At 70.8% G+C, this 54,947-nt stretch carries 52 protein-coding genes, 2 tRNA genes and 1 pseudogene; 27 read left to right on the top strand and 28 right to left on the bottom strand.

Going from position 1 to position 54,947, the window contains the following annotated elements:
* The coding region (locus B5M43_RS11890; protein WP_230668008.1) for an IS3 family transposase at nt 1-666 on the top strand (666 nt) is incomplete at its 5' end.
* A 21-nt stretch (nt 667-687) separates the two neighbouring features.
* Here the strand turns inward: B5M43_RS11890 and B5M43_RS11885 are convergent.
* Nucleotides 688-1,419: pseudogene (locus B5M43_RS11885) on the bottom strand (cbb3-type cytochrome c oxidase subunit I); the annotation flags it as partial.
* A 529-nt stretch (nt 1,420-1,948) separates the two neighbouring features.
* On the opposite strand from B5M43_RS11885, the gene B5M43_RS11880 reads away from it, so the two are divergent.
* Entirely contained in the window at nt 1,949-3,343 is a 1,395-nt protein-coding gene (locus B5M43_RS11880) for a cytosine permease (RefSeq protein ID WP_134746430.1), read from the top strand.
* Nucleotides 3,344-3,429: 86 nt separating this feature from the next.
* Here the strand turns inward: B5M43_RS11880 and B5M43_RS11875 are convergent, their stop codons facing one another.
* Nucleotides 3,430-4,896 carry a helix-turn-helix domain-containing protein gene (locus B5M43_RS11875; protein WP_167626799.1) on the bottom strand — a complete coding sequence of 489 codons (1,467 nt, stop codon included), beginning with the start codon at nt 4,894-4,896 and terminating at the stop codon, nt 3,430-3,432.
* A gap of 90 nt (nt 4,897-4,986) precedes the next feature.
* Between B5M43_RS11875 and pxpA the strand changes: the two genes are divergently transcribed.
* Genes pxpA through B5M43_RS11845 form a run of 6 tightly spaced genes read left to right on the top strand, consistent with a single transcriptional unit; the run spans nt 4,987 to nt 9,449 of the window.
* Nucleotides 4,987-5,721, top strand: a complete 735-nt coding sequence (pxpA, locus tag B5M43_RS11870; RefSeq protein ID WP_230668007.1) for a 5-oxoprolinase subunit PxpA — start codon at nt 4,987-4,989, stop codon at nt 5,719-5,721.
* 52 nt (nt 5,722-5,773) lie between these two features.
* Complete coding sequence (locus tag B5M43_RS11865; RefSeq protein WP_055988582.1) at nt 5,774-6,010, top strand: acetyl-CoA carboxylase; 237 nt, start codon at nt 5,774-5,776, stop codon at nt 6,008-6,010.
* 28 nt (nt 6,011-6,038) lie between these two features.
* Nucleotides 6,039-7,394 carry an acetyl/propionyl/methylcrotonyl-CoA carboxylase subunit alpha gene (locus B5M43_RS11860; protein WP_134746425.1) on the top strand — a complete coding sequence of 452 codons (1,356 nt, stop codon included), beginning with the start codon at nt 6,039-6,041 and terminating at the stop codon, nt 7,392-7,394.
* Nucleotides 7,391-8,284, top strand: a complete 894-nt coding sequence (locus B5M43_RS11855; RefSeq protein ID WP_134746423.1) for an allophanate hydrolase subunit 1 — start codon at nt 7,391-7,393, stop codon at nt 8,282-8,284. Before B5M43_RS11860 ends, B5M43_RS11855 begins: the two co-directional genes overlap by 4 nt.
* On the top strand, nt 8,274-9,239 hold the full coding sequence (locus B5M43_RS11850) for a biotin-dependent carboxyltransferase family protein (protein ID WP_134746421.1): 966 nt from the start codon (nt 8,274-8,276) through the stop codon (nt 9,237-9,239). Before B5M43_RS11855 ends, B5M43_RS11850 begins: the two co-directional genes overlap by 11 nt.
* A 15-nt stretch (nt 9,240-9,254) precedes the next feature.
* Nucleotides 9,255-9,449, top strand: a complete 195-nt coding sequence (locus tag B5M43_RS11845) for a tautomerase family protein (protein ID WP_055988591.1) — start codon at nt 9,255-9,257, stop codon at nt 9,447-9,449.
* 69 nt (nt 9,450-9,518) lie between these two features.
* Here the strand turns inward: B5M43_RS11845 and B5M43_RS11840 are convergent, their stop codons facing one another.
* The 3 genes from B5M43_RS11840 to B5M43_RS11830 form a co-directional block, all read right to left on the bottom strand.
* Nucleotides 9,519-10,829: an amidase gene (locus B5M43_RS11840; RefSeq protein WP_167626798.1), complete on the bottom strand. Its 1,311-nt coding sequence runs from the start codon at nt 10,827-10,829 to the stop codon at nt 9,519-9,521.
* Nucleotides 10,830-10,862: 33 nt separating this feature from the next.
* Nucleotides 10,863-11,396, bottom strand: coding sequence for a PfkB family carbohydrate kinase (locus tag B5M43_RS11835; protein WP_268993360.1), 534 nt, complete (start codon nt 11,394-11,396; stop codon nt 10,863-10,865).
* Between the two features lie 562 nt (nt 11,397-11,958).
* A tRNA-Ala gene (locus B5M43_RS11830) sits at nt 11,959-12,031 on the bottom strand.
* Between the two features lie 120 nt (nt 12,032-12,151).
* Here B5M43_RS11830 and B5M43_RS11825 point away from each other — a divergent pair.
* Nucleotides 12,152-12,847, top strand: a complete 696-nt coding sequence (locus B5M43_RS11825) for a hypothetical protein (protein ID WP_134746416.1) — start codon at nt 12,152-12,154, stop codon at nt 12,845-12,847.
* A 44-nt stretch (nt 12,848-12,891) separates the two neighbouring features.
* Here the strand turns inward: B5M43_RS11825 and B5M43_RS11820 are convergent.
* The 9 genes from B5M43_RS11820 to dnaA all read right to left on the bottom strand — a co-directional run bounded on the left by B5M43_RS11820 (nt 12,892) and on the right by dnaA (nt 24,271).
* Nucleotides 12,892-12,968 (bottom strand) — tRNA-Ile (locus tag B5M43_RS11820).
* Between the two features lie 86 nt (nt 12,969-13,054).
* Entirely contained in the window at nt 13,055-13,459 is a 405-nt protein-coding gene (locus tag B5M43_RS11815) for a DUF3566 domain-containing protein (RefSeq protein WP_055988776.1), read from the bottom strand.
* Nucleotides 13,456-16,008, bottom strand: a complete 2,553-nt coding sequence (gene gyrA, locus B5M43_RS11810; protein ID WP_134746414.1) for a DNA gyrase subunit A — start codon at nt 16,006-16,008, stop codon at nt 13,456-13,458. Before gyrA ends, B5M43_RS11815 begins: the two co-directional genes overlap by 4 nt.
* Nucleotides 16,009-16,055: 47 nt before the next feature.
* Nucleotides 16,056-18,140: a DNA topoisomerase (ATP-hydrolyzing) subunit B gene (gene gyrB / locus B5M43_RS11805; protein WP_082542948.1), complete on the bottom strand. Its 2,085-nt coding sequence runs from the start codon at nt 18,138-18,140 to the stop codon at nt 16,056-16,058.
* A 120-nt stretch (nt 18,141-18,260) separates the two neighbouring features.
* Nucleotides 18,261-18,749 carry a DUF721 domain-containing protein gene (locus tag B5M43_RS11800; protein WP_055988774.1) on the bottom strand — a complete coding sequence of 163 codons (489 nt, stop codon included), beginning with the start codon at nt 18,747-18,749 and terminating at the stop codon, nt 18,261-18,263.
* Nucleotides 18,746-19,927 (bottom strand): DNA replication/repair protein RecF, encoded by a 1,182-nt coding sequence (recF, locus tag B5M43_RS11795; protein ID WP_055988773.1) that lies wholly within the window; start codon nt 19,925-19,927, stop codon nt 18,746-18,748. Before recF ends, B5M43_RS11800 begins: the two co-directional genes overlap by 4 nt.
* A 313-nt stretch (nt 19,928-20,240) precedes the next feature.
* Complete coding sequence (gene dnaN / locus B5M43_RS11790; RefSeq protein ID WP_055988772.1) at nt 20,241-21,383, bottom strand: DNA polymerase III subunit beta; 1,143 nt, start codon at nt 21,381-21,383, stop codon at nt 20,241-20,243.
* 493 nt (nt 21,384-21,876) lie between these two features.
* Nucleotides 21,877-22,836 (bottom strand): D-2-hydroxyacid dehydrogenase family protein, encoded by a 960-nt coding sequence (locus tag B5M43_RS11785; RefSeq protein WP_055988771.1) that lies wholly within the window; start codon nt 22,834-22,836, stop codon nt 21,877-21,879.
* A gap of 13 nt (nt 22,837-22,849) precedes the next feature.
* Nucleotides 22,850-24,271: a chromosomal replication initiator protein DnaA gene (gene dnaA / locus B5M43_RS11780; protein ID WP_055988799.1), complete on the bottom strand. Its 1,422-nt coding sequence runs from the start codon at nt 24,269-24,271 to the stop codon at nt 22,850-22,852.
* Nucleotides 24,272-24,615: 344 nt separating this feature from the next.
* Between dnaA and rpmH the strand changes: the two genes are divergently transcribed.
* The 11 genes from rpmH to B5M43_RS11725 all read left to right on the top strand — a co-directional run bounded on the left by rpmH (nt 24,616) and on the right by B5M43_RS11725 (nt 33,128).
* Nucleotides 24,616-24,753 carry a 50S ribosomal protein L34 gene (gene rpmH, locus B5M43_RS11775; RefSeq protein WP_055988770.1) on the top strand — a complete coding sequence of 46 codons (138 nt, stop codon included), beginning with the start codon at nt 24,616-24,618 and terminating at the stop codon, nt 24,751-24,753.
* Between the two features lie 25 nt (nt 24,754-24,778).
* Entirely contained in the window at nt 24,779-25,117 is a 339-nt protein-coding gene (gene rnpA / locus B5M43_RS11770; protein WP_055988769.1) for a ribonuclease P protein component, read from the top strand.
* Between the two features lie 50 nt (nt 25,118-25,167).
* On the top strand, nt 25,168-25,479 hold the full coding sequence (yidD, locus tag B5M43_RS11765) for a membrane protein insertion efficiency factor YidD (RefSeq protein ID WP_230668011.1): 312 nt from the start codon (nt 25,168-25,170) through the stop codon (nt 25,477-25,479).
* A gap of 6 nt (nt 25,480-25,485) precedes the next feature.
* A complete protein-coding gene (gene yidC, locus B5M43_RS11760) occupies nt 25,486-26,577 on the top strand; it encodes a membrane protein insertase YidC (protein WP_055988768.1) in 1,092 nt (363 codons plus the stop codon).
* A gap of 48 nt (nt 26,578-26,625) precedes the next feature.
* Entirely contained in the window at nt 26,626-27,117 is a 492-nt protein-coding gene (locus tag B5M43_RS11755) for a R3H domain-containing nucleic acid-binding protein (RefSeq protein ID WP_055988767.1), read from the top strand.
* On the top strand, nt 27,117-27,755 hold the full coding sequence (gene rsmG, locus B5M43_RS11750; RefSeq protein WP_134746412.1) for a 16S rRNA (guanine(527)-N(7))-methyltransferase RsmG: 639 nt from the start codon (nt 27,117-27,119) through the stop codon (nt 27,753-27,755). The genes B5M43_RS11755 and rsmG overlap by 1 nt, the downstream gene beginning before the upstream one ends.
* A gap of 1,081 nt (nt 27,756-28,836) precedes the next feature.
* On the top strand, nt 28,837-29,778 hold the full coding sequence (locus tag B5M43_RS11745) for a diacylglycerol kinase family protein (RefSeq protein WP_134746602.1): 942 nt from the start codon (nt 28,837-28,839) through the stop codon (nt 29,776-29,778).
* Between the two features lie 156 nt (nt 29,779-29,934).
* The gene (locus B5M43_RS11740) at nt 29,935-30,861 is read left to right on the top strand and encodes a ParA family protein (RefSeq protein ID WP_055988797.1); all 927 of its coding nucleotides are present in this window, start codon (nt 29,935-29,937) and stop codon (nt 30,859-30,861) included.
* Entirely contained in the window at nt 30,861-31,871 is a 1,011-nt protein-coding gene (locus B5M43_RS11735; RefSeq protein ID WP_134746600.1) for a ParB/RepB/Spo0J family partition protein, read from the top strand. The genes B5M43_RS11740 and B5M43_RS11735 overlap by 1 nt, the downstream gene beginning before the upstream one ends.
* A gap of 110 nt (nt 31,872-31,981) precedes the next feature.
* Nucleotides 31,982-32,869 carry an SDR family oxidoreductase gene (locus B5M43_RS11730; protein ID WP_230668005.1) on the top strand — a complete coding sequence of 296 codons (888 nt, stop codon included), beginning with the start codon at nt 31,982-31,984 and terminating at the stop codon, nt 32,867-32,869.
* Between the two features lies 1 nt (nt 32,870).
* The gene (locus B5M43_RS11725; protein ID WP_055988762.1) at nt 32,871-33,128 is read left to right on the top strand and encodes a Rho termination factor N-terminal domain-containing protein; all 258 of its coding nucleotides are present in this window, start codon (nt 32,871-32,873) and stop codon (nt 33,126-33,128) included.
* Nucleotides 33,129-33,197: 69 nt separating this feature from the next.
* On the opposite strand, the gene B5M43_RS11720 is transcribed toward B5M43_RS11725, so the two are convergent.
* From B5M43_RS11720 to B5M43_RS11710, 3 genes are read right to left on the bottom strand one after another with little or no spacing between them, the layout of a single operon-like run.
* Nucleotides 33,198-34,775, bottom strand: a complete 1,578-nt coding sequence (locus B5M43_RS11720; RefSeq protein ID WP_134746598.1) for a tripartite tricarboxylate transporter permease — start codon at nt 34,773-34,775, stop codon at nt 33,198-33,200.
* 10 nt (nt 34,776-34,785) lie between these two features.
* Nucleotides 34,786-35,319, bottom strand: coding sequence for a tripartite tricarboxylate transporter TctB family protein (locus B5M43_RS11715; protein WP_055988796.1), 534 nt, complete (start codon nt 35,317-35,319; stop codon nt 34,786-34,788).
* A complete protein-coding gene (locus tag B5M43_RS11710; RefSeq protein WP_055988760.1) occupies nt 35,319-36,341 on the bottom strand; it encodes a tripartite tricarboxylate transporter substrate binding protein in 1,023 nt (340 codons plus the stop codon). The genes B5M43_RS11715 and B5M43_RS11710 overlap by 1 nt, the downstream gene beginning before the upstream one ends.
* A 181-nt stretch (nt 36,342-36,522) precedes the next feature.
* Here B5M43_RS11710 and B5M43_RS11705 point away from each other — a divergent pair, with 181 nt between their 5' ends.
* The 3 genes from B5M43_RS11705 to B5M43_RS11695 all read left to right on the top strand — a co-directional run bounded on the left by B5M43_RS11705 (nt 36,523) and on the right by B5M43_RS11695 (nt 39,342).
* The gene (locus B5M43_RS11705; RefSeq protein ID WP_055988795.1) at nt 36,523-38,130 is read left to right on the top strand and encodes a sensor histidine kinase; all 1,608 of its coding nucleotides are present in this window, start codon (nt 36,523-36,525) and stop codon (nt 38,128-38,130) included.
* Nucleotides 38,127-38,810, top strand: a complete 684-nt coding sequence (locus B5M43_RS11700; protein WP_134746595.1) for a response regulator — start codon at nt 38,127-38,129, stop codon at nt 38,808-38,810. Before B5M43_RS11705 ends, B5M43_RS11700 begins: the two co-directional genes overlap by 4 nt.
* A gap of 181 nt (nt 38,811-38,991) precedes the next feature.
* Nucleotides 38,992-39,342, top strand: coding sequence for a tryptophan synthase subunit alpha (locus tag B5M43_RS11695; RefSeq protein ID WP_374198166.1), 351 nt, complete (start codon nt 38,992-38,994; stop codon nt 39,340-39,342).
* 62 nt (nt 39,343-39,404) lie between these two features.
* Here the strand turns inward: B5M43_RS11695 and trxA are convergent, their stop codons facing one another.
* From trxA to B5M43_RS11655, 8 genes are all read right to left on the bottom strand, one after another.
* A complete protein-coding gene (gene trxA, locus B5M43_RS11690; RefSeq protein WP_055988757.1) occupies nt 39,405-39,728 on the bottom strand; it encodes a thioredoxin in 324 nt (107 codons plus the stop codon).
* A 71-nt stretch (nt 39,729-39,799) separates the two neighbouring features.
* Complete coding sequence (gene trxB / locus B5M43_RS11685; RefSeq protein WP_134746593.1) at nt 39,800-40,768, bottom strand: thioredoxin-disulfide reductase; 969 nt, start codon at nt 40,766-40,768, stop codon at nt 39,800-39,802.
* Between the two features lie 145 nt (nt 40,769-40,913).
* Nucleotides 40,914-41,378: a DUF4383 domain-containing protein gene (locus B5M43_RS11680; protein ID WP_134746591.1), complete on the bottom strand. Its 465-nt coding sequence runs from the start codon at nt 41,376-41,378 to the stop codon at nt 40,914-40,916.
* A 124-nt stretch (nt 41,379-41,502) separates the two neighbouring features.
* Nucleotides 41,503-41,649, bottom strand: coding sequence for a hypothetical protein (locus tag B5M43_RS11675; protein ID WP_156377092.1), 147 nt, complete (start codon nt 41,647-41,649; stop codon nt 41,503-41,505).
* The gene (locus tag B5M43_RS11670) at nt 41,646-43,097 is read right to left on the bottom strand and encodes an OFA family MFS transporter (protein ID WP_200941054.1); all 1,452 of its coding nucleotides are present in this window, start codon (nt 43,095-43,097) and stop codon (nt 41,646-41,648) included. The genes B5M43_RS11675 and B5M43_RS11670 overlap by 4 nt, the downstream gene beginning before the upstream one ends.
* A gap of 143 nt (nt 43,098-43,240) precedes the next feature.
* Nucleotides 43,241-44,857 (bottom strand): murein biosynthesis integral membrane protein MurJ, encoded by a 1,617-nt coding sequence (gene murJ / locus B5M43_RS11665; protein ID WP_134746589.1) that lies wholly within the window; start codon nt 44,855-44,857, stop codon nt 43,241-43,243.
* Complete coding sequence (locus tag B5M43_RS11660) at nt 44,850-46,958, bottom strand: DUF6049 family protein (protein ID WP_167626804.1); 2,109 nt, start codon at nt 46,956-46,958, stop codon at nt 44,850-44,852. Before B5M43_RS11660 ends, murJ begins: the two co-directional genes overlap by 8 nt.
* A gap of 130 nt (nt 46,959-47,088) precedes the next feature.
* Nucleotides 47,089-48,051: a LacI family DNA-binding transcriptional regulator gene (locus B5M43_RS11655; protein WP_134746587.1), complete on the bottom strand. Its 963-nt coding sequence runs from the start codon at nt 48,049-48,051 to the stop codon at nt 47,089-47,091.
* Nucleotides 48,052-48,152: 101 nt separating this feature from the next.
* Here B5M43_RS11655 and galT point away from each other — a divergent pair, with 101 nt between their 5' ends.
* On the top strand, nt 48,153-49,340 hold the full coding sequence (galT, locus tag B5M43_RS11650; protein ID WP_134746585.1) for a galactose-1-phosphate uridylyltransferase: 1,188 nt from the start codon (nt 48,153-48,155) through the stop codon (nt 49,338-49,340).
* Nucleotides 49,337-50,533 (top strand): galactokinase, encoded by a 1,197-nt coding sequence (gene galK, locus B5M43_RS11645; RefSeq protein WP_134746583.1) that lies wholly within the window; start codon nt 49,337-49,339, stop codon nt 50,531-50,533. The genes galT and galK overlap by 4 nt, the downstream gene beginning before the upstream one ends.
* A gap of 60 nt (nt 50,534-50,593) precedes the next feature.
* Here the strand turns inward: galK and B5M43_RS11640 are convergent, their stop codons facing one another.
* Entirely contained in the window at nt 50,594-51,028 is a 435-nt protein-coding gene (locus B5M43_RS11640; RefSeq protein ID WP_055988749.1) for an Hsp20/alpha crystallin family protein, read from the bottom strand.
* A gap of 185 nt (nt 51,029-51,213) precedes the next feature.
* Here B5M43_RS11640 and B5M43_RS11635 point away from each other — a divergent pair, with 185 nt between their 5' ends.
* Nucleotides 51,214-52,740 carry a methyltransferase gene (locus B5M43_RS11635; RefSeq protein ID WP_134746581.1) on the top strand — a complete coding sequence of 509 codons (1,527 nt, stop codon included), beginning with the start codon at nt 51,214-51,216 and terminating at the stop codon, nt 52,738-52,740.
* Between the two features lie 6 nt (nt 52,741-52,746).
* Here B5M43_RS11635 and B5M43_RS11630 read toward each other — a convergent pair whose 3' ends face one another.
* Both B5M43_RS11630 and B5M43_RS11625 read right to left on the bottom strand, forming a co-directional pair.
* Entirely contained in the window at nt 52,747-53,589 is an 843-nt protein-coding gene (locus B5M43_RS11630; RefSeq protein WP_134746579.1) for an EamA family transporter, read from the bottom strand.
* Nucleotides 53,586-54,641, bottom strand: a complete 1,056-nt coding sequence (locus tag B5M43_RS11625; protein ID WP_055988747.1) for a zinc-dependent alcohol dehydrogenase family protein — start codon at nt 54,639-54,641, stop codon at nt 53,586-53,588. The genes B5M43_RS11630 and B5M43_RS11625 overlap by 4 nt, the downstream gene beginning before the upstream one ends.
* A gap of 56 nt (nt 54,642-54,697) precedes the next feature.
* On the opposite strand from B5M43_RS11625, the gene B5M43_RS11620 reads away from it, so the two are divergent.
* A partial coding sequence (locus B5M43_RS11620; protein WP_230668003.1) for a transposase occupies nt 54,698-54,947 on the top strand: 250 nt, incomplete at its 3' end.

Genomic DNA, 54,947 nt, shown 5'->3' with positions numbered 1-54,947 from the left:
GAAGGAGCTCGACCGGCCCTGACCGAGATGATCCGCTTCATCGACGAATATCGAGAGCGGTTCGGGGTCGAGCTCATCTGCCGGACGCTGCGCCCGGCAGTGCAGGGTTTCATCACGTCCCGCGGGTATCGCGCCGCGAAGACCCGCGTCGTCTCCGCCCGGCAGCTGCGGGACGAGCTGCTGGTGCCCGAGGTCGCCCGGCTGCATGCGGAGAACTACGGCGTCTACGGGCGGCGGAAGATGCATGCCGTCCTGAAACGTCAGGGATGGGACATCGGCCGAGACCAGACCGAACGCCTCATGCGCCTCGCGGGAGTGCGTGGGGTTCGCAAGTCGAAGAAGGCGTTCACGACCAGGCCCGACAAGGCGCAATCCCTGCCGCGGGACCTCGTCCAACGACGGTTCCGCGCAGACGCGCCGCACAGGCATGACAATGCCCTCGCCGAGGCGATCAACAACCTCTACAAGACCGAGCTGATCCGCCAGCGCGGGCCCTGGCGGACGGTCGAGCAGGTCGAGCTTGCGACGCTCGAATGGGTGTGGTGGTGGAACCACCAACGCCTCCATGGCGAGCTCGGCATGCGCACCCCGGCCGAGGTCGAGGACGCGTACTACGCTGACCTCGGATCAGCCTCCCCGGCGACCGCCGGACAGGGAAACCGATAGGAACGAAACCCAGGCCGGTTCAATGAGCGTGTTCCACGTGAAGATCGGCATGCGCCACATGGTCATCCCCGGGGCGCGCATGGTGATGATCGTGGTGATGAAGTTCATGGCGCCGAGGATCGTGCCGAAGCCCGACAGGCCCAGGCCCAGCATCCACAGATTGCCCCCCACGCCGGGGGTGAAGGTGGCGTTGGAGAGCGGCTGGTACGCGGTCCAGCCGAAGGACGCGGGCCCCGACGGCGTCAGGAAACCGCCGACCGCGACGAGCGAGCCGAACAGGAACAGCCAGAACGAGAGCGCGTTCAGCCGCGGGAACGCCACATCCGGAGCCCCGATCTGCAGCGGCATGATCGCGTTCGCGAAGCCCGCGAACAGCGGCGTCGCGAACATCAGCAGCATGATCGTGCCGTGCATTGTAAACAGCTGGTTGTACTGCTCCTTGGTGGGGACCACCTGCATGCCCGGCTGGAAGAGTTCGGCGCGGATGAGCAGCGCCATCACCCCGCCGAGCAGGAAGAACAGCAGCGCCGCGACCAGGTACATGTAGCCGATCGTCTTGTGGTCGGTGGAGGTGATCCACCGGAGGAAGATGTTGCCCTTCTGCTCGGTGCGAGAGGCGCTCAGCAGCTCCGCCTGCCGGGGCGGAAGCACCGCCGCCCCCGCGCGTCCCGCCTGCCCCGCGCTGCCTTCTGCTGCGCTCACTCCGGCCTCCTCGGTCTCCCTCGAGCGATCCCGTCCCGCGGCCCGTCGCATGCGCGCGGCGACCCGGCTGGCGGCACGGTAGGACTGGCCGCGCGGCCAGCACATCCGCTTGCGTCGCCGCCCGCGGAGGCGTACAAGCCGCACCCGGCGAGCATCCCGTGGGCCCTCCGGCCCGGGCGACCTCGTTCGGTGGGAAACGGCGCACCGGAGTGGGCGATTTGCTGGCATCCTGAGCGGGCCGCGCGGGACGTCGGCGACCGACGTCCCGCGCGTTCGGCGCGGAGCAGGAGGCGGGATCGCCCGCACCCCATGCCGCGAAACGCGCGGGTAACCACGACCTCATCTGGGTCCCGGCCGTTTGTGCAGATAGCCGACGGGCGCGTCGACATTCCGGCGCCTGCACAGTATTCGAAAGCCTGCGCGGGCTCCAGAATGTGTCGCACGCGGCTTCACGGGGCGTTCCCCGTGCGTCCGCGATTCACACCGCCGGTACCCGCCGGCGGTGGACCCCATCCCATGTCCGAGCCGGGCCCGGCGACTAGATCGCGGCTCGGTCCCGGCGGACACAACGGAGGTACCCGTGACTCTCAATATCACCGGAAGCAACGACGACGTCGAGGCGACGGATGCTCTTGCCCGAGAAGGCAACGACGAAGACCAGATGAAGAAGGGACCGCTGCTGCTGGCCTGGTACGGCACGGCGAGCGCCTTCTTCTTCGTGTACATCGGCGCGGCCATGGCGCTCGCCTACGGCACCGTGCAGGCCCTCATCGGCCTGGTGCTGACCATCATCGCGTACGGCCTGATCAACGCCGTGCTGTCGAAGTACGCCATCAACAACCGCACCACCGTGGCGGAGTTCTCCCGCTCGATCCTGGGGCGAGCGGGTTCGTCCATCGCGACCCTGATCTTCGCCCTGATCGCGATCTATTACGCGGTGTTCGAGGGATCCATCGTGGTCTACGCGTTCGCGGCCGCCTTCGGCGGTCCGCTGTGGCTGTGGAGCCTGATCGTCGTGATCTACTCCACGCCGCTCGTGATCGGCGGCGTCCGTCGCTTCCTCGACAAGCTCAACGGGTGGCTGATGCCGCTCTACATCGGCGGGCTCATCGCGGCGGTCATCTGGGCCGGCGCCGTGTACGGCTTCAGCGACACGTGGCTGACACAGGCCCCCGAGGCGCCGGCCATCCTCGCCAGCGGCGGTCCGGGGTGGCTCGCCACCTTCGCCGGGTACATGGGCATCTGGATCATGATGATGTTCACGATGGACTACGCGGCGCTCGGCAAGCGCAAGGACGTGCGTTTCCACCAGACGCTCACGTTCGGCCCGCTCTTCTACGTGCTGGCCTACGGCTTCTCCGCGTTCGTCGGCATCTTCCTCACCTTCACGATCCCCGGCATCGAGGTCTCCGAGACCGGGCTCGCCGGCGGGGTCGTGAGCCTGATGGGGATCCTGGGCCTCATCGTGATCATCGCGTCGCAGACGCGCATCAACACGGCGAACTACTACCTCAGCTCCGCGAACCTGAAGGCGTTCGGCGAGCGCGTGCTGAAGATCCGGATCCCCAACATCGCCTGGGTGCTGATCTCCTCGGTGATCATCTTCCTGTGCATGCTGCTCCCCATCGTGCAGTACCTGCTCATCGCGCTCGCCTGGCAGGGCGTGCTGGTGACGGCCTGGGTGGCGATCGCGCTGGTGCACATCCTGCTGAACCGCGGTCAGAACGGCGAGCACGCCGCGATCGGCGATCACCACTACCGGACCTTCAACGCGAACGGCCTGATCGCGTGGATCGTCGCGACGGCCGTCGGCCTGGTGATGCTCCAGCTCGGCGTGATCAACCCGGACCTCGGCGGCATCGGCTCCACGTGGGGTCCGATCCTTACGGCGGTGCTGGGCGGGGCGATCTACGCCATCCTCTGGCGCGTGAACCCGAACAGCCGCACCGGCCTGACCAAGGCGGTCCGCTCGTAACCACGGGCGCGCCGCACGCGGGCGGGCCGTCGGGGGAAGACCCCGGCGGCCCGCCTCGCGTTGCGCGGGCAAGGGCCGCGCCGGACTCAATACGGCTCGAGGTCGACGAGCCTCAGGGCCATCAGGCAGGTGGACTTCCCCTCGAGGGTCTCGAGCGACACGCCCAGGACCTCCTCGATGCGTCGCAGTCGGTAGCTCAGCGAGTTCCGGTGGATGAAGAGCTCCTCGCAGGTCTTCGACGCCTGGGCGTTGTGACGGATCCACGCCCGCAGCGTCGGCAACAGCTCGCTGCTGCGCTGATCGTCGTGCTCGAACAGCGGCGCCAGGAAGCGCTCCGCCGACTCCCGCGCCCCGCGGCCGGCGGCCGCCGCGACGACGGCGCTCAGGCCCAGGGCCGGCGCGATCACCTGCACCGGCGTGTGGTTGACGAGATCGAGCGCGTGGACGAGCGCGATGCGCAGCTCGTCGATGGTGTACACGGGTCCGCGATACACCAGCGGCAGCGCGGGCGTGAACCGCATCAGCGCCTCCGCGGCCGCGGGGAACCCGTCGCGGGGGAACTGCGCGATCGCGATCATCCGGTCGTCGATCTCGGCGACCCGGACGTTGTGGAAGGCGCGGTGCAGCGCGTCGCGGAGCTTCCACGCGGAGGCGGCGTGGTCGCCGCTCATGTCCGCGACGGCGAGCGCGGTCTCGGCCTGCCGGCTGAGGCCGAGCTCGTGGAAGGCGTTCGCGACGTCGCTGCGGGTGGACTCCGACCAGCCCACGCAGCGGTTCACGAAGCGGAGCATGTCCTGGTGGCTGCTGGCGTCCACGGCGACGGCGCGGTTGAGCTGCAGGGCGAGGATCGAGCTGACGGGGGCGAGGAGCGTCTGCAGCTCGCGCGCCGACTGGTGGACGCGCACGGAGAGCTGGCACGGGTTGCTCAGACCCATCGGCAGGTTCACGTTCAGCACCTCCGGCCCTGAGGGGCGCGCCGCGCCCGTGCGCCACGTCGCGGTCTCCGGGTATTGCGCGATGAGCGAGTCGAACGCGTCGTAGACGGCGAGCGGCTCGTCGATGGAGGCGTGGATGGCGGCCAGGAGCGTGGTGATCTCGGCCCCCTGGCTGGCCAGCCGGGCGCATTCGTCCGCGATCAGCCAGCTCCGGTCATACTGCTCGAGCCGTTCCGCCTGCAGCCACTCCTCGACGAACTGGTCGATCTTGTGCAGCGGGACCGTGGGGGGGACCTCCAGCAGCGGGACGTCGTACGCGGTGCACGCGTTCACGAGCCCGCGCGGCATCTCCCGGTGCGCCGCTCCGACGGAGAACGCGACGGCCGAGACCGGCACGCGCGCCAGGCGCTCGACGTACCCGTCCCAGATGCTCTGCTCGGTGAAGTTCATCCCGATGCCCGACGTCAGCAGCAGCACGTTCTCGTCCAGGAAGGGCGTGGGGTCGAGGTGCTCCATGGGCGCGCAGCGCGCCACCTCCTGCTGGAGGCGCTTCGTCCCGGTGGGCGTCTCGAGGCGAAGCTGGAGCGACGGGTCGGTCAACAGGTCTGCGACATGCATGCTTTCCTCCTTGCTTGCGCACAAAGACATGCGCGACCCTTTTGCGTTTGCACAATCACCTGAACTCGAGTCGGAGCGTAGCTTATGAGCATGACAGCACAGCGCAGCGGAGACATCTCCCTGAACTCGGACATGGGCGAGGCCTTCGGCCTCCACACCTTCGGCAACGACGCCAACCTGATGTCGATCATCGACGTCGCGAATGTGGCATGCGGTTTTCACTCGGGTGATCCGCAGACGCTCGAGGCGACCGTCGCGCTCGCCAAGGCGAACGGGGTCCGCGTGGGAGCACACCCCGGACTGCCCGACCTGGTCGGCTTCGGGCGCCGCGAGATGAAGCTGACGCCCGAGGAGGTCGAGAGCCTCATCCGGTACCAGGTCGGCGCCCTGAGCGGCTTCCTGAAGAAGTACGACCTGCCGCTGAACCACATCAAGCCCCACGGCGCCCTCTACGGCATGCTGGCCCGCGACGCGGAGCTCATGGCCGGGGCCACGCGCGTGGCGGCGGACTACGGCGTGCCGATCTTCGGCATCGCCGGATCCGCCCACCAGCGGGTGAGCGAGCGCGAGGGCGTCGAGTTCGTGGGTGAGCTGTACGTCGACCTCGACTACAACGCCGACGGCGGCCTCATCATCCTGCGCCAGCCCCACGCGACGGATCCGGCGGCGGCGGCGGAGCGCACCCGCCGCGCCCTCGAGACGGGCTCGATCCTGTCGGTCGACGGCACCGAGATCCCGCTGCGCTTCGGCAGCGTCTGCGTGCACTCCGACACGCCCAACGCGGTGGAGGTCGCCGAGGCCGTCCGCGGGGCGCTCGCAGAGTAGCGGCGCCAGGCAACCAGCAACCAGACCCCCTAACCCATTGGAGAACACGCACGTGAGCGCACAGGTAATCGCCCCCCTGCCCGGCATCTTCTACCGCCGGCCGGCCCCCGACAAGGCGCCGTTCGTCGAGGTCGGCGACGCCGTCGAGGCGGGGCAGACCATCGGCATCGTCGAGATCATGAAGCAGTTCAGCGAAGTCCGCACCGAGGTGGCGGGAGTCATCACCTCGTTCGAGGTCGAGGACAACGGAACCGTCGGTCCCGGCGACGTCATCGCCACGATCGACTGACCAGCGTCCGGCAGAAGGAGCACCAGAGGTGAAGAAACTGCTCATCGCCAATCGCGGCGAGATAGCAATCCGCGTCATCCGCACGGCGAAGGAAATGGGAATCGCCACGGTCGCGGTGGTGAGCGAGGCGGATCGCGGGTCGAACGTCGAGCGCATCGCGGACGAGACCCACGTGATCGGCCCGGCGCCGGCCGGGTTGAGCTACCTGAACCAGGACGCGATCCTGCACGCCGCCGCCGTGAGCGGCGCCGACGCGATCCACCCGGGCTACGGCTTCCTCTCCGAGAACGCCGGATTCGCGCGACGGGTCCAAGAGGCCGGGCTGATCTGGGTCGGGCCAAGTCCCGAGTCGATCGAGCTGATGGGCGACAAGTCCCGCGCGCGCGAGGCCGCGAGCGCGGCCGGCGTGCCGGTCCTCGCGGGCACCGAGGGTTCGCTGGACACCGACGGCGACATCGAGGCGGTGGCCGACAGCATCGGCTACCCGCTCGTGGTCAAGGCGTCGGCGGGCGGCGGCGGGCGCGGCATCCGGCGCATCGACTCGCGCGAGGACGTCCGCGGCACCGTGGAGGTGGCGCAGGCCGAGGCTCTCGCGGCGTTCGGGTCCAGCGACGTGTACTTCGAGCGCTTCGTGACCCGCGCCCGGCACGTCGAGGTCCAGCTCCTGGGCGACGGCGAGACGTGGTTGCACCTGGGCGACCGCGACTGCTCCATGCAGCGCCGGCAGCAGAAGGTGATCGAGGAGGCCCCCGCGCCGGGTCTGCCCGACGAGCTGCGCGAGCGCATGCGCGCCTCGTCGGTGGAGCTGGCTCGCCAGGCGAAGTACATCGGCGCGGGCACCGTCGAGTTCCTCTACGACCCGGAGCGCCAGGAGGTCGCGTTCATCGAGATGAACACGCGCCTGCAGGTCGAGCATCCGATCAGCGAGGCGATCACCGGGATCGACCTGGTGCGCGAGCAGCTCCGCGTGGCCTCGGGCGAGAAGCTCGGGTACACGCAGGAGGACATCCGCTTCGACGGGCACGCGTTCGAGTTCCGCATCAACGCGGAGGATCCGGCGAACAACTTCATGCCCAGTCCCGGCCTGATCGAGAGCCTCCAGCTCTCGGGCGGCCCCGGCGTGCGGGCCGACTTCGGCTTCTCCGCGGGCCAGACCGTGATGCCGTTCTACGACTCCCTGCTCGGGAAGGTGATCGTGTGGGGTCCGGACCGGGCCCAGGCCCGGGCGCGGGCGGCACGCGCCCTCGGCGAGACCGAGATCTCCGGCATCAAGACCACCGTGCCCCTGATGCGACGCCTCGTGGAGCTCGAGGACTTCGCCGCCGCCGAGCACTACACGACCTACATCGAGTCCGTACCCGGCCTGTTGGGAGCAGACGCATGACACTTCCGGACCGCGCCCGCTACACGTGGGGAGGCGACGAGTTCCTGCTCATCGAGATCTCCCCGGACATGAGCCTGGAGGCGAACTTCGTCGCCACCGCCATGGCGCACGGGCTCGAGGAGGCGGCGCTGAACGGCATCGTCGACATCTGCCCCGCGAACGCGTCCCTGCTCATCCGCTTCAACCCGGACGAGCTCGCCTCCGCCGACCTGGAGGCCAAGGCGCGCGAACTCGAGACCGAGGTCCGCCGCGCGGCGGTGCAGGCGCTCGAGACGCGGATCATCGAGGTGCCCGTCTGGTACGACGACCCGTACACGCGAGAGGTCGCCGCGCGGTTCCGCGAGGGCTACCACCAGAACCCGAACGGCTCGGACCTGGACTACGCGGCCGAGGTCAACGGCCTGGCGGACGCGGCCGAGTTCATCCGGCGCCACCACGAGACGCCGTGGCTGGTCTCGATGGTGGGCTTCGTGGCGGGCCTGCCGTTCCTGTTCCAGCTGGCGCCGCGCGAGCGGCAGCTCGAGGTGCCGAAGTACCTGAGCCCGCGCACCGACACGCCCGCGCTCACGATCGGCTACGGCGGCTGCTTCACCGCGCACTACTCGGTGCGCGGCGCGGGCGGCTACCAGATGCTCGGCATCACGCCGACCCCCATCTACGACCCCGAGCAGCGGCTCGAGGACTTCTCGGACTTCATGGTGCTGTTCCGCACGGGCGACATCGTCAAGTACCGCCCGGTCGACGAGGCCGAGTACCGCCGGATCGAAGCCGAGGTCGCCGCCGGGACGTATCGCTACAAGCAGGCGCCCGTCACCTTCACGCTGGCCGACGCGCTGGCCGACCCCGCCGGGTACAACACCACCCTTCTGGAGGCCCTGGATGTCGCTTGAGATTCTCACCCCGGGACTGGCGACCACGGTGCAGGACCGCGGCCGCTTCGGCTACTACCGCTTCGGGATCCCCCAGGGCGGCGCCATGGACCAGTACGCGGCCGCCCTCGCGAACCGCCTCGTCGGCAACACCGACAAAGAGGCGGTGCTGGAGTGCACCTACCTGGGTCCCAAGCTCCGCGTGGACGCGGGCACCGTGCTCGCCGTGACGGGCTCCCCCGTCGACGTGCTCGTCAACGGGGAGCGACGGGCCGGATACACCCGGCTCGAGCTCGCCGCGGGCGATGAGGTGTCCTTCGGCGTGCTGAAGGGCGGCGCGAAGTACTTCATCGCCGTGGCCGGCGGCATCGACGTGCCCGAGGTGCTCGGGTCGCGCTCCACGTACCCGATCGGCCGCCTGGGCGGCGTCCAGGGGCGCGCCGTGCAGGCCGGTGACACGCTGCCCGTCGGTGCGCCGCCGCAGGCCACGCTGCCGCGCATGGAGGAGGTCCCCGAAGACCTGCTGCCCGACTACGGGCGCGAGTTCACCGTGCGGATCATGCTGGGCCTGTACGACCACAAGCTCACCGAGCAGGGGCTGCGCAACCTCACCGAGGCCGAATGGACCCTGACGCCCGTGGCAGACCGCATGGGGCTGCGCTTCGACGGCCCGGGTGCCGAGTGGAAGCAGGAGGAGCAGCCCTTCGGCGCGGGCCAGGACCCCTCCAACATCACGGATGCCGGCTACGCGGTCGGCTCGATCCAGATCCCCGGCGGCACGCAGCCCATCGTCCTGCACTGCGACGCGGTGTCCGGCGGCGGCTACGCGCAGGCCGCGACCGTCATCAGCGCGGACATGGACCTGTTCGCCCGGATGGGCCCGGGCGCGAAGGTCCGATTCGTCCCGGTCACGATGGAGCAGGCACTCGACGCTCGCGCGGAGCGCAAGGCCCGCTTCGCGCGCGTCTGGTCGTAGGGAAGGGAGCGGGCGATGCCCCTCGTCACCGTGAAGCTGTTCGAACACCGCCTCCAGCAGGACCCCGAGCTCGCCCGGCGGCTCGCGGTGGCCATCGACGAGGTCGTGGCGGAGCACTGCACCGCGCCAGGCGGGCGCCGGCCCGACACCTGGGTCACGGTCGAGGGCATCCCCCGCGAGCAGTGGACCTTCAACGGGGAGACCCGGTAGGAGACGCGGGTGGGGTGGCGCCGGACGGCGCCACCCCGCCCGGTACCGGCGGCACCCCTGGGCAGCCGGTCAGGACGCCGTCATCGCCGCGGCACCGATCGCGTCCGAAAGCCGGGCGGCGACGTCGAGGGCCAGGAGGTCCTCGCCGTGACGAGCGACGATCTGCACGCCGATCGGGAGGCCGGCGGGCCCGAACGCGACGGGTACCGTCACGACGGGGTTGCCCAGCATTGACCACGGCCGGCAGAACAGCGGGTCGCCGGTGCCGTCCTCCGCGAACGGCGCCTCACCGATGACGGCGGGCGCGACGAGCACATCGACGACCTCGAACAGCGCGCTCGTCGCGGTGCGGACCCGGTCGGCGACGCGCACGGCGGCGCGATACGCGCCGGGCGCCGTCCGCAGACCCTCCCCCAGGCGCTCCCGCAGCTGATCGGTGAGCATCTCCGGATGTGCGCGATACTCCGGCAGCAGGGCGTGGCTGGTGTCGGTCATGGCGATCAGGTCGTGTGCGGAGACGATGTCGTCGAAGGCCGGGGGCAGCTCGACGGCGGCGGCGCCGAGCGCGGCAGCGGCCGACTCGGTCGCGGCGCGGCTGGCCGGTTCCGCCTGCGCCCACCAGGGGGTGCGCACGAATCCGATCCGCGCGCCGGCGGCCCCCGCCGCGCGGGGCCCGCGCACCCCGGGGGACGCGTGCAGCACGCGCCACGCCAGCGCCAGGCCCGCGGCGTGGGAGGCGAAGATCCCCATGGTGTCCAGACGGGCGCTCGTGCGCTTGAAGCCGGTCAGGTCGAGGGCGCCATGGGTCGCCTTGATCGCGGCGACGCCGCAGAACGACGCGGGTCGGATGGTGGACCCCACCGTCTGCGTGCCGAGCGCGAGCGGCACCATCCGGGCCGCCACGGCGGCGGCCGATCCGCTGGACGAGGCACCCGCGGTGCGCGCGAGATCGTGCGGGTTCCGCGTCGGAGTGGGAGACCAGGACGCGAACTCGGTGGTGACCGTCTTGCCGACCATCACTGCGCCGGCGTCGCGCAGCCGCTGGACGGCCGCGGCATCGACCGTCGGTCGATGACCCGCGTAGATCCGGCTGCCGTAGGTCGTGGGCAGGGAGGCCGTGTCGATGATGTCCTTCAGCGCAACGGGGACGCCGTGGAGCGGCCCCCGCTCGCTCACCGGTGTCCGGTCGAGGTCGCGCGCCGCGGCGATCGCGCCCTCGTAGTCGACGTGCACCCACGCGCGGATCTCCTCGTCTCGCTCCGCGATGGTGTCCAGGCAGTGACGCATCACCTCTTCCGCGCCGAGCTCTCCCGCGCGCAGCCTGCGCGCCAGATCGTGAAGCGGCAGCCGCAGCGGCTGCTCCGAGTCGTTCGTCGTCATGGTGATCCCTTCCGGGCGAAGGGGGACCACCATCTACTGCAAGAGGTCGCGAGCGTCAGGCGGGTTCGCACCGGCACGTGACACCGTGATCGCGGCGGCGCGCGCGGCCATGCTCAGATGCGGCTCGAGCGCGCCCGGCGGGAACGCGACACGCCCCGCCGCGCCGAGGAGCGACGCCGCATGGAGGCTCCCGAGCAGTGCGGACATGAACGAGTCTCCGGCGCCGACCGTGTCGACCACAGAAGTGGCGACCGGCGCCACGTCGCGGGAGCCGTCCCGCGTCATCGCGATCGCGCCGTGCGCGCCACGCGTCACCACCACAAGCGGCGCGCCGGTCTCCACGAGGCGGGCGGCGACGGCGTCCGCCCCCTCGCCCGGATACAGCCACTCCCGATCCTCGTCGCTCATCTTGACGATGTCGGCAAGCCGGGCGAGCCTCTCGAACCTGTCGACGACGGCGGCGTGGTCGGCCAGCAGCGCCGGCCGGATGTTCGGATCGAGGCTGATGGTGCTGCGTTCGCGCGCCTGCGAGAGCATGGCGCGGACGGCATCCGCGCCCGGGGGCATGAACGCGGCGATGGGCGTCACTTGGCGTCGCTGATCGGGCGCACCACATCGAAGAGCGTGTGCAGGGCGGATTCAACTGGTTACAACACATGATCCGCGCGCGACTGCCGACGAGCCCCCTCGGGCGCGTCGCCGGTCGAGGCAATCCAATGTTCGCGCAAGGGTGTCGATCGAATTCTTCGCACCACCGCCTTCCTCGAGGCGGGAGACTACCGACTGGGTGGTGTTCATCCGCGCGGCGAGCTCGCGCTAGCTCAAGCCTCCCGCGGCGCGGAGGTGTGGTCCTAGCCGCCGCCCGTGCCCGGACCCGGGGCGCACGGCCGATTCACGCGCAGTCAGATCCGCGTGTTTCCGGGCCTCACGAGACGCACCGCAGCCAACACCAATCACTACCATTAGAGACTGATCTACTACCATCCGTTGAGGTCGTCGCGGATGCTGCCGATCGCTCTGCGTAGATGACCGCGCTGTCGCGTAATCCAAGTCTGATCAGGGATATCCTGCGCACTTGCGAGGAGGGGTTCCGCAAGACCTATGTCTCGCTGAAGCCCTTTGGAAATTGTGGAGCCTAGGAGATTCGAACTCCTGACATCCTGCTTGCAAAGCAGGCGCTCTACCAACTGAGCTAAGGCCCCCGAGGGAATGTCCTCGACGAGTCTACAGGGCCGAGGATCGCGCCCCTCGCGGCCGGCTGTCAGGAACCGGCGCCCGGCGCTCCCGTTGTCCGGGACGGTGCGGGGTGGGATGATCCGCTCATGTACAGACGCCGCATCGGGGCGGTCGTGCTCGCCGTCGTCGCGATGGCCTTCACGACGGGAATCGTCGGCGCGAGCGCGGAGGCCGACGACGGGGGCGACCTCATGCCGTTCCTCGCGCGGTGGGGTGGCGACTGGGGCACCCCGCATCTGACCATCTCGGGCGGCGGGAGCGTGAGCGGCTCAGACGGCTGCAACGGCATCTGGACCGACGTGACCCGGCTCGAGGGCGATCGGCTGATGACGGATCGCGGCTGGGGGCAGACCCTGAGAGCCTGCGTGAACGACCCGGACGTCCTGCGTTCGATCCCCTCGTCGCTCGCCGTGGAGGACGGGGAGCTCGTCCTCTATGACGAGGACGACGTCGTGATCGCCCGCCTGAGCCGCTCCGTCCCGCCGCTCCGCGTCAGCGTGCTCGGCGAGTGGCGCGCGGACGGGGACGGACCGTGGATCAGGTTGCACGCCGACGGCTCGGTGGAGGGGTACGACGGCTGCAGCTGGTTCGCCGGGACGGACGGATCCGCCAAAGGCGACGTGTACCGCTTCCCCGCCGAGCTGTCGTACACCGAGGCGGCCTGTCCCCCCGAGGCCAGGGAGTGGACCCGCGTCCCCTACGAGGCGCGCGTCTGGGACGGCGTGCTCGAGGTGTTCGACGCGGTCGGCGTCCACCTGACGACCCTGCCGCGCGGCCGCTGACACCCGGGAACGAGAAAAGCCTCCGCGTCTGCGAAGGCTCTCGATGGTGGGGGTACCAGGACTTGAACCTGGGACCTCTTCATTATCAGTGAAGCGCTCTAACCGCCTGAGCTATACCCCCAGTTGGGCGTCGGACTCGCGTCCTCAACCTCAGAGACTTTACCCGATCCGCGCGGCGAGCGCCAATCGGGGCCGGTCCCGCGTGTGTCAGTTCGAGGTGAACCCGACGAGCAGCCCGCCCGTGACCTTCACGGCCAGGTTGTAGATGCCGGCGATCACGGCGCCGAGCACCGTGACGACGACCAGGTTCAGGATCGCGACGATCGTCGCGAACGCCATCACCTGCGGCAGGCCGATGAACTGGGTGATCGACAGGCTGCCGTCCGTGAAGCTCTGGAAGAACTCGTCCATCTGGGCGATGAGGCCCGTCGTCTGCACGACCATGTAGATCAGGAAGAACGACACGATCGTCACGATCGCGAGGGCCACGGCCGCCAGAAACGACAGCTTCACGGCCGACCAGAAGTCGACGTAGACCAGCCGCAGGCGCACCTGCTTGGCGTTCGTCTTGTGCGTGGACTTCTTGGCGAGCTTGTCGGCTACCGTGCTCATGCGTCTGTGTCGTCTCCGGTCGTCTGGGCGGCGGACGGGTCCTCGATCTCGGTCTCGTCCTCGGCCGCCACGCCGCGCTCGCTGTTGCGGGCGATGGCGAGGATGCGGTCGTCCTTGTCCGGACGCGCGAACAGCACGCCCATGGTGTCGCGGCCCTTGGCGGGGACCTCGGCAACGGCCGAGCGTACCACCTTGCCCTTGGCGAGGACCACGAGCACCTCGTCGTCCTCCGAGACGATCAGGCCGCCGGCGAGACCGCCCCGCTCGTCCGACAGCTTCGCGACCTTGATGCCCAGGCCGCCGCGGCCCTGGACGCGGTACTCGCTGACGTGCGTGCGCTTGGCGTAGCCGCCCTCGGTCACGACGAACACGAAGCCCTCGTCGCGGACGACCGACGCCGACAGCAGCGAGTCGTCCCCGCGGAACGACATGCCCTTCACGCCGCTGGTCGAGCGGCCCATGGGGCGCAGCGCCTCGTCCGTCGCCGAGAACCGCAGCGACATTCCGCGACGGCTGATCATCAGGATGTCGTCGGTCGAGTCCACCAGCAGCGCGCTGACAAGCTCGTCGTCCTCGCGCAGCTTGATCGCGATGATGCCGCCCTGGCGGTTGGTGTCGTACTCGACGAGGCGGGTCTTCTTGACGAGGCCGCTGCGCGTGGCGAGCACGAGGTACTCGGCCGCCGCGTAGTCCTTGAGCTCGATGATCTGCGCGATCTGCTCGTCCGGCTGCAGCGCCAGCAGGTTCGCGACGTGCATGCCCTTCGCGTCGCGGCCGGCCTCGGGCAGCTCGTACGTCTTGGTGCGGTAGACGCGACCCTTGGTCGTGAAGAACAGCAGCCAGTGGTGGGTCGTGGTGACGAAGAAGTGCTCGACCACGTCGTCGGCGCGCAACTGCGCACCCCGCACGCCCTTGCCGCCGCGGCGCTGGGAGCGGTAGTTGTCGCTGCGCGTGCGCTTGACATAGCCCTCGCGCGTGACCGTGACGACCATGTCCTCTTCGGCGATGAGGTCCTCCATGGACACGTCGCCGTCGAAGCCGTGCAGGATGTGCGTGCGACGCTCGTCGCCGAAGCGGTCGACGATCTCGGTCAGCTCCGCGCGGATCAGCTCGCGCTGGCGCATCTCGTCGGCGATGATCGCCTTGAAGTCGGCGATCTTCGCCTCGAGCTCCGCGGCCTCGTCGATGATCTTCTGCCGCTCGAGGGCCGCGAGGCGGCGCAGCTGCATCGACAGGATCGCGTCGGCCTGGATCTCGTCGATGCTCAGCAGGTCCATCAGGCCCGCGCGCGCCTCGTCGACCGTGGGCGAACGGCGGATGAGCGCGATGACCTCGTCGAGCGCGTCGAGCGCCGCGAGGTAGCCGCGCAGGATGTGCATGCGCTTCTCGGCCTCGCGCAGGCGGAACTGCGTGCGCCGGACGATGACGTCGAGCTGGTGCGCGATCCAGTACTGGATGAAGCCGTCGAGCGACAGGGTGCGCGGCACGCCGTCGACGATCGCGAGCATGTTGGCGCCGAAGTTGGTCTGCAGCTCGGTGTGCTTGTAGAGGTTGTTGAGCACGACCTTCGCGACCGCGTCGCGCTTGAGCACGACCACGAGGCGCTGGCCGGTGCGGCCCGAGGTCTCGTCGCGGATGTCCGCGATGCCGGTGACCTTGCCCTCGCGCGCGAGCTCGCCGATCTTGACCGCGAGGTTGTCGGGGTTGACCTGGTACGGCAGCTCGGTGATCACGAGGCACGTGCGGCCCTGGATCTCCTCGATCTCCACGACGGCGCGCATCGTGATCGAGCCGCGGCCGGTCCGGTACGCCTCGTGGATGCCCTTGGTGCCCAGGATCTGCGCGCCGGTCGGGAAGTCGGGGCCCGGGATGCGCTTCATCAGGCCCTCGAGCAGCTCCTCGCGCGGCAGCTCCGGGTGCGCGAGCGCGAACAGCGCGCCGTCGGCGACCTCGCGGAGGTTGTGCGGCGGGATGTTCGTGGCCATGCCGACCGCGATGCCGACCGAGCCGTTGACCAGCAGGTTGGGGAAGCGCGCCGGCAGGACCGCCGGCTCCTGCGTCTCGCCGTCGTAGTTGTCGTGGAAGTCGACCGTGTCCTGCTCGATGTCGCGCACCATCTCGAGCGCGAGCGCGGCCATCTTGGTCTCGGTGTACCGCGGGGCGGCGGCGCCCTGGTTGCCGGGCGAGCCGAAGTTGCCCTGGCCCTGCGCGAGCGGGTAGCGCAGCGACCACGGCTGCACGAGGCGGACGAGGGCGTCGTAGATCGCCGAGTCGCCGTGCGGGTGGTACTGACCCATGACCTCGCCGACGACGCGGGCGCACTTGGAGAACTTCTTGTCGGGGCGGTAGCCGCCGTCGTACATCGCGTACACGACGCGGCGGTGCACGGGCTTCAGGCCGTCGCGCACGTCGGGCAGCGCGCGCCCGACGATGACGCTCATCGCGTAGTCGAGGTAGCTGCGCTGCATCTCCGACTGGAGGTCGACCTGGTCGATGCGGCCGTGGTTGTGCGCGGCGGTGATGTCGGGGCGCTCTTCGTTGTCTGCCATGTGTCTTTCGATTCAGCTCTCGATGATCCGGATGCGCGGGGCGCGGATCAGATGTCGAGGAAGCGGACGTCCTTCGCGTTGCGCTGGATGAACGAGCGGCGGGACTCGACGTCCTCGCCCATGAGCACGGAGAAGATCTCGTCGGCCGCGGCGGCGTCGTCGATCGTCACCTGGCGCAGCGTGCGCGTCTCGGGGTTCATCGTGGTGTCCCACAGCTCGTGGTCGTTCATCTCGCCGAGACCCTTGTAGCGCTGGATGCCGGCCTCCTTGGGGATGCGCTTGCCGGCGGCCGCGCCCTCCTTCAGGAGCGCGTCGCGCTCGCGGTCGCTGTAGACGTACTCGTGCGGCGCGTTCGACCACTTCAGGCGGTACAGCGGCGGCATCGCGAGGTACACGAAACCGGCCTCGACCAGGCCGCGCATGTAGCGGAACAGCAGCGTCAGCAGCAGCGTCGTGATGTGCTGGCCGTCGACGTCGGCATCGGTCATCAGCACGATCTTGTGGTAGCGCGCCTTCTCGATGTCGAACTCCGGCCCGATGCCCGTGCCGAAGGCCTGGATCATCGCCTGGACTTCCTTGTTGCCCAGCGCCTTGTCGATGCGCGCGCGCTCGACGTTCAGGATCTTGCCGCGCAGCGCGAGGATCGCCTGCGTGTGCGGGTCGCGGCCGCCGACGGCGGAGCCGCCGGCCGAGTCGCCCTCGACGAGGAAGATCTCGCTGATCGACGGGTCCTTGGACGTGCAGTCCTTGAGCTTGTCGGGCATCGCGGCCGACTCGAACACGCTCTTGCGGCGCGCGGTCTCGCGCGCCTTGCGCGCGGCGAGGCGCGCGGTCGCGGCGTCGATCGCCTTGCGCACGATGTTCTTCGCCTGCGCGGGGTTGCGCTCGAACCAGTCGCCCAGCTGATCACCCACGACCTTCTGCACGAACGCCTTGGCCTCCGTGTTGCCGAGCTTGGTCTTCGTCTGACCCTCGAACTGCGGCTCCGACAGCTTCACGGAGATGACGGCGGTCAGGCCCTCGCGCACGTCGTCGCCCGTGAGGTTGTCCTCCTTCTCCTTGAGGAGGTTGTTGGCGCGCGCGTACTTGTTGACGAGCGTCGTCAGCGCCGCGCGGAAGCCCTCCTCGTGCGTGCCGCCCTCGTGGGTGTTGATCATGTTCGCGTACGTGAACACGTTCTCGCTGTACGAGGTGGTCCACTGCATCGCGACCTCGACCGACATCCGGCCGTCGGCCTGCTCCTGCTCGAGGACGATGATGTCCTCGTTCACGCGCTCGGCCTTGCGCACCTTGTTGAGGTACTCGACGTAGTCGACCAGGCCGCGCTCGTAGTGGAAGACGTTGTGGCGCTTGACCATCTCGGTCGAGCCGTCCTCGCGCGCGACCTCCTCCTCGGAGTCGGCGCGCTCGTCGTACAGCTCGATGCGCAGGCCCTTGTTGAGGAACGCGGTCTGCTGGAAGCGCGTGCGCAGCGTCTCGTAGTCGAAGTCGACGGTCTCGGTGAAGATCGCGGGGTCCGGCCAGAAGGTGATCGTGGTGCCGGTCTCGTCGGTCGCCTCGCCCTTGTCGATCGGGGCGAGCGGCACGCCGCCGTTCTGGAACGACTGGCGCCACACGTGACCCTGGCGCTTCACGACCGCGTCGAGGCGCGTGGACAGCGCGTTCACGACGGACGAGCCGACGCCGTGCAGACCGCCCGAGACGGCGTAGCCGCCGCCGCCGAACTTGCCGCCGGCGTGCAGCACCGTGAGCACGACCTCGAGCGTGGACTTGCCCTCGGTCTTGTGCATGTCGACGGGGATGCCGCGGCCGTTGTCGACGACGCGCAGGCCGCCGTCCTCCAGCAGCGTGACGATGATCGTGTCGCAGTGTCCGGCGAGGTGCTCGTCGACCGAGTTGTCGACGATCTCGTACACCAGGTGGTGCAGACCGCGCGGCCCGGTCGAGCCGATGTACATGCCGGGGCGCTTGCGCACGGCCTCGAGACCCTCGAGGACCTGGATGGCGTCTGCGCCGTACTCCCCTCCGACCTTCTTGCCGTCGATCTGGGCGGAGCCGGTCGATCCTGCGGGATCCGTCGGTGCGCCCGTCTCGTTCTGAGGCGTCTCGTCCTGAGGGTTGTCGGTCGTCATCTAGGTGGCGCTCCACATCTGTTCCGGGTGCCCTGCCATCCTACCAAGCGGGACCCCTCCGACCGGCCTTGACGGGCCCTCAGACGCGAGAAAAACCACCCGGACACCCCGGGAGGTGTCTCACCCGTAGGTATCGCGCGGACCACGCCCTGGAATCGATCTGCGACCCCATTTCCAGGTGGGGACGTCGGGCCCCACGAAACGCACGGAGTCGACACCGGCCTCCGGATACCTCGTGACGATCTGGGTCAGGATGTGCGCCCGCATGTACGACAGGTTCTTGGCCCAGGCCGTCGAGTCGCACTGGATGGTGAGCATGCCCCCCTCCAGCGAGACCGGGCTGGAGTGCTGCGCGGTCTCCGCGCCGGCGACGTCCTCCCACTGGCGCACCAGGTCCTCGCGGGCCAGCTGCGGGGCCCATCCGTTCGCCTTGGTGAGCCCGTCGAGCGCGTCGCCGATGGATCCGGGATCCCGCCCGGGCGTGAACGGCTGGTTCTCGTCGTCCTCGGAGCCGCGGCGCCGGCGCTTGCGCCACTGCGCCCGCTTGCTCGGCTCCATCCCGCGCAGCCGCAGGTAGGTCGCGAGGGTCTCGGGCAGCTCGTCGCTCATCGTCCCTCCACGGGAGCCTCGAGCGGATGCTCGCTGAGCGGGCCCAGGACGCGGCCGGCCTCGATGCGGACCGCGTTGGCGCGCAGCGCCTCGGGCACATCGCCCGCGACGGCCGCCGTGACGACGACCTGCTCGTACCCTGCGACGACGCCGGCGAGGCGCGCGCGGCGATCGGCGTCGAGCTCGGCGAACACGTCGTCGAGGATCAGCACGGGGTCGCCGCCGGGCGACTCGGCCCGCAGCAGCTCGGCGGACGCCAGCCGGAGCGCGAGGGCGACCGACCACGACTCCCCATGCGACGCGTACCCCTTCACGGGCAGCCCGCGCACCCGCAGGATGAGGTCGTCCCGGTGCGGGCCCACGAGCGTGAGACCGCGGTCGAGCTCGGCGGCGCGCTTCGCCTGCAGCGCCGCGCGGAACAGCTCGGCGGTCGCGCCGGCGGTCGGCTCGTCGACGGACTCTCCCTCCTCGGGGTCCCCGCCCCGCACCGACAGCGCCCATTCCAGCTGCGGGCGGTGATCCTCTCCCGCGATCGCCGCGTACGCCTCCGCGACGGGAGCCGCGAGGTCCTGCGCGAGCCGGATGCGCGCGTCGATGATCTCCGAGCCGAGGGCGACGAGCTTGTCGTCCCACACGTCGAGCGTCGGCAGCTGCGCGCTGCGCAGCCCGCGGGCCCGGGCGGACTTCAGCAGCGCGGTGCGCTGCCGCAGGGTCCGGTCGTAGTCGGCGAGCACGGCCGACATCCGCGGGGTGCGCTGCACGAGCAGCTGGTCCGCGAAGCGCCGGCGCGACGACGGGTCGCCGCGCACGATCTGGAGGTCCTCGGGCGCGAACAGCACGACCTGCGCGTAGCGCGGCAGCTCGTTCGTCCGCACGGGCGATCCGCCGATCCGCGCCTTGTTCGAGCCCTGCTTGTTGAGCTGGAGCTCGAGCGTCACACGGCGCTCGCCGTGCGCGAGCCGAGCCCGCACGAACGCGGCGTCGAAACCCTCCCGCACGAGCGGCGCGTCGGCGGACACCCGGTGCGAGCCGAGCGTCGCGAGGTACGCGATCGCCTCGGCCAGGTTCGTCTTCCCCTGCCCGTTGCGCCCGACGAGCACATTCGCCCCGGGCCGGAGCTCGAGCTCGGCTTCCGCATAGTTGCGGAAGTCCTTCAGGCTCAAGTGCTCCACGTGCATTGTTCGACCCTAACGACGTGATCCGACAGAGGTCTGGGGAGGCCGCTGCCCGATTTCGACTCGCTTCGCTCGCTCAATCCGTTTCGACTCGGCTTCGCCTCGCTCAACGACCGGGAATGCGCCCCGCCCACGGGCTCTACCGTCGTGCGAGCGAAGCGAGCGTGGAGCGAAGCGACTGCCGACCACCTCCAGAACGCGACGTCCGCCCCGGATGGAGCGAAGCGACAGCCCGCGATCGCGAGTCCCGGCGCGGAGCGTCGGGCGAGCGATCGCGCAGTCTCCATGCACTACCCCGCGAAGCGGGAGAACAAGATCAGCGCAGAAGAAGGTTCGGCTGGAGGAGGTACTTGAAGCTGTCGCTGCCGGCCTGGTCGACCGAGGTCTGGCTCGTGATCAGCACGGGGCTGAGCTTGTTGGCGTTGTCGCTCGACGTGAACGTGATGCGCACGAACTCGCTGCGCACGGCGGCGAGCGACTCGAGCAGGTACTGGGGGTTGAGGCCGAGCGTGACGTCCTCGCCCTGCAGGTGGGCGTCGACCGACTCCGAGGCTCGCGCCTGGTCGCCGCCGGAGGCGTCCATCGTGACGGACGACGTGGTGAACGTGAAGCGCAGCGGCGCCGAGCGGTCGAGCACGAGCGCGACGCGGCGCACGGCCTCGGTCAGCTCGCTCGTGCTGACGACCGCGTAGTGCTCGGTCTGCTCGGGGAACAGGCGGCGCACCGGCGGGAAGTTGCCCTTGATGAGCAGCGACGTCACGGTCTTGTTGCCGGCCGTGAACGCGATGATCTCGCGGTCGCCCGATCCCGAGAACGCGATCGAGATGTTGCCGCCGTGCGAGAAGGTCTTGCCGACCTCCTGGAGCGTGCGGGCCGGGACGAGCGCGTGGGCCTCCTGCTGCCCGCCGTCCCAGTCGATGTCGCGCAGCGCCACGCGGTAGCGGTCGGTGGCGACGAGGCTGAGCTGCTGGCCGCTGACCTCGAGCTGCACGCCGGTGAGGACCGGGGTCACGTCGTCGCGCGAGGCCGCGAACGCGACCTGCGAGATCGCGGTCGCGAAGTCGTCGGCCGGCACGAGCCCGGACTCGCCCGTGACCTCGGGGATCGCGGGGTATTCCTCGACGGGCATCGAGGCGAGCGCGAAGCGCGCCGAGCCGCAGGTGAGGGCGATGTTGCCGTCGTCCTCGGTGGTCATCTGGATGGGCGCGTTCGGCAGGCGGCTCGCGATGTCGGACAGCAGCCGGCCGTGCACGAGGATCGTGCCGGGCTCGTCGACCGTCGCCTCGATCGTGGTGCGCGCCGAGGCCTCGTAGTCGAAGGCCGACAGCGCGAGGGCGCCGTCCTCGGTCGCCTCGATCAGCACACCGGCCAGGATCGGCTGGGGATTGCGCTGGGGAAGCAGCTTGACGACGAACGACACTGCCTCACTGAAGACGTCACGGTTGACGTGGAACTTCACTTAGCGCTCCCTCGATGACTGCACACCCCACGGACCGTGGGCCTCCCATGCTAGTGCCCACGCCGGATCCTTGTGTTTTCCCCGTTCGAGCCCGAGAAGGTCATCGCATGGACCCGATGAGAAGAGATCTCTGTAGTCGTGTTAACAGCTGTGGAAAATGTGGATAAGTCTGTGGATCCCGCTCGTCCGTTGGGAACTACACGCCTGTGAGATGTGGATCGGCTGCGGAGGGATGGGGGACGACGTCGCGTCCCGGTCGACCGCCGCACACCGCGATTCCACATCCGGTCCGCGTGTCGTTCACATGGCTCAGGGCGTGTCTGAACAGTTATCCACAAGTTTTCCACACTGGGGAGAACCCTTATAGAGGGTGCCCGGAACGGCTATCAAGGACGGATCGGGGCATACGTCGTCATACGGGGAGCGTGCCCGAAGCGGTATGCCGGACGGCCGGCGCGGGCCGTCCGGATGCTGTCCGGTTGGCGGCGCCGGGTCAGCCGGCGGGTGCGGCGATCACCCGGATGGGAGCGCTCCGCTCCCAGGCCCGCACGTCCTCGAGCGCATCCGAGTAATAGAGGGCGTACTGCTCTCGCGTCACATAGCCGATGTGCGGCGTCAGGAGCGTGCGCGGGGCCCTCAGGAGCGGGTGCCCGGGCGGGAGCGGCTCGTCGTCGAACACGTCGAGCGCCGCTCCCCCGAGTGCTCCGGACGCGAGGGCCGCGATCAGGGCATCGGTGTCGACCAGCCCGGCACGTGCCGTGTTGACCAGCAGCCCGTCCGGTCCGAGCGCGGCCAGCTCGGGCTCGCCGACGATGTGCCGCGTGCGGTCGGACATCCGCAGATGCAGCGTGGCGATGTCGGACCGCTCGAACAGGTCGGCCTTCGAGACGAGCTCGGCGCCGGCCTCCGCCGCGCGCTCATGCGTGAGGTTCTCGCTCCAGGCCAGCACCCGCATGTCGAACGCGCGGGCGTACCGTGCCATCCGCGTGCCGATCTTCCCCAGCCCGACGATGCCGAGCGTGCGCCCCGCCAGCTCGGACCCCACGCCGGTCTGCCAGCGGCCGTCGCGCAGGGCCCGCTGCTGGCCGGGGATGTCGCGGACGGCGCTCATCAGCAGGGCCCAGGAGAGCTCAGGGGCGGCCGCCGCCGACGCCCGCGTGCCGCACACCGTGATGCCGAGCCGGGCCGCCGCCGCGGTGTCGATCGACGCGTTCGCGGGGCCCGTCGTGATCAGCAGCCTCAGGCCTGGGAGGCGCTCCAGCACGCGCGCCGGGAAGGCCGTCCGCTCGCGCATCGCGACCACGGCCGTGTCGTGCGCGAGCGCCGCGACCAGCGCATCCTCATCCGGATGCGGATCGCGCAGCGCCCGCACGTCCCACCCGTCCAGCTCATGCCAGGGCGCGCAGCCGAGCGCGACCCCCTGATAGTCGTCGAGCAGCGTCAGGGAGGGCATGCGTGGGAGCGGGTCAGCGGCGGCCGAGCTGCGTGGTGATCTCGGTGACCTGGTTGTAGATCGAGCGGCGCTCCTTCATGAGCTCGCTGATCTTCTTGTAGGCGTACATGACCGTGGTGTGGTCGCGGCCGCCGAAGAGCTGCCCGATCTTCGGCAGCGACAGGCTGGTGCGCTCGCGGCACAGGTACATCGCGATCTGCCGGGCCTGCGCGACGGCCTGCGACCGGCTCGAGCCGTACAGGTCGTCGACGGTGAGCTTGAAGTAGGCCGCGGTCGCCGTGATGATGTCGCTCTCGGACACCACGTTGTCCTCGGTCTGCTCCACGATGTCGCGCAGCACGTTCTGGGCGAGCTGGATGTCGACGTCCGACCGGTTCAGGCTCGCGAACGCCGAGACGCGGATGAGGGCGCCCTCGAGCTCCCGGATGTTGGTGGACACCACGGTCGCGATGTACTCCACGACGTCGTCGGGGATGTACAGCCGCTCGGACTGCGCCTTCTTGCGCAGGATCGCGATGCGGGTCTCGAGGTCGGGCGCCTGCACGTCGGTGATCAGACCCCACTCGAAGCGGCTGCGCATCCGGTCCTCGAAGCCCGTGAGGTGCTTCGGTGCCACGTCGCTCGTGATCACGACCTGCTTGTCGTGGTCGTGCAGCGTGTTGAACGTGTGGAAGAAGGCCTCCTGCGTCTCGGCCTTCCCCTGCAGGAACTGGATGTCGTCGATCAGCAGGATGTCGACGTCGCGGTACCGCGCGTTGAAGGCCGCGCCGCGGTTGTTCGCGATCGAGTTGATGAAGTCGTTCGTGAACTCCTCGCTCGACACGTACCGCACGCGCACGCCGGCGAACAGGCTCTGCGCGTAGTCGCCGATGGCGTGCAGGAGGTGCGTCTTGCCGAGCCCCGAGTCGCCGTAGATGAAGAGCGGGTTGTACGCCTTGGCCGGCGCCTCGGCCACCGCGACCGCGGCCGCGTGCGCGAAGCGGTTGGACTGGCCGATGACGAAGTTGTCGAACGTGTACTTCGGGTTCAGGCGCGTGTCGTTGCGGCTGGGCGTCTGGGACTCGGTCGGGTTCTCGGCGACGGGCCGCTGCGGCTGCGCGGGCTCGGGAGCGCCCAGCGTGGTCGAACCGAGCGCGGGCGGGAACTGCGCCTCCGAGAGCTCGGGGTTCACCGTGACGCGGAAGCTCTGGGCGTCGTCGCCGAGGCGGGCGAGCGCCTCCATGATCGGGTCGCGCAGGCGCTTGGTGATCTGGGCGGCCGTCAGGTCGTTCGGAACGGCGAGGTAGAGCGTTCCCCCCATCACTCCCTCGGGCACGACCAGGCTCAGGAAGCCCTTCATCTGCGGCGTGACGCGATCGTCGCCCTCGAGCTCGACGAGCACGGCACGCCAGACCGGGACATCCGGGATCCGCTGTCCGGGCGGAACGTCTTGCATGGACATGGCCCCCCTCATGAGTCCTGCACGATCCACAGGGGCATCCTTCCGGGCGGGATGTCGCGGCGCGACGGTGTGCGCGCAGCCTGTGGATAACTTCTGCAACGCTAGTCACCGGACGGCCCGACGGCAAATGTGTCGGCCGGCTGCGCGGAGCGGGGAGCGCGTGTCCCTGCCGGGCGCGGAGGGGCGCTGTGGAGATACTGTCAGGTTGTCGCCGGGTTTGCGCGAATCACAGGACCGGACGTACTCTAGGTCGGTTGACTTATGCCCTCGCAGCATTCCCGTACACATCCACGTCTCCGGCAGCATTCATCCGGTGACACCTTCTCCGGAGTGATTCCATGAGCAAGCGCACGTTCCAGCCCAACAACCGCCGCCGCGCCAAGAAGCACGGCTTCCGCGCCCGCATGCGCACCCGCGCCGGCCGCGCCATCCTGGCCGCGCGCCGCGGCAAGGGCCGCGCCGAGCTGTCGGCGTAACACCACCGCCACCTCGATCCTGGCCGTGCTCGCGAGGCCGAGACGCCTGACCCGCGGGGACGACTACCGGTTCGTCGTCCGTCGGGGGGCTCGGTGCGCGGGCGCCCACACGGTGACGCACGTCGTGCTGACGGCCGAGCCGCGCCCCGCGCGATTCGGCTTCATCGTGAGCAAGGCTGTGGGCAACGCCGTGACGCGCAACACCGTGCGGCGGCGCCTCAAGGCCGTGTGCGCCGAGGCGCTGCCCGACGTCCGCGAGGGCGCCGACGTGGTCATCCGCGCCCTGCCCTCCTCGGCCACGGCCTCGTACCAGGATCTCCGCAGCGAAGTGACGCGCTGTCTCGCCCGCAGGGGCGCACGTTGAGCGTGCTGCCTGCATCGGCGCGCGGGACTGCGCGTCTTCGCGTATCCGGGCTGGACGCCTCGGGCGCGGTGGCGGCGGTCGCGCTGCTCCCCCGGAACGCCGGGATCGCGCTGCTCCACGGCTACCGCGCGGTCATCTCGCCGATCTACGGCGACGTGTGCCGCTACTACCCCTCGTGCTCGGCGTACGCGGTGACCGCCGTGCAGCAGCACGGACTCGTGAAAGGATCGGTGCTCGCGGGAGCGCGCATCGTCCGCTGCCATCCCTGGGCGGCCGGCGGACAGGATGACGTGCGCCCGCACCCGGCCTTCCGCTTTGACCTGACTCCACACGGCTTCGTCGTGCCCCGTCGAAAGGACTGATCCCTCGTGGATTTCTTCGGAATCATCCTCTTCCCGCTCAAGTGGGTGGTCGAGCTCATCCTGGTCGCCTGGCACTGGCTGTTCACCGCGATCGGCCTGCCTGCCGCCGGCGGCATCACCTGGATGCTGTCGATCCTCGGCGTGGTGCTGGTCGTCCGTGCGGCCCTGATCCCGCTGTTCGTGCGGCAGATCAAGAGCCAGCGGGCGATGATGGAGCTCGCTCCGGAGATCCGGAAGATCCAGGACCGGTACCGCGGAAAGCGCGACCAGCTGTCTCGTGAGGCGATGAGCCGAGAGACGATGGATCTGTACAAGAAGCACGGCTCCAGCCCGCTCAGCGGCTGCTGGCCGCTGCTCGTGCAGATGCCGATCTTCTTCTCGCTGTACTACACACTGTCCGACGTCAAGCTGCACGCCCAGGCGGGCACGGGCGGCGTGGGCCTGCTCAACGCCGAGCTGACGCGCCAGTTCAACGACGCCAAGCTGTTCGAGCTCGCCCCGTTCCACCAGACGCTCGGCGAGGCGTGGGACCAGGGCGCGGTCGCGACGATCGTCATCCTGCTCGTCCTCGTGGTCCTGATGATCGCGACGCAGTTCATCACGCAGCTGCAGATCATCTCGAAGAACCTGTCCCCCGAGGCCAAGACCGGCCAGGCGTACCAGATGCAGAAGATCATGCTCTGGGTCATTCCGTTCGCGATGATCTTCTCGGGCGTCTTCTTCCCCCTCGGCCTGGTGCTCTACTGGTTCTTCAGCAACCTGTGGACGATGGGCCAGCAGTTCGTCGTCATCCGCGAGCTCCCCACGCCCGGCTCGGAGGCCGCGAAGGCCCGCGAGGAGCGCCTGGCGCGCCGCGGCAAGGCGCTCAACTCCAAGGGCAAGGTCGTCTCGATGGCCGAGTACGAGGAGGAGCAGCGCCGCCTGCTCGAGGAGGCGGAGCAGCGCAAGGCGCAGCAGCACAAGCGTCAGCAGCCCATGGGCAAGCAGCGCGCGAAGAAGAAGCAGGCGCCGAAGCCGGGGGGTTCGAGCAACCCGGGTGACGCCGCATCGCCGGAGGACCCGGATGAGGGCGCCGCTGGCCTTCCCGCCAAGTCGTAATCCCCTTCTGATCAGGCAATTTCCTTCCCGACCATCGAGGACGACCACATGAGCAGCACTTCCGTGACCGGCGACGCGCCCAGCAACGCCGAGCTCGAGGCCGAGGGCGACATCGCCGCAGACTACGTCGAGGGCCTGCTGGACATCGCCGACATCGACGGCGATCTGACGCTCGATGTGAAGCAGGGTCGTGCGTACGTCTCGGTCGAGTCGGATGACGAGTCGCTGTCCGTGCTGTCTCACCCCGACACGGTGCAGGCGCTCCAGGAGCTGACCCGGCTCGCCGTGCAGGCGAAGACCGGTCGGTTCTCGCGGCTCATCCTCGACATCGGCGGCTCGCGGGATGCCCGTCGCCGACAGCTCGAGAAGCTGGTCGACGCCGCGGTCGCGCGCCTGGACGAGGGTGCCTCGCAGGCGTCGCTCCCGGCGATGTCGAGCTACGAGCGCAAGCTCGTGCACGACATCGTGTCGGAGCGCGGCCTGACGTCGGAGTCGTACGGCGAGGGCGCCGACCGTCACACGGTCATCCGCCGCGGCTGATGACCGGCGTGCTCGAGCCCGAACCCGCGGTCGCCGCGGAGCTCTTCGGCGACCGCGTCGAGCTCGCGCGCGCCTACACCGCTGCGCTCGCGCAGCACGGTGAGAAGCGCGGCCTGATCGGCCCGCTCGAGCTGCCGCGGTTGTGGACGCGGCACATCCTGAACAGTGCGATCGCCGCTCCCCTGTTCCCCGCCGGCGGCATCGCCGGCGATGTGGGATCGGGCGCCGGGCTCCCGGGCCTGGTGCTGGCGATCGCGCGGCCCGACGTGCGCTGGGTGCTGATCGAGCCCATGGAGCGCCGCGTGGCCTGGCTCGAGGAGCAGGTCGGGGCCCTGGGGCTGGAGAACGTGGATGTCGAGCGTGCCCGCGCCGAGGAGGCCGGTCGCTACGAGGGCGTGCTGGACGCCGTGACCGCCCGTGCGGTGAGCGCCCTGCGGACGCTCATCCCCTGGACCGCTCCCCTGGCCCGCGACGGCGGCGAGCTCATCCTGCTCAAGGGCCACAACGCGCCGGCCGAGATCGAGGCGGCTCAGAAGCAGATCCGGAAGTTCAAGCTGTCGGACGTCCGCATGGAGGTGCTCGGCGAGGGAGTTCTCGCCGAGGAGACCCGCGTCGTACGGGCTCTCGTCCGCGCCTGATCCCTCGCCGTTTCACGTGAAACACACGTGAGGCTGCGGCGTGCTCACGTCCCGCCGCTCGTTGAGCGGAGAGAAGCGGAGTCGAAACGTCGCCTCCTTCGAACTAAGCGCACGTTTCACGTGAAACATACCCGTGCCTCGGCGATAGATGCAGACTGTGAGGGGAGTTTGAGGGCGTTTCGACTCCTCGCTGGCGCTCGTCGCTCAACGACCATGAGTACGCCAGACCCCGAGTTCCAAGACTGTGGGGTGGGTGGAGCACTTTTCGTCTCCGCTCCTTCGACGCTCCGCTCAACGACCTCACAATGCTGCGCGGGTGCCGTTTCACGTGAAACATCCGGGCTTGGGCGGTGGGGTGTCGACCGTGAGGGGAGCTTCAGGGCGTTTCGTCTCCTCGCTGGCGCTCGTCGCTCAACGACCATGAGTGCGCCGAACCTCGGTCGCAACGCCGTGGGGTGAGTACGTGCTCTCTCGTCGCTCTGCTCAAGGAGCTCACGGGGCTGCCTCGGTGCCGCTTGCTTGGGTCCTTGAGCGAAGCGAAGCGGAGTTGAGACGCCAGCAATCGCCTTCTGATGCTGTATCGTCCCCCTCCCTTGGGTTCACCCCCGGTCGTTGAGCGGAGCGAAGCGGAGGCGAAACGGGTCCAAGCTTGCGCCGGCGGTGTTTCATGTGAAACCTGCGCTTCCGCGAGGGGAGCTGACCGCGAGGACGGCTTCAGAGCAGTACGACGCAGTGGCGACGCCGGGGGGCGGGACAGGTGCGTTTCGTCTCCGCTCCTTCGTCGCTCCGCTCAACGACCTGACAAGGCAGCTGCGGTGACGCTTCCTTGGCTGTTGAGCGGAGCCGAAACGCGTCCAAACTCGCTTCGGTGGCGTTTCGCGTGAAACATCAGGCTCGGCGAGGTTCGCCGACCGCGAGGGGAGCTGACCGCGAGGACGGCTTCAGAGCAGTACGACGCAGTGGCGACGCCGGGGGGCGGGACAGGTGCGTTTCGTCTCCGCTCCTTCGTCGCTCCGCTCAACGACCCGGCGAGGTTGGCGGTGTTTCACGTGAAACATCCCGGGACGGTAGCGTGAGGAGCATGATCCGGCGGGTCGGGCTCGTGGTGAACCCCACGGCGGGGAGCGGGCGGGGACGCCGGGTCGGATCCGCAGCAGCCAGGGCGCTCATGGACGCGGGCGCGGAGGCCGTCTCGCTCTCGGCCCTCGATGCAGTCGAGGCGCTGGCGAACGTGCGATGCGCGGTCGCCGAGGGCCAGATCGACGCGCTCGTGGTCGTCGGGGGCGACGGCATGGTGCATCTGGGCATCCAAGCGCTGGCGGAGACCGCTCTCCCCCTCGGTATCGTCCCCGTGGGGTCGGGAAACGACTTCGCGGCGTCTGCCGGCCTCCCCCGATCCACCGACAGTGCGATCGAGGCCGTGCGCGCGGGGGTGCTCGCGGGGACGTCGACGAGAGCTGTCGATCTGCTGCGGGTGAGCGGCCCAGGCGTGACCGGGGGCGAGCGCTGGGTCGCTGGTGCGGTGTCGGCAGGGCTGGACGGCGCTGTGAACGCCCGTGCCAACCGTCTGCGGTGGCCTCGCGGCTCGTCGCGCTATGTGTTCGCCGCTGTAGCGGAGATCCTGGTGTACCGCGCCTGGGGCTACGACGTGACGGTGTTCGACGAGCGCGGCGCGGTGCAGCTGGAGTGGCGGAGCGACGGGGCGCTCGTCACCGTGGCGAACGCACCGCGAATCGGCGGAGGAATCGCGGTGGCTCCGTCCGCCCGCGTCGACGACGGAATCCTCGACGTCATCCTCGCGGCCGACGTCGGTCGGCTCACTGCCGCGCGCATCTTCCCCGCCATGCTGATGGGCCGGCACCTGCGGTCGGCGCACCTCACGGCGACGCCGGGCCGCACGGTCGAGATCGCGGCAACCGGCGCTCGGGACTCGTGGCCGGCGGTCTTCGGTGACGGTGAGCTGATCGGCACGCTTCCCGTGCGTGTGGAGCTGTGCCCCGGCGTCCTGCGTCTGCTGGGGTGATGTTTCACGTGAAACTCTCTCCATCGACGCGTGCGTCATGACCGGCCGGGCTCATCTGTTCCCGGTCTGGAAACATCGGGCGACACGCCGGGACGTGTCCGTGGGAGAGGTTAGGGTGGAGAGACCGGCCGGCTCGCGAAGGGAAGAGTGTTTCACGTGAAACAGTCCGAGAAGGCGGCGTCGTTCGCACTCCCCGACGACACTCCCCTGGCTCGCGAACTGGCCGATCTCTCGGCTCGTCGGCGCGCGCTGGCGGACGTCCAGGTCGAGTTCCCGGGGCGCACCCGGATCATGACGATCTCGAACCAGAAGGGCGGAGTCGGCAAGACGACGACCACGGTCAACATCGCCGCGGCCCTGGCGTCGCTCGGTGGGCGTGTGCTCGTCATCGACCTGGACCCGCAGGGCAACGCCTCCACGGCGCTCGGCATCCCCCACAGCGCGGACATCCCGAGCATCTATGACGTCCTGATCGACGGGTTCCCCATCTCGGACGTGGTGCAGAAGAGCCCGGAGTCCGACACCCTGTTCTGCGCCCCCAGCAACATCCACCTGGCCGGCGCCGAGATCGAGCTCGTGACACAGGTCGCACGCGAGCAGAGGCTGAAGACCGCGATCGACGAGTACCTCCGAGATCTGGACACCCCGCTGGACTTCATCCTGATCGATTGCCCGCCCTCGCTGGGTCTGCTGACGATCAACGCGTTCACCGCGGCCGAAGAGGTCTTCCTGCCGATCCAGTGTGAGTACTACGCGCTGGAGGGCCTGAGCCAGCTGCTGGGCAACATCACCATGATCCAGAAGCACCTCAACCGCGGCCTGCGACTCTCGACGATCCTGCTGACCATGTACGACGCGCGCACCAAGCTGTCGCAGCAGGTCGCCGACGAGGTGCGCTCTCACTTCCCCGACGAGGTTCTGGGGACACTAATTCCCAGGTCAGTGCGAATTTCCGAGGCTCCGAGCTTCGGTCAGACAGTGATCGCCTATGACGGCAACTCGGCGGGCGCGATCGCGTACCGCGAGGCCGCCGTGGAGATCGTGCGACGCGGCGACGGTATCGCCGAGAAGAAGGAGTCCTGATGGCGAAGCGGACAGGTCTGGGACGCGGGATCGGCGCCCTGATCCCCACGGCCGAGTCGAGCGAGGCGCGCCCCGTCGACGTGTTCTTCCCCGGGGGGTCGCTCAAGAAGGCCGACGAGGCGGCGGAGCAGGTCGCCGCGCAGGCCGCGACGGCCACGGCGGTCGCCGAGCGCGAGCCGGAAGAGGACCTCGTGGCGGTGCCCGGCGCCCGCCTGGTGCACATCGACCCTCACAGCATCGTTCCCAACCCGCGTCAGCCGCGCACACACTTCGACCCCGAGGACCTCGCCGAGCTGGTGCACAGCGTGCGCGAGTTCGGAGTGCTGCAGCCGGTCGTGGTGCGCGACAAGGGCGACGGGACCTACGAGCTCATCATGGGCGAGCGGCGCACGCGGGCCTCTCGCGAGGCGGGGCTCACGGAGATCCCCGCGATCATCCGCGACACGTCCGACGACGCGCTGCTGCGCGACGCGCTGCTCGAGAACCTGCACCGCTCGCAGCTGAACCCCCTGGAGGAGGCCTCGGCCTACCAGCAGCTGCTCGAGGACTTCGGCATCACGCAGGACGAGCTGGCCAAGCGGATCGGGCGTTCGCGTCCGCAGATCAGCAACACGATCCGACTGCTGCGGCTGCCGGTTCCCGTGCAGCAGCGCGTGGCGGCGGGCGTGCTGAGCGCGGGGCACGCGCGGGCCATCCTGTCGCTCGAGGACGCCGAGGCGATGCAGCGACTGTCCGAGAAGATCGTGAACGAGGATCTCTCGGTGCGTGGCGCGGAGGCCGCCGCGAAGACGATCGCCGCCGAGGAGCCGGGTTCGCGAGCACCCAAACCGCAGCCGGGCGCGCGGCGGGCGTTCCTCAACGACGTGGCGGAGCGCCTGGGAGACCGCCTCAACACCAGGGTCAAGATCGACCTGACCTCGCGCAAGGGTCAGATCAAGATCGACTTCGCAACGATCCAGGACCTGAACCGCATCCTCGCCGAGCTCGGCGAGGAGGGGTACGGAAACTGACGCGCCGGTTCACCCGGTAGGCCACTCCCCCGCGGACGTCAAGTCCCTGGGGCGGTCGGCCGCATCTCCGTAGCGTGGCACGCGACATCGACCACGCGAAGGAGGCTGCCTTGACCGACACCCTGAACCAGTCCGACCCGCGCGAGCCCTCGGGCGAGTTCCCCGAGCAGGAGCAGCCCACCCAGCCGGGGCTCACGAGCGAGATGGACCCGCAGCCCGACCACGGCGAGACCAGCTGGCAGGGCCGGGAGCGCCTCGTCGGCCGGAAAGCCCTGATCACGGGAGGCGACTCCGGGATCGGCCGTGCGGTCGCGATCGCCTTCGCCCGGGAGGGCGCCGACGTCGCGATCGTGTACCTGCCCGAGGAGGAGGAAGACGCGCAGGTCACCGAGCGCCATGTGCGCGAAGCCGGCCGCAAGGCCGTGCTGCTGCCGGCCGACCTGACCGAGGAGCAGGCCTGCATCGAGGTCGTGTCGGCCGCGCGCGACGAGCTCGGCGGCCTCGACATCCTCATTCCGAACGCGGCATATCAGCGTCAGCGTGAGGGTGTGGACACGCTCCAGGTGTCCGAGATCGAGCGGACGTTCCACACGAACCTGATCTCGGCGATGGTGCTCGCGCGCGAGGCCGTGCCTCACATGTCGCCTGGGGCATCCATCATCGTGACGACGTCCATCCAGGCGTCGCAGCCGTCCTCGGGCCTGCTGGACTACGCGATGACCAAGGCCGCGCAGGTCGCGTTCATCCAGGCGCTCGCCACCGAGCTCGGGCCCAAGGGCATCCGCGTGAACGGCGTCGCCCCCGGGCCGATCTGGACGCCGCTCATCCCGGCCACGGGATTCCCGGCCGACAAGGTCAAGGAGTTCGGGGCCGATACGCCGCTCGGCCGGGCGGGCCAGCCGGTCGAGCTCGCCGGGGCATACGTCTACCTGGCCAGTGACGAGGCGTCGTACACGTCCGGCGCCGTGCTGCCCGTGACGGGCGGGAAGGGGTTCTGACATGCCGAACCGCAGCATCAAGGACGAGGAGCTCTACGAGAAGCTCCGCGAGGAGGGCAACTCCAAGGAGAAGGCCGCGCGCATCGCGAACGCCGCCGCCCGCGACGGGCGCGAGGACGTGGGCGAGCGCGGCGGCAGCGCCGAGAACTACGAGGATCGCACGGTCGACGAGCTTCGCGATCGGGCGAAGGAGCTCGGCATCGAGGGCGTCTCCAAGCTCAAGAAGGACGAGCTGATCGACAAGCTCCGCAACCACTGACGGGGGACGGGTGAGAGAAGAGGGCGCTGGGGCGGATCGACCGCTCCAGCGCCCTCCCACGCGGGATCGTCAGTCGCGACCCAGCTGCCTCGCGATCTCCGCGTCCACCGCGCGGATCGTCGTCGTGTCGACATCCGGGATCGCGGCCTCGAAGCGAGCCTGGCGGCGGCGCAGCCAGAATCCGCCGATCAGGAGCAGCGCCAGCGCGACGTAGATGACGATCGAGACAGGGCTGCGGACCAGGATCGACGGGTCGCCCTGACTGATCGCCATCGCCTTGCGCAGCTGCTCCTCGGCCATCGGCCCCAGGATGCCGCCGACGACCATCGGTGCGACGGGATATCCGTGGCGGCGCATGAAGAAGCCGATCACACCGAGCAGCAGCAGCACGGCGATGTCGAAGACCTGGAAGTTGGCGGCGTAGGCCCCGAGGCCGGCGAAGACCAGGATCCCCGCGTAGAGATACGGCCGCGGGATCTGCAGCACCTTCGCCCACAGGCCCACCAGCGGCAGGTTCAGGACCACGAGCACCGCATTGCCGATGTAGAGGCTCGCGATGAGCGCCCACACGAGCGCGGACTGATTCTCGAACAGCAGCGGGCCGGGCTGGATGCCGTAGGTCGTGAACGCCGAGATGATGACTGCCGCGGTCGCGGTGGTCGGGATGCCGAGCGTGAGCAGCGGCACGAGAACGCCCGCCGCCGCGGCGTTGTTCGCGGCCTCCGGGCCCGCGACGCCCTCGATCGCTCCCTTGCCGAACTGCTGCCGATAGGGCTCGCGCGTGAGCTTCTTCTCGGTGGCGTACGACAGGAAGGTCGCGACGTCGGCGCCGCCCGCCGGGATCGACCCGATCGGGAACCCGATCGCGGTGCCGCGCAGCCACGGCTTCCACGACCGCTTCCAGTCGCTCTTGGACATCCACGACCGCCAGCTGCCCGACACCGGGCGCACGGGCGGCGTGCTGTGCCGCAGGCGGGAGCCGATGTGCAGCGCCTCGCCGACCGCGAACAGGCCCACGGCGATGATCACGACGTCGATGCCGTCGCCCAGGTTGGGAATGCCGAACGTGAAACGGGCCTGACCCGTCAGGGTGTCGGTGCCGACCAGCCCGAGGAAGAGGCCGACGGCGAGCGACACCATGCCCCGCACGGGGCTGCCGCCCAGCAGGGCGCCGATCGTGAGGAACGCGACGATCATGAGCGCGAAGTAGTCGGCCGGCCCGAAGGTCTTCGCGAACTGGGCGATCCCGGGCGCGAAGAAGGTGAGGCCGACCGTCGCGAGCGTGCCGGCGACGAACGACCCGATCGCGGCGGTGGCGAGCGCGGCGGCCGCGCGACCCGCGCGCGCCATCTTGTTGCCCTCCATCGCCGTGACGATCGAGGACGACTCCCCCGGTGTGTTGAGCAGAATCGACGTCGTCGACCCGCCGTACATGCCGCCGTAGTAGATGCCGGCGAACATGATGATCGCCGACGTCACGTCCAGCGTGTAGGTGAGCGGAAGCAGCAGCGCCACCGCCATGGCGGGCCCGATGCCGGGCAGCACGCCGACCGCCGTGCCGAGCAGCACGCCGAGGAACGCGTACAGCAGGTATGCGGGCTGGATCGCGGTCGCGAAGCCCTCGAGCAGCAGATTCAGACTGTCCATGGGGAACCCCTCACCAGGCCGATCCGAACAGGGGCAGCGAGAGACCCAGCAGCTCGCCGAACACGACGTAGGTCACGACGCCGAGCACGGCGCCGATGATCAGGGCCTTCCACCAGGACCGTGCGCCCAGCGCGAGCGACGCGCCCGCGAACAGGATCGTCACCGCGACGGGCCAGCCCGCATACGGGATCGTGACGATCAGGGACGCGAACGACAGCACCACCAGCAGCACGGTGCGCCAGGACGTCGGCGCGTCGTGGTCGAGATCCTCGCTGTCCTCGGGGGCGCCGACGTCGCCGCGCAGCACCGCGATGGCCGCCGCGACCGAGGTGATCAGCATGAGGGCGTTGATCACGTAGGGCAGCACGCGCGCGCCCAGCACGTTCGACGAGCCGACCGGCTCCCGGATGGTCCCCGTCATGACGAGGGCGACGATCGAGAACACGAGGATGACGCCGATGAAGCCGAGCTCACCCCACCTGCGTGCGCGGGGCACCGCGGCCGAAGCGGCCGCGGTGCCCGTCGTGATCGGAGGCTCGATCATCACTCGATGATCCCCAGTGTGCGCAGCGTGTCCTGCGTCGTGGCGATGTCCTCCTCGAGGAACGACGAGAAGTCGTCGCCCGTGAGGAAGGCGTCGGTCCATCCGTTCGTCTCGAGGGTCTCGGTCCACTCCTCGGTCTCGTGGAGGTCGGTGACGAGGCCGACGAGCGCCTCCTTCTGCGCGTCCTCGATGCCGCCGGGCGCGATCAGGCCGCGCCAGTTCGTCAGCGTGATGTCCACGCCCTGCTCCTGCAGGGTCGGGACGTCCGGGAGCAGCGCCGCGGGCTCCGCCGACGAGACGGCCAGCGCCTTCAGCTCCCCCGCCTTGATCTGCTCGGCGAACTCGCCGACGCCCGAGATGCCGGCCGCGACCTGGCCGCTCAGGAGCAGGGTCACGGCCTCGCCGCCACCCGCGTTCGCGATGTAGTTGAGCGAGCCGACGACGTCCTCGACGCCGGCGTCCTCGAGCAGCTGCGCCGCGAGGATGTTGTCGATGCCGCCCGAGGAGCCGCCCGTGATGGGCAGTGACGCGCCCTGCTCGGCCCAGTCGGACAGGAAGTCGTCGAGCGTGTCGTACTCGCTGTCACCGGGGACGACCAGCACGAGCGGCTCCTCCGTGAGGCGCGCGATCGGCGTCATGTCCTCGATGCGGTTCTCGGACTGGTTGGTCTCGACCGCGCCGACCATGACGCTGCCGGTGATCATCAGGGTGTTCGGGTCGGTCTCGGTCGCGAGCGACGCGAGGCCGATGGTGCCGCCGGCGCCGCCGATGTTCGTGACCGGCGCGGACGACACCAGCCCGGCAGAGGTGAGGGCCTCGGCGGCCGCGCGCGCGGTCTGGTCCCAGCCGCCGCCCGGGTCGGCGGGGGCGATGACCGACACGCTCTGGATGGCGGCCGGCTCCTCGCCGCCGCCTCCCGCGGTGCCGCCGCCGGCACCGGAGCACGCGGTCAGGGCGAGCGCCGCGGCGCCGAGGAACGCGCCGGCGATGAGGCGGGCGGGCGTACGGGTGTGCTGTGTCATGGGCTCCTCCTCGAGTCCAGTCCTGTGTCGCGCGGCGTCGACGCCGCGAGCGGGATGTCCGGAGCCTAGGGCGGTCGCCGGGGCCTGCGCGGCTTGCGTTCGCAACGGGGACTTTCGGTCGTTTCGGTCCCCCGGCCGCCCGGGTCCGGTCGCGGCGCGCTCGCCTACGATGGGCCGCGTGATGAAGGCGATGACGCTCCGCACGCAGCTCGTGCTGCTGCAGGTCGTCATCGTGCTCGCGGTCGTGCTCACCGTCGGACTCGCCGCCCTCTGGACGCAGGAGCGGCAGATCCGCGAGGCATCCCAGGAGCGCATGATCGCGGTCGCCCAGTCGGTCGCGCAGCTTCCCACGATCCTGGAGGCGTACGACGATCCGGATCCCTCCGCCGTGATCCAGCCGATCGCCGAGCTGATCCGCGACGCCTCGGACGTCGCGTACGTCGTCGTCACGGACGACGAGGGCATCCGGTACTCGCACCCGAACCCCGACCTGATCGGCGAGGTCGTGTCGACGGATCCGAGCGTCGCGCTGTCGGGAGAGATGTACGTGGGAACGCAGACCGGCACCCTCGGCGAGTCCTGGCGCGTCAAGGTCCCGGTGTTCGACGGCGACGGCGAGGTCATGGGCCAGGTGTCGGTCGGCATCCTGGAGTCGGACCTGCGCGCGGACTTCCTGGCCGACATGACTGGCTTCCTGCTGGCGCTCGGCGCGGCCACCGTGATCGGCGTCGTCGCCGCGACGGGCGTGGCGCGCATGGTGCGGCGGCGCATCTACGGTCTGGAGCCGGACGAGATCCGCGGGCTGCTGGAGACCCGCGAGGCGACGCTGCACGGCATCCGGGAGGGCCTCGTGGCTTTCGACGACGACGGGCGGGTGTCGCTGTGCAACGATGCCGCGGCGCGCCTGCTCGGGCTGGAATCGCCGGCGGACGCGATCGGAGTGGCGGCCGCCGACCTGCTCGAGGACGACCTCGCCGGGCTGCTGGACGAGGTGAGGGCGGGCGAGGCGCCGCAGCGGCTCGTGCTGTCGGGCGAGCGGGTGCTCGTCGCCCGGGCCGCGCCCGTGCGGGTGCACGGCCGCGACGTGGGCACCGTGGTGATCCTGCTCGACCGCACGGAGCTGGATCGCGCGCTGCAGGAGCTCGCGGGCGCGCAGAGCCTCACCGAGGGCCTCCGGGCGCAGCAGCACGAGTTCGCCAACACGCTGCACACGCTCGGCGGGCTGATCGAGCTCGGCGAGACCGACGCCGCCATGCGGGTGATCGAGCGCAGCGGCGACGGCGGGGCCATCACGCGAGTGGATGCCCACGACGGCATACACGACATCGAGCTCGCCGCCCTGCTGCTCGCGAAGCGGGCACGCGCACGCGAGCTCGGCGTCGCGCTGGCCGTCACGAGCGACTCGTACCTCTCGCACGGCTGCGGCGACGGCGGAGATCTCGTGACGGTGGTGGGCAACCTCCTCGACAACGCCATGGACGCCGCCGGCCGCGGCGGCACCGTGACGCTCCGGATCCGAGGCGGGGACGAGCGGATCGACATCGTGGTGGACGACGACGGGCCGGGCGTGCCGGAGGACCGGAGGCGCGACGTATTCTCTCTCGGGTATTCGACCAAGGACCGCGGCGGACGTCGCGGATACGGGCTCACGCTCGTCGCGCGCATCGTGGAGCGGCTGGGCGGCACGGTGGAGGTGGGCGGCTCCCCCGCGGGCGGCGCGCGCTTCGTCGTGGCGCTGCCGGCGAGCGGATCTCCCGCGCCCGCCCGTCGCGAGGAGGCGCTGTCGTGACGCGGCTGCGGGCGCTCATCGTCGAGGACGACTTCGCGGTGGCGCACGTCACGCGGGGCTTCGTCGAGCGCCATCCGCGGTACGAGGTCGTGGGCGTCGCGTCGACAGGCACGGAGGCGCTGCGCGCGCTCGCCGAGCTGGAGCCCGACGTCATGCTGCTCGACGTGTACCTGCCGGACATCTCCGGCGTCACGGTGCTGGGGCGGGCGCGCGCGGCCGGGTCGCGCGTCGAGGTGATCGCGGTGACCGCCGCCCGCGACCTCGAGACGGTCCGGCTCGCGCGCGCCCACGGCGTGCACCACTACCTCGTGAAGCCCTTCCCCATGCAGGCCCTGCACGAGCGGCTCGACGACGTCTGGAGGGCGCACGAGCGCGATGCCGCGCTGGTCGCCGGCGCTCCGCTGGACCAGTCCGCGGTCGATGCGCTGCTGCGCCGGGACGCGCTCGCGTCCGCAGGTCAGCGCAAGGGCGTCTCCCCGCTCACGCTGGAGCGCGTCGCCGAGGCGCTCGAGGCGCAGACCGAACCCGTATCGGCCGCCGAGCTGGGCGAGAGCCTGGGGATGTCGCGGGTCAGCGCCCGCCGCTATCTCGAGCGGCTGGTCGAGGCCGGGCTCGCCGCCCGCGAGCCGCGCTACGGCCACGCCGGCCGGCCCGAGCTCCTCTACTCCGCTCGCCGCTGAGCGCGGCCACCCCGCTGCTCGAGATCACATCCGCTCCGTCCCCGTCACATCGGGCGCGCGAGATCACACGCGGACGGATGTCCTCTCGCCGGATGGATGTGATCTCGGTGCCGAGATCGCGGGCTCTCCACAGAGTGGGGCATCCGGATCCCGTCCAGGCGTGCGCGCGTAGCCTTGTATGGTGAGCGAGCCCGCCGAACTCCCCCGCCGACGCGCGAGCGTCGAGGTGCTGCGCGCCGAGGCCGCGGACGAGCTCGCGACGCTCATCCACGAGCGGCTGCGCGGCGGCGAGGACCCCTGGGAGTTCATGGAGGACCTGCCGACGGTCGACGAGCTCGTCGTCTTCACCCTCCGCGCGGAGCACATCGAGGCGGATGGCGGCCTGCGCCCCACGGCGGCCCGCAATCAGCGCCTGCTGCGCCTGATCGCGGCCGAGTACCCGGAGCTGACCCGCGCGGTCTGGCGCCTGATCGGCCAGGAGAACACGCACCGCCGCTGGGATGCGGTCGTCCGCGTCGTCGACGGGCGCTGATCCGTCGCACGGGGAACGACGAAGCCCCGGCGCGGGGCCGGGGCTTCGTGGGGTGCGGGTCCTTACTTGAGGAACTCCGCGAGGTCCTGCTCGAGCGCGAACTTCGGCTTGGCGCCGATGATCGTGGTGGCGACCTCGCCGTTCTTGAAGACCTTCATGGCCGGGATCGACGTGATCTGGTACTTCATGGCCAGATCCGGGTTCTCGTCGACGTTGAGCTTGAGGATCGTGATCTTGTCGGGGTTCTCGGCCTGGATTTCGTCGAGCACCGGCGCGACCATGCGGCACGGGCCGCACCACGCGGCCCAGAAGTCGACGAGCACGGGGCCGTCGGCCTGCAGGACGTCCTGCTCGAACGTGGCCGAGGTGGTGGCCTTGGCGGTCATGTGGATCTCCTTCGGTGGGAAGTGCGTCTTCACCCGCAACGCGGGAGGGGCTGTGGTTGTTCCGCGGCCTCTCAGGCCTCGACGAGCTGGTCCTCGGCGGGGGCCGGCTCGCCGGCGTCGCCCAGCGACGCCAGGAAGTGCTCGGCGTCCAGCGCGGCGACCGTCCCGCTCGCCGCGGCCGTGACGGCCTGGCGGTAGGTCGGGTCGATGACGTCGCCCGCCGCGAACACGCCCGGGGCCGACGTGCGCGAGGTGCGGCCGATCACGGCGATCGTGCCCTCGGGCGTCAGCTCGAGCTGGTCGTGCACGAGGTGCGTGCGCGGGTCGTTGCCGATCGCGACGAACAGACCCTCGAGCGCCAGGTCGCGCGTCTCGCCCGTGACGGTGTCGCGCAGCGTGACGCCCTCGACGGCCGACTCGCCCAGGATGTCGGCGACCTCGGCGTTCCAGATGAACTCGATCTTCTCGTTCGCCAGGGCGCGCTGCTGCATGATCTTGGAGGCCTTGAGCGTGTCGCGGCGGTGGATCACGTAGACCTTCGAGGCGAACTTGGTGAGGAAGGTCGCCTCCTCCATGGCCGAGTCGCCGCCGCCGACGACCGCGATGGTCTTCTCGCGGAAGAAGAAGCCGTCGCACGTGGCGCACCACGAGACGCCGTGGCCGGACAGGCGCTCCTCGCCCGGGAGGCCCAGCTTGCGGTAGGCCGAGCCGGTCGCGAAGATCACGGCCTGCGCCTCCTCGACGGCGCCGCTGCCGAGCGTGACCTTCTTGACGTCGCCCGACAGGTCGAGCTCCGTCACGTCGTCGTAGCGGATCTCGGCGCCGAACTTCTCGGCCTGCTCCTGCATCTTCTGCATGAGCTCGGGGCCCATGATGCCCTCGGGGAACCCTGGGAAGTTCTCGACCTCGGTGGTGTTCATCAGCTCACCGCCCACCTCGACCGAGCTGGCCACGACGAGGGGGCTCAGGTTCGCCCGGGCCGCATAGATCGCGGCGGTGAATCCGGCCGGACCCGATCCGATGATGATGAGCTGTCGCACGAGGCCTCCAGGGTGTGATGTCGGGCGGGGTTCCGACTGCCACAACACATGGTACGCGCGGGCTATTCCATAGACCAAAATCTATCGATACGAGTCGCAGCCCCCGGTCGTGTGCGGGCGACCGGGGGCTGCGGGTGTGTGCGGGTCAGCGGCGATCGTGGGTCGCGTGCGCCGCGCGGCGACCCAGCAGGACGCCCAGCGCGATCATCGCGGCGGCCAGCACGAAGTGCAGCCAGTCGTCGGCGGTGTTCAGCGGCACGAAGTTGGCCGCGTGCTCGTCCGGCACGAGCAGTCCGTACAGCCAGAGCAGCGCGTAGACGGCGCCGCCCCAGATGAGGAACTGCTTGGCTCCGCCGAACGTGCGGGCGGCCAGGACGCCGACCACTCCGTAGAGCAGGTGCACGATGTTGTGCAGGATCGACACCTGGAAGACCCCCATCAGCATCGCGTGCGACTCGTGGCCCGCGAACTGGAGGCTCTCGACGTCCTGCGTCAGCCCGGGGATGAACCCGCCGAGCCCGACGATGAAGAAGACGATCCCGAAGACCAAGGCCGCCTTCTGCACGGGCGTCTCCGCGAAGCGCCGCGTGGTGTGGTGGGTGGTGCTCATGTCCGACCTCGCTCTCTGCTGTGTCCCCCGGCCCTCTCGCCGGGGGACACAGCAGAGAACCACGAGCCCTGAGTGCACTAATAGAGGCTTGACGCGGTGCCCGTCGGGGTGCGATGTGCGCGGTTCAGCCCGCGAACAGCGGCATCACCGAGGAGATCGTCTGGACGAGCGCGTACGCGAGCGGGATGCCCACGATCAGCCACGAGAGCACCAGTCGCATCGTCTGTCCGCGCTGCTCCGGCGCGTCGGCCGGGATCTCGGTCCTGGTCATCGGCCCTCCTCCTCGTCGTCGATCGTCGTCGCCGCGCTCCGTGCGGCGGCTCCCGCATGGGCCACGGCGGGCGGCTCGGCCGTCGCGGCGGGCGCCGGCTCGTGGAACCGGGCCGCCACGGGGCGCACCAGCAGATTCGCGACGAAGCCGACCGCGAGCACGCCGACCATGGTCAGGAGGGCCGGACGGTAGTCCGCCGCGACGAGCTGACCCGGCTCGCCCTGCGCGTCCAGGAATCCGTTGATGATCAGCGGCCCCGCGATGCCGGCCGCTGACCAGGCCGTGAGCAGGCGCCCGTGGATGGCGCCCACCTGGAACGTGCCGAACAGGTCGCGCAGGTACGCCGGGATGGTCGCGAACCCGCCGCCGTAGAACGACAGGATGACCGCCGCCAGCGCGACGAACAGCAGCGTGCTGCTCGCCCCCGCGAGCGCGAGCAGCGTGTACAGCACGACGCCCACGCCGAGGTAGACCATGTAGATCGGCTTGCGTCCGATGAAGTCGCTGGTCGACGACCACACGAAGCGCCCGGCCATGTTGAACAGCGACAGCAGGGCCACGAAGCCCGCCGCCGTGGTCGCCGTCACGAGCGACGCCTCGCCGGTGCGGAAGAAGTCCTGGATCATCGGGCTCGCCTGCTCGAGGATCCCGATCCCCGCCGTCACGTTGCAGAACAGCACGATCCACAGCAGCCAGAACTGCGGCGTCCGGATCGCGTTGCGCGCCGAGACGTGCGCGGTGGTGACGAGAGGCTTGCTCTTGATGCTGGCGGGATCCCATCCGGCCGGCCTCCAGTCGGGGGCGGGTGTGCGCACGTTGAAGACGCCGATCATCATGACGAGGAAGTACACGATGCCGAGCGTCAGGAACAGCATCGCGACGGCCGATCCGGAGGCGACCGACGTCGAATCGGCCGGGTCGTACGCCGGGTCGTACAGCGACATCAGCTGCCGCGAGACCGGGGAGGCGACCAGCGCGCCGCCGCCGAAGCCCATGATGGCCATGCCGGTCGCGAGCCCCGGCCGGTCGGGGAACCACTTGATCAGCGTCGACACCGGCGAGATGTAGCCGATGCCGAGGCCGATGCCCCCGATCACGCCGTAGCCCAGGTACACGAGCCACAGCTGCGACGTCGCGATGCCGAGCGCCCCGATCAGGAACCCCGATGCCCAGAAGCACGCCGACGTGAACATCGCCTTGCGCGGGCCGACCCTCTCGACCCAGGTGCCGAGCAGGGCCGCCGAGACCCCCAGCATGACGATGGCGATCGAGAAGATGATCCCGATCGCCGTGAGCGAGGTGTCGAAGTGCGCGACCAGCGCGTTCTTGTAGACGCTCGTCGCGTAGGCCTGCCCTATGCAGAGGTGGATGGCCAGCGCCGCCGGGGGGATGAGCCATCGGCTGTATCCGGGCGGGGCGATGGTGTGCTGCCTGTCCAGGAACGACACGTGACGGTACCCCCTCGTACTCGTGGTCATGCTCCGGCGCGGTGCGCACGGTGTCTCGCACGCTAACGAGGGGCCGGGTGCCTCACAAGGGCATGGATGCCCGCGCCATCCCGGTCAGTGGGAGCGCTCCCGGGCTGTGCGGGTCAGCGGCCGAGGAGGCGGCCGAAGAGGCCCGCGGCGGTGCGCAGCTCCGGCGTGCGGAACACCGCCAGGACCGCGACGTAGATCACGAGGGCGACCAGCCCGACCACCCCGGTCCCGACCGCTCCGAGCAGCTTGCCCGGCATCCCGTCCACGCCGTCGGCTGCCATCCATCCCGCGTGCCCACCGGCGAGCAGGTACACACCGAACGCCGCGGCGCCGGCGGGGATCGCCGCCAGAGTGAAACGGGTGAGCGCCCAGAGGGACCGGCCCATGCCGAGCGGTCCGAGCCGGCGGCGCAGCAGCCAGACCGCGAGCACGGCCTGCGCGATGCTCGAGATCGACTGGCCCAGCGCGACGGCCGCGGTCAGGAGATCCTCGGCGACGACGAGCGGCATCAGCAGCGCGAGGCCGATGGCGATCGCGGCCTGGAACACCGTGAAGAAGAACGGCGTGCGGGTGTCGCCGTACGCGTAGAACGTCCGCTGCACCACGAACTGCACGGCCAGCGGCACCAGGCACACGAGGAATCCGATGAGCACGGGAGCGGCGGCCAGCGCCTCTCCCGCGCTGCCCGTGAAGATGCGCGACGCGGGCACCGCCGCGACGATCAGCGCCACCGCCGCGATCACGACCAGGAGGCCCAGCGAGCGGACGCTGCGCTGGATGTCGCCGCGCACCTCGTCGTCTCGCCCGGCGGACGCGTGCTCCGACAGCTGCGTGAAGTACGGGGTGCCGATCGACATCACGATGATCGAGTACGGGAGCATGAAGACGAGCCAGGCGTTGAACCAGACCGTCGCCGAGGCCTCGTCTCCCGAGGCCGCCGAGATCACCTGCTGCTGCACGGTCGAGACCACGAGTCCCACGAGCAGCATCGCGAAGCTCCAGCCGGCGAGCGAGCGGATCTCGCCGAGCCCCATGCCGCGCCAGTCGAAGTCGGGCCGGAGGTGCAGGCCCGTCCGGCGCCAGAACACCGCGAGGACGACCGTCTGCGCCACGATGCCGGCGGTGGCCACGCCGCCGAGGACCGCGATCATCGCGGGATCCCAGTCGCCGACCGCGTTGCGCTCGCCGCCGAACACGGCGATGAAGACCGCGAACCCCACGATCGACACGATGTTGTTGACGATCGGCGCCCACGCGTACGGGCCGAAGACGCGGCGTGCGTTCAGGGTCTCGCCGATGAGCGCGAACATGCCGTAGAAGAACACCTGCGGCAGGCACCAGTACGCGAACGCCGTGCCGAGCGCGATCTGGTCGGGCGTGTAGTCGGCGCCGAAGAGCCGGATGAGCCATGGCGCCGCCAGCATCGCGAGCGCCGTCACCACGAGGAGCACGACCGTGCCGAGCGTGAACAGCTTGGAGAGGTGCTCGCGACCGCCGTCCTCGCGGCCGCTCCACTTCACCACCTGGGGGACCAGCACGGCCGTGATGAGGCCGGCCGAGATCACCTGGAACACGTAGTTCGGGAGCTGGTTGGCGATCGTGAACGCGTCGGACGCGTGCCCGAAGGCGCCGATCGCGGCGACGAGCACGGTGGTGCGGATCAGGCCGGTCACGCGCGAGACGAGCGTGCCGGCCGCGATCATGGCGCTCGCGCGTCCGAGGCTATGCATCCGGTCCCTTCGAGGGGTCGTCGTCGGTCTCGGCGGGCGTCGCGCGGCGCCGGCGCAGCACGGTGCGCACGATGCCCGTGCCGATCAGGCCGACGACGAGGGCGACGAGCACGATGATGCCGATGCGCTCCCAGTCGGCGCGCACCGTGACCTCCACGGTCTGCACGGGGCCGATCAGCTCGCCCTCGGGGCTCAGCAGGCTGAGCTCGATGTCCACGTCGCCGTTGCCGACCCGCGCCTCGACCGGGACCTCGATCGTCGTGCTGCTGCTGGGCTGTGCCACGACCTGCGTGAACTCGACCACGTCCAGGCGCGGATCGTCCGGGCGGGCGACGAGCGTGACCGTCACCTCGTACGGGAGGTCGTTCCGGATCCAGACGGGCAGGTTCGCGCCCGCGCTGATCAGCTGGACCGTGGCGGGGGGCTCGATGCCCACGGCGTTCGCGCGCTCTCCGGTGCGCTCGCGGAAGGCCGCGACCGCGTCCTCCCACGCCGAGCGCTCGCCGTCCCAGCCGACGGAGAGCACGTGCAGCGCCTCGGCGCGCACCTGGCCCGTGAGCAGGGTCGGGTCCTCGAGCACCGTGGCCGTGCGGGCGATGCGCTTCTCGGACTCCATGGTCTCGGTGACGAAGGCCGCCCGGCTCTCGTCCGCGGACGGCTCGGCCGGCGTGACGGCCGCCGGCGCGGCGTCGAGCAGCTGCGGCAGGCGCTGCGCGTCGATCGCGGCGCTGCCCGTCACGACGTCCACGGCCGCGCTGAGCCGATCGACGAGGTCGGCCGCGGCGTCGTCCGCGCCGTCCTCGTCGGTCAGCCCGGCCCCGCGGTCGAGCGCGACGAGGAGCGGCGCATCCCCCGCCTGCTCGCCCGCGAACCACAGCTCCGCGCTCGCCGCGACCGCGGCGGCGTCCCGCGCGGGCTCGCCGGTCGCCCCGGCCACGTCGTCGAGCGCCGCGGTGACGCCCGCGTCGTAGATCAGCAGGCCGTCGCCGCGGGCCGGCACCGCGGATCCGTCGGCACCCTGCGTCGTCGCGTCGGACGGGACGAGCGCGATCGCGTCGGGATCCGGCGTCCGCAGCGCGTCGAGGACGCCGGGACCCACGGCCCCGGGCATGGGCCAGTGGATCGAGGGCTCGGCGTCGCCGATGTCGAGCAGCGCGTCGAGGTCGAGCTCCTCCTCCGGCTCGGACGCCCCTGCGACCGTCTCGGTCGGCGTGGGCGTCGGATCCGGCTGCGGGGGCGCCGCGAGGTACGCCTCGAGCGAGATCGGCGACAGCGGCGTCTCGAGACCGGCCTGCAGCTGGGCCGCGACGTCGGCGTCCGCGAACTGCAGCGCGAAGCGGTCGTTCGGCATGACCATGAGGCGGTCGAGCCACTCCACGGCGCTCTCGGGTGCCGTGTCCCGCAGCGCCCGGATCGCCGCCGGGATCGCGGGATCGATCGCGAGGATCGCCTCGGTGCCCGCGACCGCGTCGAGCTGGGCGGTGAGCGCGCCCTCGGGCGCGGTGAGCTCCGCGAGCTGCTCGGCCCCGAGCAGACCCGACGACTGCGGCGCGGCCGTGATGGGGACGACCAGGCCGACCGGCTCGGTCTCTTCCTCGATCACGACCACGCTCTCGGCCGTCGCGTCGCCGAGCTGGGCCCGGATCGGGTACACGCCGGGCCGCAGCCCCTCGAGCGCCTCGTGGTCGGCGGGAACGGCGATCCCGACCGTGTCCTGCGCCCCGGGGGCGAGGTCCTCGGCCGGCGCCGTGCCCGCGGGCGTCAGCGTGACGCCCTGGGTCGTCCCGTCGAGCCACGCGCGCAGCTGCGTGCGGTCCGCGAGGGGCGTGCGGCCGATCGAGAGGGTCGCGGTGGCGCCCTCGATCGGCTCCGTCGAGGCGTTCTCGACCGTGAGCGTCGTGGTCAGCGAGGCCCCGGGCCGCAGGAATCCCTGCGCGGCGGGCGCGAGCGTGAGATCGGCCGTCGGCTCGTCCGGCTCGACCGCCGCGTGGGCGGGCGCCGCGCAGGCCAGCCCGAGGAGCACGGCGAACGCCGCCGCGGGGAGAGGGGCGAGCGGCCGTCTGCGGGGTGCGGCCTGGCGCCGGGGGAGGTCCGTCGTCATATGCGTGTGGATCGCATCCCGGATGTCGCCGGCGGGTCTCGCCGCCGGACCGGGTCGCGGATCCTCTCGATTCTACGGAGGCGCCTGTGTGCATCCCGGATGCGCCGCGACTCGGCGAGGCGGTCGGGCCTCAGCCGCTCGCGCGCGCCACCAGGCGGGTCGGGATGACGGTGCGCTCGGGCACGGGACGGCCCTCGAGCCGGTCGATCAGCAGGGCGACGGCGGCGTCGCCGAGTGCGTCGAAGTCCTGCGCGACCGTGGTGAGCGGCGGCTGGTAGTCGGCCGCGTCGACCACGTCGTCGAAGCCGATCACCGCGACATCCGGGCGGCCGGCCTCGCGCAGCGCCCGCAGCAGGCCCAGCGCCATCTGGTCGTTCCCGGCGAACACGGCGGTGACCTCGGGGTCGGCGGCCAGCGCGACACCGCGCTCGTAGCCGGAGCGCGCCGACCAGTCGCCGCGGAGCGGCTCGGGTGCCGGGGCGCCGAGCGCCTCGCGCCAGCCGCGTTCTCGCTCGTCCGCGGCATACGAGCCCGCGGGGCCCGCGAGGTGGTGCACCGTGGCGTGACCCGCATCCCGGAGGCGGGCGACGGCGGCGGCCGCTCCCCCGGCGTGGTCCGACTCGATCGCGATCAGGCTGGGCGCCGGGGCCGAGTCGACGGCGACCAGCGGGAAGGCGGCGGCACCGGCGGCCCGCACGGTCGGCGTCGCCTCGTTGAGCGCGATCGCGCCGTCGACGCGGTGATCCGACAGCGCGGCGAACGCCGCCTGCGCCGATCCGGGTGTGTCGTCCGCGAGGGTCAGGACCAGCACGGCGTGGTCGCGCGCGGCCCCGGCCGCGACCACGGCCTCGAGCACGCGGGCGTTGCCGACCGTGGCGAGGGTGCGGACGAGGACGCCGATCGTGCGCGTGCGGCCGGTGCGCAGCGCGCGGGCGGCCCGGTTGGGGCGGTAGCCGAGCTCGGCCATGGCGGCCTCGACCCGCGCGCGGGTGGTGGGGTCCACGTTGGCGGCGCCGTTGGCCACGCGGGACACCGTCTGCCCCGAGACGCCCGCGAGCCGCGCGACGTCGGCGGCCGACACGCTGCGCGCCATCCTGCTCTCCTTCGATCGAAACCTCGTGTACCGCCTCTCGGCGTTCTGCCTCTATCATGCATGTTGACGTCAACATGCGCCGCATCTCCCGAAGGATCCCCATGACGCACACCCCCGACCTGCCCGCGACGGAGCTGGGCGCCGGCGTCGTGCGCCGCCCGGCCCGCCTCGCCGACGGCCGCGAGCTGATCTACTACGACGACCCCGGCACGACCCTGCCGCCCGAGCGCCGCGTCGACGAGCGCGAGCTCGACCCGCGCCCCGCGACGGCGACCATGCGCCGGGACGTGCTGACCGGCGACTGGATCTCGGTGGCGGCCGCGCGCCAGAACCGCGCGCACCTGCCCCCGGCCGACCTGGACCCGCTGGCGCCCCAGACGCCGACGAACCCGTCGGAACTGCCGTCGTCGTACGACGTCGCGGTGTTCGAGAACCGCTCGCCCTCCTTCGGCCCCGCGCTGGACGAGGCGTTCGGCGACGCTCCCGCGGCGGAGGACGCTCCGCGCGGCCTGGACGACCTGAACGCCCCCGGCCTCGGCCGTTCGCGCACCTCGGTCGGCCGCTGCGAGGTCGTGTGCTTCAGCCCGGAGCGCACCGGCTCGTTCGGCACGCAGTCGGTCACGCGCGCGCGCACCGTGATCGAGGCCTGGGCCGACCGCACGGCCGCGCTGTCGGCGCTGCCCGGCGTGCGACAGGTGTTCGTGTTCGAGAACCGCGGCGAAGAGATCGGCGTCACGCTGCAGCACCCGCACGGCCAGATCTACGCCTACCCCTACGTCACGCCGCGCACGCAGCTGCTGCTGGCGTCGATCGAGCGCGAGGGCGCGGACCTGTTCGACCGCATCATCGAGTTCGAGTCGGCGGGACCCCGCGTCGTCCTCGAGGGCGAGCACTGGATCGGCTACGTGCCGTTCGCCGCGCGCTGGCCCGTCGAGGTGCACCTCGCGCCGCGCCGCCACGCGGCCGACTTCGCCGAGCTCACGGCCGAGGAGCGCGACGAGCTCGCGCCGCTCTACCTGCGCCTGCTGCGCGGTGTCGACGCCCTGTACACGACGCCGACCCCGTACATCGCGGCGTGGCACCAGGCACCGGTCGAGGTCGGCCGCGACAGCGCCCGCCTGCACCTGCAGCTCACGTCGCCGCGTCGCGCGGCCGACAAGCTCAAGTTCCTCGCGGGCTCGGAGGCCGCGATGGGCGCGTGGATCGGCGACGTGCCGCCCGAGCAGTCCGCGGAGCGCCTGCGCATCGCGATCGCCGAGGCCGACCAGGCCGCGGGGGTCGGCGCGTGACCGCCCTCGTCCAGGCTCAGGAGCTCTTCGCCCGGGTCGCCGGATCCCCCGCCGCCGGCGTGTGGTCGTCGGCCGGCCGCGCGAACCTGATCGGCGAGCACACCGACTACAACGAGGGCTTCGTGCTGCCCTTCGCGATCCAGCACCGCACCTACGCCGCCGCGGCCACGCGCGGCGACGGCGTGGTCCGCGTGGTGTCGACGTTCGCCGAGCAGCCGGTCGAGCTGCCCGTCGCCGAGCTCGCCGCGACGTTCGACGGCCCCGCCGGTCACGCGGTGACGGGCGGCGTCGTGCCCGAGTGGGCCGCGTACGCGCTGGGCGTGGCCTGGGCCGCGCTCGCCGCATCCGGGCGCGCCGCGGCGGACGTGCCGGGCGTCGACATCGCGATCGCGTCGGATGTCCCGATCGGCGCCGGACTGTCGTCGTCGGCGGCGATCGAGGGCGCCGTGGCCTCGGCGCTCGACGAGCTGTGGGGCCTCGGCCTCGCGCCCCTCGACATGGCGCGCGTCGGGCGCCGCGCCGAGAACGAGGCGGTCGGCGCCCCCACCGGGATCATGGACCAGGTCTCGTCGATCATGGGCCGCGCGGACGCCGCGACGTTCCTCGACTGCCGCAGCCTCGAGACCCAGTCGGTCGACCTCGGCTTCGCGCGCGAGGGGCTCTCGCTCCTCGTGATCGACACGCGTGTCAAGCACTCGCACTCGACCGGCGGCTACCGCGAGCGCCGCGAGGCGTGCGAGCGGGGCGCGGCCGCCATGGGCGTGCCCGCGCTGCGCGACGTCACCGTCGCGGACCTGGATCGCGCGCGCGAGCTCCTCGACGACGTGACGTTCCGCCGCATCCGGCACATCGTCACCGAGAACCAGCGCGTGCTCGACACGGTCGAGACTCTGCGCGCTCAGGGGCCGCGCGCCATCGGCGACCTGCTGGTCGCCTCGCACGTCTCGATGCGGGACGACTTCCAGATCTCGGTGCCCGAGCTCGACACGGCCGTGGAGACCGCGCTCGCCGAGGGCGCGGTCGGCGCCCGCATGACGGGCGGCGGCTTCGGCGGAGCGGCGATCGCGCTCGTGGACGAGGCGCGCGTCGACGCCGTGGCCGAGGCCGCGGCAGCCGCGTTCGCGGACCGCGGCTTCGCCGCTCCCCATGCCTTCACGGTCGTGCCCTCGGAGGGTGCACGCCGCGACGTCTGACGCCCCCGGCACGCGAGGAGGGACCCGGCCGCCGGCCGGGTCCCTCCTCGTCTGCGCGGGCTACGCCGTCAGCTCGGGCGTGACGTCCTGCGACGCGGTCATGGAGCGCTGGACCTCGATCTTGCGCGGCTTGGCCTTCTCGCTGATCGGGATGAGCACGCTCAGCACGCCGTTGTCGTAGGTCGCCGAGATTCCGGCCGTGTCGATGCCCTGCCCCAGGTTGAGCTGGCGCAGGTACGAGCCCGTGGCGCGCTCGCGGGTGATCCACTTCACGCCCTCGGCGCTGCGGGCGGTTCGCTCGGCGCGGATGGTGAGCAGCTGGCCGTCCACGTCGATGTCGACGCTGCCCGGGTCGATGCCCGGCAGGTCGGCGCTCAGGACGTAGTGGTCGCCGTCGCGGTACAGGTCCATCGGCATCAGCCGCGGACCCTGCCGGTCGAACAGCTGCTCGGCCACGCGGTCGAACTCACGGAACGGGTCGAAGAACATCGCCATCGTGATTCCTCCTCCTGTCTGCTCGTGGCGATTCAGACCTGAGTCATGAGGACTCAATTCCGTTTTAGCACTCTCGGGGTGAGAGTGCAAGATCCGTTTTCTGCCCCTTCCATGTCTCAGTTCGGCGCGGAATCCGGGGGCGATTCCGCGCGGAACTGAGACACGGCACGGGGTTGAATGGGACCGTGACCCCGAACCCCGATGCCGCCCTGTGCTCCGCGCTCGCCAGCGACCTGGCGGCCGCGCGCTTCCGCTCGGAGGCGCTGCGCGCCGCGTGGGGCGTCGAGGCCGACGACGCGATCGGGCGCGGCCTGAGGGTCCCGGCGCTGCGCGCGCTCGGCGGCAGGTCGGATGCGCTCGCGACGCTCGGACGGCTGCTGGTGCTCGGCATCGCGCAGCCCTTGCCGGCGGTGGATGCGGCGCTGCCGCGCCTCGGCGCCCGCGGCCTCCAGTCGCTCGGCCTGGCCGAGGTCGCGGGCGATGCGGTCGAGCCGCGCGCGATCGTCCGGCCCCAGTCGTACCTCGACAGCGAGGGAGCGGGCGAGTGGTGGTTCGCGAGCGACCTGGACGAGCTCGCGATCGGCGGCGGGGCGCTCGCCGAGGACCACGTGCTCGGCGTCGGCGGGGCCTCGCTCACGCTGGCCGGCCTGCAGCTGCCGACGCCCGCGCGGCGCGTGCTCGACCTCGGCACCGGGTGCGGCGTGCAGGCGCTGCGCGCCCTGCGGTACGCCGACTCCGCGGTCGCGACGGACCTCTCCGAGCGCGCGCTCGCGTTCGCGCGCCTGAACGCGCTGCTCAACGCCGAGGGCGGTCGGGTGGAGACCCGGCACGGCAGCCTCATCGATCCGGTCGCGGGCGAGACGTTCGACCGGGTCGTCTCCAATCCGCCGTTCGTGATCACGCCGCGCGCCCTGGGCGTGCCGGACTACGAGTACCGCGACGGCGGGATGGTCGGGGATGCGCTGGTCGAGAAGGTGATCGCCGGCGTCGGCGCCGTCCTCGAGCCCGGCGGCGTCGCCCAGCTGCTGGGCAACTGGGAGACCCGCGGCGGCGTCGACGGGCTCGACCGCGTGCGCGCGTGGATCGAGTCGTCGGATGTCCCGCTGGACGCCTGGGTCGTCGAGCGCGAGCAGCTCGATCCCATCCAGTACGCGGAGATGTGGATCCGCGACGGCGGGACGGTGCCGGGCTCCGCGCGGCACGACGCGCTGCTGGGCGCCTGGCTGGACGACTTCGCCGAGCGCGGCGTGAGCGCGATCGGCTTCGGGTACGTGCTGCTGCGACGGGCGGCGGATGAGCCGACCCTCGCGCGATACGAGCGCGTGCCCCAGCCGATCCCGTCGGAGGGCGGCCTCGGCATCCACCTCGCGGAGGCCCTCGCCGCGCACGACCGGCTCGTCGCGATGGACGACGACGCGCTCGCCGAGGCCACGCTCCGCACCGCCCCGGACGTCACGGAGGCGCGGCATCACCTGCCGGGCGTCGCGGATCCGCAGGTGATCGAGCTGCGGCAGGGCGGCGGGTTCGGCCGTGCGCTGCAGGCCGACCCGGGGCTCGCCGCCCTGGTGGGCGCGTGCGACGGCGACCTGCCGGTGGGCCCGCTGATCGCGGCGATCGCGGACCTGCTCGAGGTCGACGGCGCGGCGCTGCGGGCCGAGCTGCTGCCGCGCGTGCGGGAGCTGATCGTGGACGGGTTCCTGCGGCTGTCCTGAGGCGGATCAGCCGGCGGCGACAAGCGCGACGGCGACCGCGCACGCCGCGAGGCCGACCGCCTGGCCGCGGTGGATGCGCTCGCGCAGGACGAGCGCGGCGAGGATCACGGTCGCGGCCGGGTAGAGCGCCGAGATGACCGAGACCACGGTCAGCAGGCCGTGCTGGGTCGCGAACAGGAAGAAGGTCAGCGCCGTGGCGCCGAGCACTCCGGGGAGCAGCGCGAGCCCCGCGCGGCGCGAAGGCAGCGCGATCCCCGCCCGCACGAGAAGGACGCCGGCCGCGAGCACGACGACCGCGACGAGCATCGCGAGCGCGTTGGGCCAGAGTCCCGCCTCCTCCCGGAACTGGCCGATCGCCGCGAAGGCCGTGCCGAATCCGAGGCCGGCGAGGACGCCGTCCCGGATCGACGCGGCGGTGCCGGTCCGAGACGCAGCGTGCGCCGGGGGCACCCGCGCGACGAGCCAGATCGCGACGAGCCCGACCGCGATGCCGCCCCACACGAGCGGCGCGGGCCGCTCGCCGCCGGCGACGCCGGCCACCACGGGCACGGCCGCGCTGACGACGGCCGAGATCGGCGCGACCACGCTCATCCGGCCCGCCGCGAGCCCGCGGTAGAGGAACGCGGTGCCGAGGGCGGATCCGGTGCCGGCCAGCGCGGCCCACGCGAGGTCGACCGGAGCCGGGGCGCCGCCGATCGCGAGCGCAGCGGCGCCCGCCGCGAGGAGCGCTCCGATCTGCCCCCACAGCGCGATGGTCCAGGGGCTGTCGCGCTTGGAGAGCACGCCGCCCAGGAAGTCGGACAGCCCGTACGCGGCCGCGCTCGCCAGGGCGAGCAGGACGGCCGTCACGGCCGCAGCAGCGACTTGATCGCGCGGCGCTCGTCCATGGCGGCGTAGGCCTCGGCGACCTCCGCCATCGGCAGGGTCAGGTCGAACACGCGGCCGGGGTCGATCGCGCCCGACAGCACCTCGGGCAGCAGCTCGTCGACGTAGTTCCGGACGGGGGCCACTCCCCCGCGCACGCCCACGTTGCTGCTGAACATCGTGCGGACGGGCAGCTCCGGGCCGCCGTGAGGAACGCCCACGAACCCGACCTGGCCGCCCGGACGCGCCGAGCGCAGGGCCTGGTCCATCGACTCCTTCGTGCCGACGCACTCGAGCACCGCGTCGGGCCCGATGCCGTCGAACAGGTCCTTGACCGCCGCGATGCCCTCGTCGCCGCGCTGCTCCAGCACGTCGGTCGCCCCGAACGCCCGCGCGAGCGCCTGCCGCGGCTCGTGCCGCGACATCGCGACGATCCGCTCGGCGCCGAGCCGCGCCGCCGCGAGCACGCCGCTCAGGCCCACGGCGCCGTCGCCGACGACCGCGACCGTGGATCCCGGCCGCACCCCGGCCGAGACGGCGGCGTGATGCCCCGTGAGCATGACGTCGGAGAGCGACAGCAGACCGGGGACGAGCGCGTCGTCGGGCATGCCGCCCGGCACCACCGTGAGGGAGCCGTCGGCGTGCGGCACGCGCACGTACTCGCCCTGGCCGCCGTCGGTCGGGTGGCCCGCGTGGTCCGAGCCGCCCCACCATCCGATCTCGAGGCATGACGTGCTGAAGCCGTTGCGGCAGTTGGCGCACGTCATGTCGCAGTCGTAGAACGGCGCGATCACGAAGTCCCCGGGCGAGACGCGGGTGACGTCGGCGCCGACCTCCTCGACAACGCCGACGAACTCGTGGCCGATGCGCACGGGACGGGCCGGCGCCTCGGTCACGCCGCGGTAGCGCCACAGGTCCGAGCCGCACACGCAGGCCGCGACGACGCGGACGATCGCGTTGCCGGGGTCCACGATGACGGGGTCGGGCACCTCCTCGAAGCGGACGTCGCCGGGCCCGTGGAAGACAGTCGCGCGCATGGCATCAGGCTAGGGCGTGTCTGGCAAATAGATCGGCGGTGTGCTGAGAGCCTGTGATGTCGCGGTTTCAGATGCTCTCGGATGCTCAGTGGTCGTTGATCGAGGAGATGCTGCCGCGCCCGACCGGGCGCAAGGGGCGGCCGTTCGCGGACGCCAGGCTGATGGTCGAGGGCATCGTCTACCGGTATCGGTGCGGCATCGCGTGGCGGGATCTTCCCGACGTGTTCGGGCCGTGGCAGACGGTGTGGACGTGGCATCACCGCCTGGCAATTGAGGGAACGTGGGACAAGGTGCTCGCCAAGCTCA

This window comes from Microbacterium sp. MEC084, from assembly GCF_004514465.2.
Taxonomy (GTDB): domain Bacteria; phylum Actinomycetota; class Actinomycetes; order Actinomycetales; family Microbacteriaceae; genus Microbacterium.
Note: the sequence above shows the minus strand (reverse complement) of the source record. Positions and strands in the feature narration are given on the sequence as shown.

Excerpts from the sequence above, each read along its gene's own strand:
- B5M43_RS11745 (WP_134746602.1), top strand. The coding sequence starts at position 28,837 with ATGATCCGGCGGGTCGGGCTCGTGGTGAACCCCACGGCGGGGAGCGGG.
- B5M43_RS11705 (WP_055988795.1), top strand. The coding sequence starts at position 36,523 with ATGAAGGCGATGACGCTCCGCACGCAGCTCGTGCTGCTGCAGGTCGTC.
- recF (WP_055988773.1), bottom strand. The coding sequence starts at position 19,927 with ATGCACGTGGAGCACTTGAGCCTGAAGGACTTCCGCAACTATGCGGAA.
- B5M43_RS11715 (WP_055988796.1), bottom strand. The coding sequence starts at position 35,319 with ATGATCGAGCCTCCGATCACGACGGGCACCGCGGCCGCTTCGGCCGCG.
- B5M43_RS11720 (WP_134746598.1), bottom strand. The coding sequence starts at position 34,775 with ATGGACAGTCTGAATCTGCTGCTCGAGGGCTTCGCGACCGCGATCCAG.
- B5M43_RS11785 (WP_055988771.1), bottom strand. The coding sequence starts at position 22,836 with ATGCCCTCCCTGACGCTGCTCGACGACTATCAGGGGGTCGCGCTCGGC.
- B5M43_RS11755 (WP_055988767.1), top strand. The coding sequence starts at position 26,626 with ATGAGCAGCACTTCCGTGACCGGCGACGCGCCCAGCAACGCCGAGCTC.
- B5M43_RS11840 (WP_167626798.1), bottom strand. The coding sequence starts at position 10,829 with ATGACGACGAACGACTCGGAGCAGCCGCTGCGGCTGCCGCTTCACGAT.
- B5M43_RS11875 (WP_167626799.1), bottom strand. The coding sequence starts at position 4,896 with ATGCATGTCGCAGACCTGTTGACCGACCCGTCGCTCCAGCTTCGCCTC.
- gyrA (WP_134746414.1), bottom strand. The coding sequence starts at position 16,008 with ATGGCAGACAACGAAGAGCGCCCCGACATCACCGCCGCGCACAACCAC.
- B5M43_RS11710 (WP_055988760.1), bottom strand. The coding sequence starts at position 36,341 with ATGACACAGCACACCCGTACGCCCGCCCGCCTCATCGCCGGCGCGTTC.
- B5M43_RS11825 (WP_134746416.1), top strand. The coding sequence starts at position 12,152 with ATGTACAGACGCCGCATCGGGGCGGTCGTGCTCGCCGTCGTCGCGATG.
- B5M43_RS11735 (WP_134746600.1), top strand. The coding sequence starts at position 30,861 with ATGGCGAAGCGGACAGGTCTGGGACGCGGGATCGGCGCCCTGATCCCC.
- B5M43_RS11625 (WP_055988747.1), bottom strand. The coding sequence starts at position 54,641 with ATGCGCGCGACTGTCTTCCACGGGCCCGGCGACGTCCGCTTCGAGGAG.
- B5M43_RS11675 (WP_156377092.1), bottom strand. The coding sequence starts at position 41,649 with ATGACCAGGACCGAGATCCCGGCCGACGCGCCGGAGCAGCGCGGACAG.
- B5M43_RS11815 (WP_055988776.1), bottom strand. The coding sequence starts at position 13,459 with ATGAGCACGGTAGCCGACAAGCTCGCCAAGAAGTCCACGCACAAGACG.
- B5M43_RS11835 (WP_268993360.1), bottom strand. The coding sequence starts at position 11,396 with ATGCCCCCGGGCGCGGATGCCGTCCGCGCCATGCTCTCGCAGGCGCGC.
- trxA (WP_055988757.1), bottom strand. The coding sequence starts at position 39,728 with ATGACCGCCAAGGCCACCACCTCGGCCACGTTCGAGCAGGACGTCCTG.
- dnaA (WP_055988799.1), bottom strand. The coding sequence starts at position 24,271 with ATGCAAGACGTTCCGCCCGGACAGCGGATCCCGGATGTCCCGGTCTGG.
- rpmH (WP_055988770.1), top strand. The coding sequence starts at position 24,616 with ATGAGCAAGCGCACGTTCCAGCCCAACAACCGCCGCCGCGCCAAGAAG.
- B5M43_RS11850 (WP_134746421.1), top strand. The coding sequence starts at position 8,274 with ATGTCGCTTGAGATTCTCACCCCGGGACTGGCGACCACGGTGCAGGAC.
- gyrB (WP_082542948.1), bottom strand. The coding sequence starts at position 18,140 with ATGACGACCGACAACCCTCAGGACGAGACGCCTCAGAACGAGACGGGC.
- B5M43_RS11800 (WP_055988774.1), bottom strand. The coding sequence starts at position 18,749 with ATGAGCGACGAGCTGCCCGAGACCCTCGCGACCTACCTGCGGCTGCGC.
- murJ (WP_134746589.1), bottom strand. The coding sequence starts at position 44,857 with ATGCATAGCCTCGGACGCGCGAGCGCCATGATCGCGGCCGGCACGCTC.
- B5M43_RS11855 (WP_134746423.1), top strand. The coding sequence starts at position 7,391 with ATGACACTTCCGGACCGCGCCCGCTACACGTGGGGAGGCGACGAGTTC.
- galT (WP_134746585.1), top strand. The coding sequence starts at position 48,153 with ATGACGCACACCCCCGACCTGCCCGCGACGGAGCTGGGCGCCGGCGTC.
- B5M43_RS11845 (WP_055988591.1), top strand. The coding sequence starts at position 9,255 with ATGCCCCTCGTCACCGTGAAGCTGTTCGAACACCGCCTCCAGCAGGAC.
- B5M43_RS11660 (WP_167626804.1), bottom strand. The coding sequence starts at position 46,958 with ATGACGACGGACCTCCCCCGGCGCCAGGCCGCACCCCGCAGACGGCCG.
- B5M43_RS11680 (WP_134746591.1), bottom strand. The coding sequence starts at position 41,378 with ATGAGCACCACCCACCACACCACGCGGCGCTTCGCGGAGACGCCCGTG.
- rsmG (WP_134746412.1), top strand. The coding sequence starts at position 27,117 with ATGACCGGCGTGCTCGAGCCCGAACCCGCGGTCGCCGCGGAGCTCTTC.
- B5M43_RS11725 (WP_055988762.1), top strand. The coding sequence starts at position 32,871 with ATGCCGAACCGCAGCATCAAGGACGAGGAGCTCTACGAGAAGCTCCGC.
- B5M43_RS11655 (WP_134746587.1), bottom strand. The coding sequence starts at position 48,051 with ATGGCGCGCAGCGTGTCGGCCGCCGACGTCGCGCGGCTCGCGGGCGTC.
- B5M43_RS11640 (WP_055988749.1), bottom strand. The coding sequence starts at position 51,028 with ATGGCGATGTTCTTCGACCCGTTCCGTGAGTTCGACCGCGTGGCCGAG.
- pxpA (WP_230668007.1), top strand. The coding sequence starts at position 4,987 with ATGACAGCACAGCGCAGCGGAGACATCTCCCTGAACTCGGACATGGGC.